The 57,671-nt window shown below is 66.4% G+C and carries 51 protein-coding genes (2 of these 51 running past the window's edge); 11 read left to right on the top strand and 40 right to left on the bottom strand.

Annotated elements, in window-relative coordinates:
• Window positions 1-1,812: the 3' portion of an ATP-binding cassette domain-containing protein gene (locus E9229_RS16580; protein WP_183513124.1), read on the top strand. It extends 579 nt beyond the left edge of the window; 1,812 of the gene's 2,391 nt are visible here — the last part of the coding sequence; the start codon falls outside the window, past its left edge; the stop codon is at window positions 1,810-1,812.
• 174 nt (window positions 1,813-1,986) lie between these two features.
• Here the strand turns inward: E9229_RS16580 and E9229_RS16575 are convergent, their stop codons facing one another.
• From E9229_RS16575 to E9229_RS16545, 7 genes are all read right to left on the bottom strand, one after another.
• Complete coding sequence (locus tag E9229_RS16575; protein ID WP_183512751.1) at window positions 1,987-2,385, bottom strand: hypothetical protein; 399 nt, start codon at window positions 2,383-2,385, stop codon at window positions 1,987-1,989.
• 532 nt (window positions 2,386-2,917) lie between these two features.
• Window positions 2,918-3,709: a GntR family transcriptional regulator gene (locus E9229_RS16570; RefSeq protein ID WP_183512750.1), complete on the bottom strand. Its 792-nt coding sequence runs from the start codon at window positions 3,707-3,709 to the stop codon at window positions 2,918-2,920.
• A 128-nt stretch (window positions 3,710-3,837) separates the two neighbouring features.
• Entirely contained in the window at window positions 3,838-4,239 is a 402-nt protein-coding gene (locus E9229_RS16565) for a cytochrome c oxidase subunit 4 (RefSeq protein ID WP_183512749.1), read from the bottom strand.
• Between the two features lie 2 nt (window positions 4,240-4,241).
• Window positions 4,242-5,960, bottom strand: a complete 1,719-nt coding sequence (gene ctaD / locus E9229_RS16560) for an aa3-type cytochrome oxidase subunit I (RefSeq protein WP_183512747.1) — start codon at window positions 5,958-5,960, stop codon at window positions 4,242-4,244.
• A gap of 6 nt (window positions 5,961-5,966) precedes the next feature.
• A complete protein-coding gene (gene ctaC / locus E9229_RS16555; RefSeq protein ID WP_183512746.1) occupies window positions 5,967-6,842 on the bottom strand; it encodes an aa3-type cytochrome oxidase subunit II in 876 nt (291 codons plus the stop codon).
• A 204-nt stretch (window positions 6,843-7,046) separates the two neighbouring features.
• A complete protein-coding gene (locus E9229_RS16550; RefSeq protein WP_183512745.1) occupies window positions 7,047-7,421 on the bottom strand; it encodes a HesB/IscA family protein in 375 nt (124 codons plus the stop codon).
• A gap of 106 nt (window positions 7,422-7,527) precedes the next feature.
• Window positions 7,528-8,937, bottom strand: a complete 1,410-nt coding sequence (locus E9229_RS16545) for a dipeptidase (protein WP_183512744.1) — start codon at window positions 8,935-8,937, stop codon at window positions 7,528-7,530.
• A 62-nt stretch (window positions 8,938-8,999) separates the two neighbouring features.
• Here E9229_RS16545 and E9229_RS16540 point away from each other — a divergent pair, with 62 nt between their 5' ends.
• The gene (locus E9229_RS16540) at window positions 9,000-9,584 is read left to right on the top strand and encodes a DUF3043 domain-containing protein (protein WP_312855738.1); all 585 of its coding nucleotides are present in this window, start codon (window positions 9,000-9,002) and stop codon (window positions 9,582-9,584) included.
• Window positions 9,585-9,686: 102 nt separating this feature from the next.
• Here the strand turns inward: E9229_RS16540 and E9229_RS16535 are convergent, their stop codons facing one another.
• On the bottom strand, window positions 9,687-10,781 hold the full coding sequence (locus E9229_RS16535; protein ID WP_183513121.1) for a quinone-dependent dihydroorotate dehydrogenase: 1,095 nt from the start codon (window positions 10,779-10,781) through the stop codon (window positions 9,687-9,689).
• A gap of 60 nt (window positions 10,782-10,841) precedes the next feature.
• Between E9229_RS16535 and E9229_RS16530 the strand changes: the two genes are divergently transcribed.
• The gene (locus E9229_RS16530; protein WP_183512742.1) at window positions 10,842-12,017 is read left to right on the top strand and encodes an alpha/beta hydrolase; all 1,176 of its coding nucleotides are present in this window, start codon (window positions 10,842-10,844) and stop codon (window positions 12,015-12,017) included.
• A gap of 56 nt (window positions 12,018-12,073) precedes the next feature.
• On the opposite strand, the gene E9229_RS16525 is transcribed toward E9229_RS16530, so the two are convergent.
• The 7 genes from E9229_RS16525 to E9229_RS16495 all read right to left on the bottom strand — a co-directional run bounded on the left by E9229_RS16525 (window position 12,074) and on the right by E9229_RS16495 (window position 19,725).
• Window positions 12,074-12,880: an isoprenyl transferase gene (locus tag E9229_RS16525; protein ID WP_312855737.1), complete on the bottom strand. Its 807-nt coding sequence runs from the start codon at window positions 12,878-12,880 to the stop codon at window positions 12,074-12,076.
• Window positions 12,877-13,629, bottom strand: a complete 753-nt coding sequence (gene recO / locus E9229_RS16520) for a DNA repair protein RecO (RefSeq protein ID WP_183512740.1) — start codon at window positions 13,627-13,629, stop codon at window positions 12,877-12,879. Before recO ends, E9229_RS16525 begins: the two co-directional genes overlap by 4 nt.
• 128 nt (window positions 13,630-13,757) lie before the next feature.
• Window positions 13,758-15,500: a 2-isopropylmalate synthase gene (gene leuA, locus E9229_RS16515; RefSeq protein ID WP_183512739.1), complete on the bottom strand. Its 1,743-nt coding sequence runs from the start codon at window positions 15,498-15,500 to the stop codon at window positions 13,758-13,760.
• A gap of 314 nt (window positions 15,501-15,814) precedes the next feature.
• A complete protein-coding gene (gene era / locus E9229_RS16510; protein ID WP_183512738.1) occupies window positions 15,815-16,786 on the bottom strand; it encodes a GTPase Era in 972 nt (323 codons plus the stop codon).
• An 8-nt stretch (window positions 16,787-16,794) separates the two neighbouring features.
• Window positions 16,795-18,102, bottom strand: a complete 1,308-nt coding sequence (locus tag E9229_RS16505) for a hemolysin family protein (protein WP_183512737.1) — start codon at window positions 18,100-18,102, stop codon at window positions 16,795-16,797.
• Window positions 18,099-18,572 carry an rRNA maturation RNase YbeY gene (gene ybeY / locus E9229_RS16500; protein WP_183512736.1) on the bottom strand — a complete coding sequence of 158 codons (474 nt, stop codon included), beginning with the start codon at window positions 18,570-18,572 and terminating at the stop codon, window positions 18,099-18,101. Before ybeY ends, E9229_RS16505 begins: the two co-directional genes overlap by 4 nt.
• A gap of 7 nt (window positions 18,573-18,579) precedes the next feature.
• Window positions 18,580-19,725 (bottom strand): PhoH family protein, encoded by a 1,146-nt coding sequence (locus tag E9229_RS16495; RefSeq protein WP_183512735.1) that lies wholly within the window; start codon window positions 19,723-19,725, stop codon window positions 18,580-18,582.
• Between the two features lie 310 nt (window positions 19,726-20,035).
• Here E9229_RS16495 and E9229_RS16490 point away from each other — a divergent pair, with 310 nt between their 5' ends.
• Window positions 20,036-20,959, top strand: a complete 924-nt coding sequence (locus E9229_RS16490) for a GerMN domain-containing protein (RefSeq protein ID WP_183512734.1) — start codon at window positions 20,036-20,038, stop codon at window positions 20,957-20,959.
• An 80-nt stretch (window positions 20,960-21,039) separates the two neighbouring features.
• On the opposite strand, the gene E9229_RS16485 is transcribed toward E9229_RS16490, so the two are convergent.
• From E9229_RS16485 to hrcA, 3 genes are all read right to left on the bottom strand, one after another.
• Window positions 21,040-21,867, bottom strand: coding sequence for a 16S rRNA (uracil(1498)-N(3))-methyltransferase (locus E9229_RS16485; RefSeq protein ID WP_183512733.1), 828 nt, complete (start codon window positions 21,865-21,867; stop codon window positions 21,040-21,042).
• On the bottom strand, window positions 21,864-22,994 hold the full coding sequence (gene dnaJ, locus E9229_RS16480) for a molecular chaperone DnaJ (RefSeq protein ID WP_183512731.1): 1,131 nt from the start codon (window positions 22,992-22,994) through the stop codon (window positions 21,864-21,866). The genes E9229_RS16485 and dnaJ overlap by 4 nt, the downstream gene beginning before the upstream one ends.
• A 75-nt stretch (window positions 22,995-23,069) precedes the next feature.
• Window positions 23,070-24,083, bottom strand: coding sequence for a heat-inducible transcriptional repressor HrcA (gene hrcA, locus E9229_RS16475; protein WP_183512730.1), 1,014 nt, complete (start codon window positions 24,081-24,083; stop codon window positions 23,070-23,072).
• A gap of 196 nt (window positions 24,084-24,279) precedes the next feature.
• On the opposite strand from hrcA, the gene E9229_RS16470 reads away from it, so the two are divergent.
• The 4 genes from E9229_RS16470 (at window position 24,280) to E9229_RS16455 (ending at window position 27,119) form a co-directional block, all read left to right on the top strand.
• Window positions 24,280-25,140, top strand: coding sequence for a DUF3097 family protein (locus E9229_RS16470; RefSeq protein WP_183512729.1), 861 nt, complete (start codon window positions 24,280-24,282; stop codon window positions 25,138-25,140).
• A 152-nt stretch (window positions 25,141-25,292) separates the two neighbouring features.
• Window positions 25,293-25,709 (top strand): DUF4870 domain-containing protein, encoded by a 417-nt coding sequence (locus E9229_RS16465; RefSeq protein ID WP_312855736.1) that lies wholly within the window; start codon window positions 25,293-25,295, stop codon window positions 25,707-25,709.
• A 267-nt stretch (window positions 25,710-25,976) separates the two neighbouring features.
• A complete protein-coding gene (locus tag E9229_RS16460) occupies window positions 25,977-26,327 on the top strand; it encodes a hypothetical protein (protein ID WP_183512726.1) in 351 nt (116 codons plus the stop codon).
• 93 nt (window positions 26,328-26,420) lie between these two features.
• Entirely contained in the window at window positions 26,421-27,119 is a 699-nt protein-coding gene (locus E9229_RS16455) for an RsiV family protein (RefSeq protein ID WP_183512725.1), read from the top strand.
• A gap of 126 nt (window positions 27,120-27,245) precedes the next feature.
• Here the strand turns inward: E9229_RS16455 and hemW are convergent, their stop codons facing one another.
• Both hemW and lepA read right to left on the bottom strand, forming a co-directional pair.
• A complete protein-coding gene (hemW, locus tag E9229_RS16450) occupies window positions 27,246-28,475 on the bottom strand; it encodes a radical SAM family heme chaperone HemW (RefSeq protein WP_183512724.1) in 1,230 nt (409 codons plus the stop codon).
• A gap of 2 nt (window positions 28,476-28,477) precedes the next feature.
• A complete protein-coding gene (lepA, locus tag E9229_RS16445) occupies window positions 28,478-30,322 on the bottom strand; it encodes a translation elongation factor 4 (RefSeq protein WP_183513120.1) in 1,845 nt (614 codons plus the stop codon).
• Window positions 30,323-30,447: 125 nt separating this feature from the next.
• On the opposite strand from lepA, the gene E9229_RS16440 reads away from it, so the two are divergent.
• Together E9229_RS16440 and rpsT are read left to right on the top strand one after the other, a co-directional pair.
• Window positions 30,448-31,017 (top strand): type II toxin-antitoxin system PemK/MazF family toxin, encoded by a 570-nt coding sequence (locus tag E9229_RS16440; RefSeq protein WP_183512722.1) that lies wholly within the window; start codon window positions 30,448-30,450, stop codon window positions 31,015-31,017.
• A 218-nt stretch (window positions 31,018-31,235) separates the two neighbouring features.
• Entirely contained in the window at window positions 31,236-31,496 is a 261-nt protein-coding gene (gene rpsT / locus E9229_RS16435; protein WP_183512721.1) for a 30S ribosomal protein S20, read from the top strand.
• 86 nt (window positions 31,497-31,582) lie between these two features.
• Here rpsT and E9229_RS19080 read toward each other — a convergent pair whose 3' ends face one another.
• The 7 genes from E9229_RS19080 to glpK all read right to left on the bottom strand — a co-directional run bounded on the left by E9229_RS19080 (window position 31,583) and on the right by glpK (window position 41,870).
• A complete protein-coding gene (locus E9229_RS19080; protein ID WP_221184688.1) occupies window positions 31,583-31,747 on the bottom strand; it encodes a hypothetical protein in 165 nt (54 codons plus the stop codon).
• Between the two features lie 365 nt (window positions 31,748-32,112).
• Window positions 32,113-33,117, bottom strand: a complete 1,005-nt coding sequence (gene holA / locus E9229_RS16430; protein ID WP_183512720.1) for a DNA polymerase III subunit delta — start codon at window positions 33,115-33,117, stop codon at window positions 32,113-32,115.
• 35 nt (window positions 33,118-33,152) lie between these two features.
• Complete coding sequence (locus E9229_RS16425; protein WP_221184687.1) at window positions 33,153-35,636, bottom strand: ComEC/Rec2 family competence protein; 2,484 nt, start codon at window positions 35,634-35,636, stop codon at window positions 33,153-33,155.
• Window positions 35,633-36,415: a ComEA family DNA-binding protein gene (locus E9229_RS16420; RefSeq protein WP_183512717.1), complete on the bottom strand. Its 783-nt coding sequence runs from the start codon at window positions 36,413-36,415 to the stop codon at window positions 35,633-35,635. Before E9229_RS16420 ends, E9229_RS16425 begins: the two co-directional genes overlap by 4 nt.
• 165 nt (window positions 36,416-36,580) lie before the next feature.
• Window positions 36,581-37,564 (bottom strand): DegV family protein, encoded by a 984-nt coding sequence (locus E9229_RS16415; protein ID WP_183512716.1) that lies wholly within the window; start codon window positions 37,562-37,564, stop codon window positions 36,581-36,583.
• Between the two features lie 32 nt (window positions 37,565-37,596).
• A complete protein-coding gene (gene leuS, locus E9229_RS16410; RefSeq protein WP_183513119.1) occupies window positions 37,597-40,038 on the bottom strand; it encodes a leucine--tRNA ligase in 2,442 nt (813 codons plus the stop codon).
• 317 nt (window positions 40,039-40,355) lie between these two features.
• Window positions 40,356-41,870 (bottom strand): glycerol kinase GlpK, encoded by a 1,515-nt coding sequence (glpK, locus tag E9229_RS16405; protein ID WP_183512715.1) that lies wholly within the window; start codon window positions 41,868-41,870, stop codon window positions 40,356-40,358.
• A gap of 191 nt (window positions 41,871-42,061) precedes the next feature.
• Between glpK and E9229_RS16400 the strand changes: the two genes are divergently transcribed.
• Window positions 42,062-42,949: an alpha/beta fold hydrolase gene (locus tag E9229_RS16400; protein WP_183512714.1), complete on the top strand. Its 888-nt coding sequence runs from the start codon at window positions 42,062-42,064 to the stop codon at window positions 42,947-42,949.
• A 91-nt stretch (window positions 42,950-43,040) separates the two neighbouring features.
• Here E9229_RS16400 and E9229_RS16395 read toward each other — a convergent pair whose 3' ends face one another.
• From E9229_RS16395 to pyrR, 13 genes are all read right to left on the bottom strand, one after another.
• Complete coding sequence (locus tag E9229_RS16395; protein WP_183512713.1) at window positions 43,041-45,083, bottom strand: primosomal protein N'; 2,043 nt, start codon at window positions 45,081-45,083, stop codon at window positions 43,041-43,043.
• Window positions 45,084-45,101: 18 nt separating this feature from the next.
• Window positions 45,102-46,307: a methionine adenosyltransferase gene (gene metK / locus E9229_RS16390; protein WP_183512712.1), complete on the bottom strand. Its 1,206-nt coding sequence runs from the start codon at window positions 46,305-46,307 to the stop codon at window positions 45,102-45,104.
• A 21-nt stretch (window positions 46,308-46,328) separates the two neighbouring features.
• Window positions 46,329-47,579, bottom strand: coding sequence for a bifunctional phosphopantothenoylcysteine decarboxylase/phosphopantothenate--cysteine ligase CoaBC (coaBC, locus tag E9229_RS16385; protein WP_312855735.1), 1,251 nt, complete (start codon window positions 47,577-47,579; stop codon window positions 46,329-46,331).
• Window positions 47,580-47,597: 18 nt separating this feature from the next.
• Window positions 47,598-47,861 carry a DNA-directed RNA polymerase subunit omega gene (gene rpoZ, locus E9229_RS16380; protein ID WP_183512710.1) on the bottom strand — a complete coding sequence of 88 codons (264 nt, stop codon included), beginning with the start codon at window positions 47,859-47,861 and terminating at the stop codon, window positions 47,598-47,600.
• A 69-nt stretch (window positions 47,862-47,930) separates the two neighbouring features.
• Window positions 47,931-48,509, bottom strand: a complete 579-nt coding sequence (gene gmk / locus E9229_RS16375) for a guanylate kinase (protein ID WP_183512709.1) — start codon at window positions 48,507-48,509, stop codon at window positions 47,931-47,933.
• An 11-nt stretch (window positions 48,510-48,520) separates the two neighbouring features.
• Complete coding sequence (mihF, locus tag E9229_RS16370) at window positions 48,521-48,856, bottom strand: integration host factor, actinobacterial type (RefSeq protein WP_183512708.1); 336 nt, start codon at window positions 48,854-48,856, stop codon at window positions 48,521-48,523.
• Window positions 48,857-49,016: 160 nt separating this feature from the next.
• Complete coding sequence (pyrF, locus tag E9229_RS16365) at window positions 49,017-49,874, bottom strand: orotidine-5'-phosphate decarboxylase (protein WP_183512707.1); 858 nt, start codon at window positions 49,872-49,874, stop codon at window positions 49,017-49,019.
• A complete protein-coding gene (gene carB / locus E9229_RS16360) occupies window positions 49,867-53,166 on the bottom strand; it encodes a carbamoyl-phosphate synthase large subunit (RefSeq protein ID WP_183512705.1) in 3,300 nt (1,099 codons plus the stop codon). The genes pyrF and carB overlap by 8 nt, the downstream gene beginning before the upstream one ends.
• Window positions 53,166-54,362, bottom strand: a complete 1,197-nt coding sequence (carA, locus tag E9229_RS16355) for a glutamine-hydrolyzing carbamoyl-phosphate synthase small subunit (RefSeq protein ID WP_183512704.1) — start codon at window positions 54,360-54,362, stop codon at window positions 53,166-53,168. The genes carB and carA overlap by 1 nt, the downstream gene beginning before the upstream one ends.
• Window positions 54,359-55,021, bottom strand: a complete 663-nt coding sequence (locus tag E9229_RS16350) for a PH-like domain-containing protein (RefSeq protein ID WP_183512703.1) — start codon at window positions 55,019-55,021, stop codon at window positions 54,359-54,361. The genes carA and E9229_RS16350 overlap by 4 nt, the downstream gene beginning before the upstream one ends.
• Window positions 55,022-56,353 carry a dihydroorotase gene (locus tag E9229_RS16345; RefSeq protein WP_183512702.1) on the bottom strand — a complete coding sequence of 444 codons (1,332 nt, stop codon included), beginning with the start codon at window positions 56,351-56,353 and terminating at the stop codon, window positions 55,022-55,024.
• Window positions 56,354-56,371: 18 nt separating this feature from the next.
• Window positions 56,372-57,352: an aspartate carbamoyltransferase catalytic subunit gene (locus E9229_RS16340; RefSeq protein WP_183512700.1), complete on the bottom strand. Its 981-nt coding sequence runs from the start codon at window positions 57,350-57,352 to the stop codon at window positions 56,372-56,374.
• Window positions 57,349-57,671 carry the 3' portion of a bifunctional pyr operon transcriptional regulator/uracil phosphoribosyltransferase PyrR gene (gene pyrR, locus E9229_RS16335; RefSeq protein WP_183512699.1) on the bottom strand. It continues 268 nt past the right edge of the window, so only the last 323 of its 591 coding nucleotides appear in the window; its start codon lies off the right edge, out of view; the stop codon is at window positions 57,349-57,351. Before pyrR ends, E9229_RS16340 begins: the two co-directional genes overlap by 4 nt.

The following is a 57,671-nucleotide window of genomic DNA, read 5'->3' as shown; positions in this document are numbered from 1 at the left end:
CTCACCGCCCTCTTCGATGCCGACAAGTCCCTCTCCGAGGGCGCCCTCACGATTCCCGGGTACAGCATGGACGGCTGGTACGGCCGGATCTTTGCCGGGTCCGGATACTTCGACATGGAAAAGAAGATCGGCAAGTACACCAAGCAGGAGCTCGAGGACCTACTCCATCGCGAGCCCACCAAAATCAAGGTGGATGGCATCAACCTCACCTACGAGGGCCTGATCCCGAAGATGAAGAAATCGTTCCTGGCCAAGGACGTCGATGCCATGCAGCCGCACATCCGCGCCTTTGTGCAGCGGGCCGTCACCTTCACGGCCTGCCCCGAATGCGGCGGCACCCGGCTGGCCGAGCACGCCCGGAACTCCAAGATCAATGGCAAAAGCATCGCCGACGCATGTTCAATGCAGATCAGCGACCTAGCCGCCTGGGTACGTGAGCTGGAAGAACCGGCTGTCGCTCCCCTGTTGGAAGCCCTGGGTGGCACCTTGGACTCGTTTGTCGACATCGGCTTGGGCTACCTGAGCCTGGACCGCTCCTCCGGAACGCTTTCGGGCGGCGAGGCGCAGCGCACCAAGATGATTAGGCACCTGGGATCGTCTCTCACCGACGTCACTTACGTCTTCGACGAACCGTCGATCGGGTTGCACCCGCACGATATCGCGAGGATGAACGAACTGCTGCTCCAACTGCGCGACAAGGGAAACACCGTCCTGGTAGTGGAACACAAACCCGAGATGATAGCGATTGCCGACCATGTAGTGGATCTGGGACCGCGTGCGGGCACAGAGGGCGGACAGGTGATGTTCGAGGGTACGGTGGAGGGCCTGCGCGTCAGCGACACGCTCACCGGACGTCACCTGGATGACCGGGCCTCACTGAAGACCACGGTGCGCAGCGCCACGGGCAAGCTCGAGATCCGCGGTGCCCATGCCAACAACCTCAAGGACATTGATGTCGACATCCCGCTTGGTCTGCTAACGGTGATGACCGGCGTCGCGGGCTCAGGTAAGAGCTCGCTGATTCGCGGATCGGTGGCCGGCCTTGACGACGTGGTCATGGTTGACCAGGGTTCGATCAAGGGCTCCAGGCGGAGCAATCCGGCGACCTACACCGGCATGCTCGAACCGATCCGCAAGGCGTTCGCGAAGGCCAACGGCGTTAAGCCGGCGCTGTTCAGTGCCAATTCGGAGGGCGCCTGCCCGACCTGCAATGGCGCCGGCGTCATCTACACGGATCTGGGCATGATGGCCGGCGTGGCGAACCCTTGCGAGGACTGCGGGGGCAAGCGTTTCGACTCTTCCGTGCTCGAATACCACCTCGGTGGCCGGGACATCAGTCAGGTGCTGGCCATGTCGGTGAGCGAGGCCGAGGAATTCTTCGTGGCAGGGGACGCACGCATCCCCGCCGCCCACAAGATCCTTGCCAGGCTCTCGGACGTCGGACTCGGATATCTCTGCATTGGACAGCCGCTGACCACGCTCTCGGGCGGCGAACGCCAGCGACTCAAGCTTGCCGTCCACATGGGCGAGAAGGGTAACATCTACGTGCTGGACGAGCCGACGACCGGCCTCCACCTGGCCGATGTGCAGCAGCTGCTGGGCCTGCTTGACCGACTCGTGGATGATGGAAAGACGGTTATCGTGATCGAACACCATCAGGCTGTCATGGCCCACGGCGATTGGATCATCGATCTCGGTCCCGGAGCCGGCCACGATGGCGGATGTATCGTCTTCCAGGGCACACCGGCGGAACTGGTTGCGGGCAGGTCCACGCTTACCGGTGAGCACCTGGCGAAGTACATCGGAGCCTAGCCCTGCCGTCCCGCTTCCCGTCCGGCGCCCCCTATGCGGTGGTGCCGGACGGGGTCTTGTCGCTTTGGGACAAGGGAGAATCTTTACGAAAGCCCGCTCTGGAGAACACGGTCTCGCTAAGGAGTCGGGGTGGTCTTGGTCCGGCGCTCCAATGATTCAGGGCCGTTCCCTTGCTTAGCCGTCGAGTCCCGCGCCGGGATGTGGATAGCCCACCCACGGTAGCGAAACTTCGAGACGTCCGCCCGCACCGCCGAGGAATCGAGGTCCGCCCCGCGAACGGTTGTCCGGCCCACCGTTCGCGGGGCAGGCCAACGACATGCCGACGTGTACTTTCGTTCTTGTTCCGGCGAAGACTCTCGCCGACTTCCGGCGAAGACTCTCGCCGACGCCGTCCAGCAGCTTCTCCGCTGCCTCGTTGGAGGCCAGGATGGCCTTGGCCGACACGCTTCGGGCAATATCTTCCGCGGCTCGATCGGGGAGCCGGTAGGAAACCCGGTATGAATCGGTGGCCGCGATGCTGCCTTTGACTCGGTGATTGCCTTTCTTGCCGTTGTGGATGTCGGTGTTGGCCATGGTTACCACCGACATTCGTGGCTTGCCACCGTGAACTAGGCCCCGAACTGATTGCGCACTTTCGCGGCTCTTGCCTCTGTGAGATCGCCGTTAAACAGCCAACGGTCATACGACTTATTCTGTTCGTACTTTCCAGAACCTTTCTTTATCTCTACGTTGTTTCCATCGACCATGACATTGCCGGGTGCCGGGACCTTGCTCTCATTGCCAGCGGCCACGTCGATGCCTGGATCAATAGCAGGCGCAGCCTGTGGGAAGCAGCCGTGCTGCTCTTGCTCTGGCGGTGCCGATTCGGCGCGTATGGTGCTCGCCGTACATGGTCCCGATTTCTATGGACCAAATCAAGTTTCGATTCATATGCTTAATCCCGACTCAATAGGACCTTGCGCCTTCTGGCCCATTCTCCAGTGGTGGGCACGTGGCACTCTCGCGGTGGAATCAGCCATGCCTCCAATTCCCATCCCACGCTCGATCACGCACCCGGGGATGACGCCCAGTGTTGCCTCGGGCGCCGTGCCCAGCGCCGCTGGGCTTAGGTCTGGGTGATCTTGGTGTAGCGGGGCGGTCGCATGCCGTGGCGTTGGATTGGGACGAACAGCTTGTACCGGTCGGACCGGTAGACGGAGACCGAGAAATCGATCAGGTTGTCATCCACGTAGGCATGCCTTGTCACTCGCAGCAAGGGGAACCCAATCTCGACCTTCAGCAGGTCAGCGTTCTCCACCGTCGCGGCAGCAGCCTCGATCTCATCCTCGGCCCACTGCAAGATCAAGCCGTAGCGTTCATCGAGCCGCTGGTAGAGGGACATTGGCGCTTCGTCGTCGAGGAAGCCCGGCACTAGGTGCTCGGGGATGAAGTTGTCGTCGAGACTCATGGGCGTGCCATCGGCCAGCAAAAGTCGTCGGAATCTCACCACAGGGGTGCCCTCAGCCAGGCCCATCTCCCGCGCAAGATTGCCGACGGCGGGCACCGAGTCGAAGCGCAGCACGCGAGCGGCCGGAACCATGCCACGACGATGCATTTCCTCGGTGTAGGAGGTCAGCTTCGCTTGAAGGTCTACCTTGGGGTGAGCCACGAATGTTCCCACCCCAACAACGCGCTTGAGCACCTGATCCTCGACCAGCGAATCAATGGCCTGCCGCAGGGTCTTGCGTGCCACATCGAAGTATTCAGCAAGTTCACGTTCCGGGGGCAGCCGATCCCCCGGCTTACAGGTCTCCTGGGCATGCGTACGCAGGATGGCACGCAGCTGTCGGTGCTTGGACACCGGGGACTCGGGGTTCAGCGCGCCGATGACCAGCGGCTGTAGTGCGTACCGTTTCATGGAATCCTTCGGGCGGCGAGGAGGGAGTTCGGAAGTACTTCCATTCTCGCTTAAACAACTGGAGCGGTGCATCCCCGTTAAGGGGATGCACCGCTCCAGTCCAGGATTACAAGACCCCGATGGCGTACCTAGTGTGCGTGGTCGCCGCGGCTGTACTCGTACACCCAGCCGGTGAGGGCTACGGTGAGGAGGCCAATGCCGATGTACGTGACCCAGAAGCCCAGTGCCAGACCGGCAAACCCGATAGCGGCTGCCAGGCCCAAGACCAACGGCCACCAGCTCCAGGGAGAGAACATGCCAATGGCGCCGGCGTTCTCGTGGATTTCGCCGTCAACGCGGTCCTCGGGGCGGTAGCCCACGCGGCGTGCGGTGAAGTGAAGGTAGAAGCCGACCATGATCGACAGTCCGGAAAGCATGAACAAGGCAAGGAAGCCCACCCATTCTTGCCAGTTGACCATCATGCCGTAAACGATTGCCACGGGGGTGAAGAAGAACACGCCACCGAGGAAGAGCCAGGACTCGACTTTCATGCTTACTTATCCTTCTGGTCGGCGGGTCCGAAGATCTTGGCAACGGCGTTATCCGGAGTGGAGCGAATGCCCAGTTCCGGATGGTGCAGGTCCAAGGCGGGACGCTCGGAGCGGATCCGCGGGATCGAGTGGAAGTTGTGGCGCGGAGGCGGGCACGAGGTGGCCCACTCAAGCGAGGCACCGAAGCCCCACGGATCATCCACGGTGACCTTCTTGCCGTCGCGTGCCGTCTTCCACACGTTCCAGAAGAACGGAATCATGGACAGGCCCAGGATGAAGGCGAACACGGTCGAGAACTGGTTCATGAGCGTGAAACCGTCTTCGGGCATGTAGTCCGCGTAACGACGCGGCATGCCGATGACGCCCAGCCAGTGCTGGATCAGGAAGGTGCCGTGGAAGCCGACGAACAGCATCCAGAAGTGGATCTTGCCCAGGCGTTCGTTGAGCATCTTGCCGGTCCACTTCGGCCACCAGAAGTAGAATCCGGCGAACATGGCGAACACAACTGTACCGAAGACCACGTAGTGGAAGTGGGCTACCACGAAGTAGGTATCCGAGACGTGGAAGTCCAGCGGCGGAGCCGAGAGGATGATTCCGGTCAGGCCGCCGAAGAGGAAGGTGACCATGAAGCCCAGGCTCCAGAGCATCGGGGTCTCGAACGTGATCGAGCCGCGCCAGAGCGTGCCGATCCAGTTGAAGAACTTCACGCCGGTCGGAACCGCGATCAGCATCGTCATGAATCCGAAGAACGGAAGCATGACCGAGCCCGTGACGTACATGTGGTGTGCCCAGACGGACACGGAGAGCGCTGCGATGGAGATCGTCGCGAAGATCAGGCCCTTGTAGCCGAAGATCGGCTTGCGGCTGAAGACCGGGAAGATTTCCGACACGATGCCGAAGAACGGCAGCGCGATGATGTAGACCTCGGGGTGACCGAAGAACCAGAACAGGTGTTGCCAGAGGACTGGTCCACCCGATTCGGGATCAAAGACGTGGGCTCCGAACCGCCGGTCGGCACCCAGTGCGAACAGCGCGGCTGCCAGCGGCGGGAAGGCCATCAGGACCAGGATGGCGGTGATGAGCGTGTTCCAGGAGAACACGGACATGCGCCACATGGTCATGCCCGGTGCGCGCAGGCAGATGATCGTGGTGATGAAGTTGACTGCGCCCAGGATGGTGCCGAAGCCCGAGAGGGCCAGGCCGAAGACCCAGAGGTCTCCGCCGACGCCGGGGCTGAAGGTGGTGTTCGACAGGGGCGCGTAAGCGAACCAGCCGAACGATGCTGCACCCTGGGGGGTCAGGTAGCCGGAAACCGCGATCGTCGAGCCGAACAGGAAGAACCAGAAGGCCAGTGCGTTCAGCCGCGGGAAGGCGACATCGGGTGCACCAATCTGCAGCGGCATGATGACGTTGGCGAAACCCGCAAACAGCGGGGTTGCAAACATCAGCAGCATGATGGTGCCGTGCATGGTGAACAGCTGGTTGTACTGCTCCTTCGTCTGCAGGATCTGCATGCCCGGCTCGAAGAGCTCGGCACGGATGACGAGCGCCATGACGCCGCCGATGCAGAAGAAGACGAAGGAGGCGATCAGGTACATGTACCCGATGGTCTTGTGGTCCGTGGAGGTGATCCAGTTGACGATGATGCGTCCCTTGGAAACCGGAACGGCGCTCGGCGCGAGGCTCTTGACCTCGTCGGTTGCGTATTCGTAAGTCGTCATGTTGGACTAGTTCCCTTCACCGTTTTTAGCGGCGACCTGGTTGACAAGTCCCGGCGCGCGGTCGTATTCCGGACCGAGCGAACCGTCCTTGAGGGTAGCCAGGTGAGCTTCGAATTCCGCCTCGGAAACGACCTTCACATTGAAGAGCATTTCGGAGTGGAACTCGCCGCACAGTTCGGCACACTTGCCGTCGAATTCACCTTCGACCTGAGGCGTCAAGTAGATGTAGTTGGTCTTTCCCGGGATCATGTCCAGCTTCTGCAGGAATGCCGGTACCCAGAACGAGTGGATGACGTCGCGGCTGTTGAGCTCGAAGGTCACCGACTTGTTGACGGGCAGGTACAGCGTCGGGAGCGTCTTGCGCACGCCCGGCTTGCCGGTCAGGTTTGCCTGGACCGTGGAGTCGTACTTCTTGACGCCCTTGTAGTCGTAGTTGTAGTCCCACGCCCACTGCTTGGCGCGGATGTCCACAACCAGATCAGATGCAACCGGGGTGTTGATGATGCGTTCGGTCTTATCCGAGAAGGTGAAGAACGAAAGCACGAGAATCAACGGCACGGCCGTGTAGAAAATTTCAATGGGCAGGTTGTAGCTAAGCTGCCGCGGGTAACCAGTGTCGGTCTTGCGACGACGGTACGCAACCATGCACCACAGCATCAGACCCCAAGTCAACAGGCCGATGATCAGAATGGTGATCCATGAATTGACCCAGAGGTCCTGGATCATTCCGGTGTGGTTAGTGGTGTCACGTTCGACGTTCGGGAGCCAACCTCGCTGGACTTCCGCTGAACATCCCGTCAGCAGCAATGCGCCGGCGCCGGCGATTGCCAAGACTTTGGCTGTGCCTTTGCGGCTGCTGCTGGTTCGGTCTTGCGAACTCACAGACGGCCCTTCCTCTTTGTTGGTGCTGAATGAATCTTCGGCAGCGCCAATGTTGTTCACGAGGAATCAACGCTGACTAGGCCGAAGAAAACCATAGTTTTACTACTTATCGTAGAGCTTACCCTCTTGGGTGCTCAAATGCCGACAGAAACACCGCCTTCACGCCGATATGTAACGGCGTGAAGGCGGGTTCCATAGGCCCGATTAGTGGAACGAATCGCCGCAGGCGCACGAACCGCCAGCGGACGGGTTGTCAATGGTGAAGCCCTGCTTGGAAATGGTGTCCTCGAAGTCGATCGAAGCCCCATCCAAGTAAGGGACGCTCATCTTATCGACGACGACCTCAACGCCGTCGTAATCCGAAACGCAGTCACCCTCGAGCAGCCGCTCGTCGAAGTACAGCTGGTAGATCAGGCCCGAGCAGCCGCCGGGCTGCACGGCAATGCGCAGTCGCAGATCGGTGCGGCCTTCCTGCTCCAGCAGGGAGCGGACCTTTCCGGCCGCTACATCGGTCAGTTTCACCTCGTGCGTGGGCAACTCGGTGGCATCTGCCGTTGTTTCATTGGTTGCTGCTGTCATTGTGGTCCTCCGTTACTGCTTGACGCGGGCTGCCGTGTGGGAGCTGCCCCTCAATCTTCAATGGTACTTGGGATGTCTGAATAAACTCACCCCGCGCGCGTCCGGGCTAGAGGCCCTTTGCATGCAGCCGGGCCAGCAGCAGGGCCTCGGCCAGGATGGCCTTCTGGAAGTCGCCGAGGTGCAGCGATTCATTGGCCGAATGTGCCCGGGAATCAGGATCTTCGACACCGGTGACCAGGATCTGGGCGGTCGGGAAGACCTCGAGCAAATCGGCGATGAACGGGATCGATCCGCCCAATCCGGTTTCCACGGCTGGGACGCCCCAGGCCTCCCCGAGCGCCCACAGGCAGGCCTGTGCCGCAGGGGCCGCGGTGTCCGTCGAGAACGCATTACCCGCCTCATCGGCCTCGAACGTTACCTCGGCACCGAAGAGGTCCTGGGCTTCGATGTGTGCCTTGAGCGCCGTGGCGGCCAGTTCCGGGTCCTGTCCCGGTGCGAGGCGGACGCTGACCTTGAACCTCGTTGCCGGGATCAGCGTATTGGAGGAGATGTCCACGGAGGGTATATCCATGCCGATGACCGAGAGGGCAGGCTTGTTCCAGAGTCTGTCGGCAATCCGCCCCTCCCCCGCGAGCCTGACCGAGCTCAACACGGAGGAATCCGCACGGAAGTCCGCTTCGGAGTAGTCGACGATGGCCGAATCGTGGGAGAGGAGCCCCGCGATGGCCACGTTTCCCCGGGCATCATGGAAGGTGGAGATCAGGCGGGCCGCAAGCGTCGGGGCATCGAGCACCGGCCCGCCGAACATTCCCGAGTGCACAGCGTGGGCAAGCACGCGCACCTGGACCACGCCCCCGACTAGTCCGCGCAAGCTGGTGGTCAGGGCCGGGACGCCGACTTTCCAGTTGCTGGAGTCCGCCACCACGATGACGTCGGCTTTTAGGGATTCACGGTGTTCTTCGAGGAAGTTGCGGAAACTCGGCGAACCGGCTTCCTCCTCGCCTTCGAGGAAGAAGGTCACCCCGACGCCAAAGTCGTCGACCGCATCGAGCACAACGCGCAGGGCCGCGATATGCACCATGATGCCCGCCTTGTCATCGGCCGCTCCACGGCCGTAGAGGCGGCCATCGAGCTCGGTGGCCTCAAACGGCTTCGTGTTCCACAGCGCCTCGTCGCCCGGGGGCTGCACGTCATGGTGCGCATAGAGCAGGACGGTGGGTTTGCCCGGTGCCGCCGCCCGGTGGGCTACGATGGCGGGCCCGCCGGGAACGCCCGCCGGGGTGTCGACACGCAGGATGCGCACATCGTCCATACCGGAATCGCGCACCAATTCGGCCACAGCCTCGGCGCTGCGGTCCAATTGCGCCGCGTCGAATGAGTCCCAGGCGATGCCGGGAATCGCCACGAGTTCCTTGAGCTCGGCCAGGGTCTGGGCGAAGCCGGCCTCGACGCGAGCGGTCAATGCCTGGAGGTCAACGCCCTGTACGGCGTCGAATTGCTGCTCATTAGTAGTCATGCGATCAGCCTACAACCGCGTCTCGTTAGTGTGGAGGCGCGCTGCACCGATAGACTGGGAGGGTGTTTGGACGCAAGAAGGACGAGGCCGCCGCTTCCACGGCAATGCCCGAAGAAGAGACCACCGCCAACCAAGGCAAAAATGCCCCGACCCCTAAGCGCAGTGCGCAGCAGGCATCGCGGCAACGCCCCTTGGTGCCCACCGACAGGAAGCTGGCCCGCGAGGCCCAGCGCAAGGATCGCGCCGCAGCGCAGGACAAGCTGCGCCTCGCCAATGAAACGGGCGACGAGCGCTACATGATGCCGCGTGACCGCGGGGACCAGAAGCGCCTGGCCCGCGACCACGTCGACTCCCGATGGATGGTCGGCGAGTTCCTGATGATCGCGATCTTCGCGTTCCTGATCATCGCCCTGGCCTTCCCGAAGCTGACGGTGGTGCAGGCCAATCTGACTCTGGGCCTGTGGGTCGTCCTGGGTATCACCATGATCGATGCGTACATCATGACCCGGCGCCTGAAGAAGCAGATCACCGAGCGCCATGGCGAGCTCGAGCGCGGCGTGCTCTGGTACGCCGTAATGCGCTCGCTGCAGTTCCGCAAAATCCGCCTGCCCAAGCCGCAGGTCAAGCGCGGACAGGCTCCGCGCTAACCCCTCCGTACATTAAAAAGGCGGTGCGCCTCCCGGTAAGGGAAACGCACCGCCTTTTCCACTTCCACGCTCAGGTGCCCGGGACCCGGGCAGGGGCCGGATCTAGCCGGCCGGGGTCAGCGAGACGCCGTTGACCAGCGCCTTGCGCAGCCCCTTGTTGATGGCCCGCGCCCAAAGCGGACCCTCATAGAGGAAGGCGGTGTAGCCCTGGACCAGGTCGGCTCCGGCCTGCAGCCGTTCGATAACATCCTCGGCCGTGCTGACGCCACCGACGGAGATAATCGTTGCTCCGGCAGGTAGTACCCGGCGCAGGTGCTTGAGCACCTCGAGCGAACGTGCCCGCAGCGGGGCACCGCTCAGCCCGCCGGCACCGATCTCCCGGACCTTGGACGGATCGGCGAGCAGTCCCTCGCGGCCGATCGTGGTGTTCGTGGCGATGATCCCAGCCAGGCCCAGTTCGGTGACCAGCGCGGCCACCTCGTCGATGTCCGCATCGGCCAGGTCCGGGGCGATCTTCACCAGCAGCGGCATCCGGCGGGCCGCAACGCGGTCAGCCTCTTCCTGCACCGCGCTCAGCAACGGGCGCAGTGATTCCACGCTCTGCAGCAGGCGCAATCCCGGGGTGTTGGGCGAGCTGACGTTCACCACCATGTAGTCGGCATGGGTGGCGAGCTCGCGGGTGGAGACAAGGTAGTCTTCCACCGCGTCCTCGAGCTCGACGGCTTTCGACTTGCCGATGTTGATGCCGATGACCGGGCGCACGGCGCCGAAGCGCTTGGAAAGCACGGGCGCCGCATCGCGCAGGCGCGGTGCCACCGCCCGGGCGCCGGAGTTGTTGAAGCCCATCCGGTTGATGACCGCCTTGTCCTCGATCAGGCGGAAGAGCCGCGGAGCCGGGTTGCCCGGCTGTGCCTGACCGGTGATGGTGCCGACCTCCACATGCCCGAAACCCAGATCCGCCAGGGCCGCAACCCCGTGGCCTTCCTTGTCGAACCCGGCCGCCAGTCCGAACGGCGAGGGGAAGTCCATGCCCATGACCGTGCGGCGCAGTCCCAACGACGGCGCACTGATCCGGCGCAGCATGGCGGATGCACCGGTCTTTTCCGCCAGTCGAATGGCGCGGAAGCCGATGTGATGTGCCTTTTCGGGATCCATACGGGAGAAAACGACACGGAAAATCGTGGGATAGAAGCGCATGTTTAACAGTCTTCCCTGCCAGCTGGTTCCAAACAACTTGCTCATGGTTATGCTCATCACATGACATTCGAGTTTCGTCAGCGCTTGGCAAAGACCACCCCAAAGCCGGACTCGCCGCTCGATTCCGGCAGCTCTCCTCCCGAGGAATACCGGGATCCGAGCGGCGATTGGCCATCCTTCCTGCCCGATAGCGAAGAGGGCCAGTGGCTTCCGGACATCCTGGGTCCGGACTACTCCTATACGACGCTGCCGCTGCCACCGGACGAGGACGGGGACGTGCGGGCCACGCTTGTGCGATACCGTCCGGCGAGCACCGGGGCCGCCGGCCCCACCCCGGCCCGCGCGGGGTTCTGGCGCCGCCTGGCCGGCAGGCCGGGGCCCGGGGCGGAGCCGCCCCGGGCCCGCGGATTCGTGCTTTACCTGCACGGCTGGAGCGACTACTACTACAACACGGCCCTCGCCGAATACTGGAACGCCCGCGGATATCACTTCTACGCCGTGGATCTGCGCCGCTACGGACGCAGCCTGCGGGCCGGGGAGGCACCCGGATACGTCAGTGACCTGACGGACTACGATGCCGATCTGAAGGCCGCCTTGGATGCCCTCGCCGCCGATGCCGGCGAGTTTGATGAGCGGATCTGCGTGGCGCATTCCACCGGCGGGTTGATCGCCACGCTGTGGGCCGAGCGCCATCCGGGCATTTTCACCGCCCTGGTGCTCAATTCACCATGGCTGGAACTGCAGGGCAGCCACCTGGTGCGCTATGCCGCGACGGGAGTGCTTGATCCTGTTGCCCGGCTGCGGCCCAAGGCCAAGTTGCGGTTGCCGGAAGCCGACCAGTATTGGCAGACGCTCAGCCGGCTGGGCCATGGCACCTGGGACCTGCACCCGGTCTGGCGGCCACAGATTTCCTTCCCGGTAACCGCCGGATGGCTGCGCGCCGTCATGGCCGGGCATGCGAAGGTGGCCCACGGGCTGAACCTGCGTATCCCGGTACTGGTGCTCACCAGTGCCCGCACGCATCTGAGCCCCGTCTTCGACCAGCAGATGCTGTTCAACGATGCAGTGATCGAGGTCGAGGTGGTGCGCGAACGTTCGTTGGGCATCGGCACCGAGGTGACCAACGCGAAGCTGATCGGGGCGATGCACGACGTGTTCACCTCGGGTCCGGAGCCGCGGGCCGCGGCGTTCGCTGCGATAGACCGGTGGTCCACCGGCTACCTGAATGGGAAATAGCCCGGTTTCTCGCTCGAGGACGTGATGGACCGGAAACGGGAGACGGGTGCGCAGGCTCACGCGGTGGGCGTGTCCACCGCTCCCCCGTAGCGCCTGTCGCGGCTGGCATAGGTTTCGATGGCCTGCCACAGGGTGCGCCGGTCGACATCGGGCCAGAGCACGTCCATGAACACCATCTCGGCGTAGGCGGACTGCCAGAGCATGAAGTTGCTGGTTCGCTGCTCGCCGCTGGTGCGCAGAAACAAGTCGACGTCGGGTAGATCCGGTTCGTCCAGGTAGCGACCGATGGTCTTCTCGCTGATGCCCTTGGGCTTGAGCTTGCCGGCGGCGACATCGGCGGCGATGGCCGCGACGGCATCGGCGATCTCTGCCCGTCCGCCGTAGTTCACGCACATCGTCAACTGGCAGGTGGAATTGCCCACGGTGGCCCGTTCGGCCTCCTGCAGCTCGTTGACCACCGAGGACCACAGCCGAGGGCGGCGCCCGGCCCAGCGGATGCGCACTCCCCACTGGTCCAGAGTGTCGCGTTGGCGGCGCAGCACGTCGCGGGAGAAGCCCATCAGGAAGCGCACCTCATCGGGGCTGCGTTTCCAGTTCTCGGTGGAGAAGGCGTAGACCGAGACGTATTCCACGCCGATGTCGATGGCTCCGGCCATCACATCCAGCAGCGCGGCCTCCCCGGCACGGTGGCCTTCGATGCGTGGCAGCCCACGCTGGTTGGCCCAGCGACCGTTGCCGTCCATCACGATGGCCACATGGCGCGGCACGAGTTCACGCGGGATCTTCGGGGGCAGCTCGCCTGAGGGGTGCGGTGGCGGCGACGCCGGGGCGGCACGCCCGGTGGTGGACTTCGGGGGGTTCACGTTCTCTCCACGAGCTTGAGCGATTTGACGACCTTTTCCAGGTGCCATTGGACATAGCCGGCCACGATAGTTGCCGCGGCCCGGCGGGTTCTGGGCTCAGACGCCGCCGCGACCGGCCAGTCGCCGGTGAGCAGGGCGGCAAGCAGGGCAATGGTCTCGGGAGCCGGGGACTGTGAGCCGGGCGGCCTGCAGGCCCGGCACACCACGCCGCCCAGGGCGATGTTCAGCGAGTCGTGCGGACCAGGTTCCCCGCAGTTGACGCAGGTGGTGAAGCTCGGCGCCCAACCGGCGGTGGACAGGGCGCGCAGCAGGTAGGAATCCAGCAGCGATCCCGGGTCCCCCGCCCCGCGGGCTAGCGCGGCGATGGCGCCATGCAGCAACCGGTACTGCGGGGCCACCGCATCCTCCTCGCCCTCGCAGAGCCGTTCGGCCGTTTCAACCATCGCGTTGGCCGCCATATAGGCGTCGTAGTCGGCAGCAAGGGCAAGCCCGTAAGAGTGGCGCAGCTGCGCCTGGGTGAACACGTCGAGGTTGCGTCCGTGGACCAGCTGCGCATCGATCTCCATGAACGGTTCGAGCGTGGCGCCCATCTTTGAACTGGTGCGCCGCACCCCCTTGGCCACGGCGCGGACCAGGCCGTGCTCCGGGGTCAGCAACGAAATGATCCGGTCGGCCTCGCCCAGTTTGTGGGTACGCAGAACAAGGCCTCGGGTCTTGTAGGACTTGGCTGCGAATTCGGAGGCTGACACGTTTCCATTCTCTCAGCTTCCACGCCCCCCGGCTCCCGTGAACCGCCGGGAAGCTGCCGAAGGGGGCCCGCCGCGCTGTGGCGGGCCCCCTTCGGATCGCTCGTGGTCCGGGCCCGGGGTACCGCGGATCAGGCCTTGTCGCGGATGGCGCGGTTCACGGCGGAGATGACGGCCTTCAGCGAGGACATCGTGGTGTTCGTGTCGATGCCCACGCCCCAGAGCACGCGTTCACCGACGGCGCATTCAACGTAGGCAGCGGCCGAGGCGTTGCCGCCCTCGGACAGGGCGTGTTCGGTGAAGTCGAGCACGCGCACGTCGACGCCGTCTTGGGCCAGCATGTTCACCAGCGCGTTGATCGGTCCATTGCCGGCCGCCTCGCGGCGGTGCGGGACACCGCCGATGACCAGGGTTGCCGTGAGTGCGAAGCTGCCGTCCTCGGCCGAGTCGGCGTTGGCCGAGGCGAGCCGGTAGTGGCCCCAGGCCTCCTCGGATGATCCTTCGGAGACCGGCAGGTACTCGTCCTGGAACGCGTTCCAGATCGCTGCGGCGGAAATTTCGCCGCCCTCGCCGTCGGTCTTGCGCTGGATCACCCCGGAGAACTCGATCTGCGCGCGGCGCGGCAAATCCAGCGAGTGCTCGTTCTTCAGCAGGTAGGCGACGCCCCCCTTGCCGGACTGCGAGTTCACGCGGATGACCGCCTCGTAGGAGCGGCCGATGTCCTTCGGGTCCACTGGCAGGTAGGGTACCGCCCAGTCGATCTCGTCGACCGTCTTACCTGCCGCGGTCGCATCGGCTTCCATCATCTCGAAGCCCTTCTTGATCGCGTCCTGGTGCGAACCGGAGAATGCGGTGAAGACCAGGTCCCCGCCGTAGGGGGACCGTTCCGGCACGGCAAGCTGGTTGCAGTATTCGGCGGTGCGGCGGATGTTGTCCATGTCGGAGAAGTCGAGCATCGGGTCGATGCCCTGCACGAACAAGTTCATGCCCAGGGTGACCAGGTCGACGTTGCCGGTTCGCTCGCCGTTGCCGAACAGGCAGCCCTCAATGCGGTCCGCGCCGGCCAGGTAGCCCAGCTCGGCCGCCGCGACACCGGTGCCGCGGTCGTTGTGCGGGTGCAGCGAGAGGATGATCGACTCGCGGTTTTCCAGGTTCCGGTGCATCCACTCGATGGAATCGGCGTACACGTTCGGCGTGGCCATTTCGACGGTGGCCGGCAGGTTCAAGATCATTTTGTTCTCCGGCGAGGCCTCCAGCACCTCGGCCACCGCATCGGAGATCCGCTTGGCGAACGCCAGCTCGGTGCCGGTGAAGGACTCCGGGGAGTATTCGTAAGTGATCTTCGTTCCGCTGAGCTGTTCCTCGTACTTCTTGCACAGCCGCGCGCCGGTCAGCGCGATGTCGACGATGCCGTCCTGGTCCTTGTTGAAGACCACGCGGCGCTGCAGCACCGAGGTGGAGTTGTACAGGTGCACGATGGCCTGCTTGGCACCCTCGAGCGACTCGTAGGTCCGCTCGATCAGGTGTTCGCGCGACTGGGTCAGCACCTGGATGGTCACGTCGTCCGGGATCCGGTCCTGGATGATCAGCTGGCGGACGAAGTCGAAGTCGGTCTGCGACGCCGAGGGGAATCCGACCTCGATCTCCTTGAAGCCCATGGAGACGAGCAGGTCGAACATCTTGTGCTTGCGCTCGGGGCTCATCGGATCGATCAGCGCCTGGTTTCCATCACGCAGGTCCACGGCGCACCAGCGCGGGGCGGTGGTGATGACCTTGTCGGGCCAGGTGCGGTCCGGCAGCGAAACCTCGATCTGCTCTTGGAACGGCACGTACTTGTGGATCGGCATTCCGGAGGGCTTTTGCATGTTGTGCATTTCAGGGGGCCTTTTCAGTGGTGGTTGAAAATTGGTGGCCGGCATGAGCAACTCCGCAGCGAGGAGTCGGCCCTAGGACCTGTGGTCCCGCATGGCCTCGCCGCGGCGCTTTAGTAGAAGAAGTCCCTGACGCATTTTTTCACACTAGCATCCCGCCGCCGTGATTCCCGACTCCATGACAGCATGCTGAGAAGAATGACGCAGTGCTCCCGTCTCATGCGAACGGCCCGCCGCGGATCCCGGGATCCCGGGATCCTGGGAATCCGGTGGTCCACGGCGGGCCGTTCACGGGCGCGGGGTCGAAGCCGGCTCGCTTAGAAGCCGAGCTTGCCCAACTGCTTGGGGTCCCGCTGCCACTCCTTGGCGATCTTCACGTGCAGGTCCAGGTAGACCCGGGTGCCCAGCAACGCCTCGATGCCCTTGCGAGAGGCGGTTCCCACGTCGCGCAGGCGGGCCCCGCCCTTGCCGATGATGATGGCCTTCTGGCTGGGGCGCTCCACGTACAGGTTGACCCGAACGTCAAGCAGCGGCTTGTCTTCCGGGCGCCCCTCGCGCGGGATCATTTCCTCCACGACGACAGCCAGCGAGTGCGGGAGCTCGTCGCGCACGCCCTCCAGGGCGGCCTCGCGGATCAGTTCAGCGACCATCTTGGCCTCCGGCTCGTCGGTGAGCTCGCCATCCGGGTACAGCGGCGGCGAAAGCGGCATCTGCTTCGCCAGCACGTCGGCGACCTCCTTGACTTGGAAGTCCTTGGTTGCGGAGACCGGCACGACGGCCGCCCAGCCCTCCTCGCCGAGCACGTCGACGCCCAGCTGCGCGACGGCGATCAGCTGCTGCATCAGCGCGGCCTTGTCCACGGTGTCGGCCTTGGTGACGATGGCGATGATCGGCTTCTTCTGCAGCTGGGCGAGCTGCGTGGCAATGAACCTGTCACCCGGGCCGATCTTCTCGTTGGCCGGCAGGCAGAAGCCGATCGCGTCGACCTCGGAGAGGGTGTCCGCGACCAGGTCGTTCAGGCGCTGGCCCAGCAGGGTGCGCGGGCGGTGCAGGCCCGGGGTGTCGACCAGGATCAGCTGCGCGTCCTCGCGGTGCACTATGCCGCGGATGGTGTGCCGGGTGGTCTGCGGCTTAGCCGAGGTGATGGCCACCTTCTGCCCGACCAGCGCGTTGGTCAACGTGGACTTGCCGGCGTTGGGCCGACCCACGAAGGAGGTGAAACCGGCGCGGTAGTCGGCCGGCCATTCGCCTGTGACCAGGCCCGGAATGTTCTGCTCGTTGTGTGTCATGCTCTGGCCTACTCCTCGTTGTCCGGCACCGCGGGTAGTGCCCCGGTGGCGGTGGATTGCTTTGAATTCTGCTTGGTCTTCCAGGCCAGGACGGTGCCCAGCCGGTTGCGGCGCCCCTCGAGGGTGTCTGCCCGCAGCACGATATCCCCGATGCGCACCTCGGAGCCCACGATCGGGACCCGTTCCAGGGTCTTGGCCAGCAGCCCACCGACGGTGTCGACCTCGTCCTCCTCGATCTCCACGTCGAAGATCTCGGCCAGCTCGTCGATGGACAGCCGCGCCGAGACCCGCCAGGTACCGTTGCCCAGGTCCTCGACGTCGGTGCGTTCGACATCGTATTCGTCATCGATCTCCCCGACGATCTCCTCGATCAGGTCTTCGAGGGTGACCAGTCCGGCCGTGCCGCCGTATTCGTCGATCACGATGGCCACGTGGGTGGATTCGCGCTGCAGCTCCCCGAGCAGTTCGGCGACCGGCTTGGATTCGGGCACGTAGCGCACGTCGCGGGCCACCTCCTCCACCCCGCGCATATCCCCCGGGTTGGCATGCAGCTTCGCCGCGACGTCCTTGAGGTAGATGATCCCGACGATCGAATCGGCGTCGTCACGGATCACCGGGATGCGCGAACAGCCCGAACGCAGGAACAGCGACATGGCGGTCTTCAGGTCGGTGCCGCGTTCGATGGTGACCATGTCGGTGCGCGGCACCATCACCGAGCGGACCTTGGTATCGCCGAGCTCGAACACCGAGTGGATCAGATCCGCCTCGGCGTTATCGAGCACATCGGCCTCGTTGGCCCGGTCGACCAGGTCCCTGAAGTGCTCCTCGGTGAGGAATGCCTGGTCGTCGGAGGGGGCGCTCGGGGTCAGATAGGCGCCGATGGCCACCAGCCAGCCGGGGACCGGCCCCAGCACGATGCGCAGGAAGCGCACCAGCGGGGCGGTGGCCGCAACGACGCGAGCGGCGTGGGCCCGGCCGTAGCGCCGGGGCGAGAATCCGACCAGTACGAAGCCGATCGCCGCCATCGTCATGGTGGCCAGCAGCCCGGCCCACCAGACGTTGTCCAGCCGGTCCAGGTAGAGGATGGCCAGGGCGACCGCCGAGGCCATCTCGAACCAGACCCGCCAGAAGCGCACCGCATGGGTGTGTGCCGTCGGCTCGTCCAGGATCCGGCCCAGGTGCCCGCGGGCAGCGTCCCCGCGCAGCTGTTCGGCCTCCTGCCGCGACAGGAAGAGGTAGGCCGATTCGGCCGCGGTGAGAATGGCGGCGCAGGCGATGAACAGCAGCGCCAGCGCCAACAGTATCGCAGCCGTCACTGCATGGTCTCCCGGGGGGCCGGGCGGCCCAGGAAGTCCTCGAGCAGGGACCGCTGAAGCCCGAACATCTCGGCCTTCTCCTCCGGCTCGGCGTGGTCGAAGCCCAGCAGGTGCAGCATGCCGTGCGTGGTGAGCAGCAGGATCTCATCCGCCGTGGAGTGGCCGCCGGCGGCTGCCTGTTCGGCGGCGACCTGTGGGCAGATCACGATGTCTCCGAGCATGCCAGCCGGGGTGAGCGTGCCGGGGGTTCCGGGACGCAGTTCGTCCATCGGGAAGGACATCACGTCGGTGGGGCCCTCCAGGTCCATGTGCTCCACGTGCAGGGTGCTCATCGGCTCCTCGTCGAGCAGGATGATGGACACCTCGGCCTCCGGGTGCACGTTCAGGGCGGTCAGGATGGAACGGGCCAGGGCCCCGATGGACTCCAGGTCCGCTTCGATTTCAGATTCGTTGTTGATCTCGATCGACATGGTTCGCTCAGGTCTCCTGGTGGTGCGCCGGGGACGGCGCCGATGTGGATGCGGGTGTGGATTCGTGGATGTGCCTTGCTTGGGCGGCGCGGGCGGCAGCTTCGGCCGCCGTGCGACGCTCGATGCGCGCCCTGGCCTGCCGGGCGTTGGTGGGAGCCGCAGCCGGTGGGGCAGCCGCGTGTTTTTCGTAGGCGGCAACGATGGCGCCGACCAGCCGGTGGCGAACCACGTCGGTGGCGTCGAGCAGGCAGAAGGATATGTCATCGACCCCGGTAAGGATCTCGGAGACCACGCGCAGCCCGGAGGCGGTGCCGCCGGGCAGGTCGACCTGGGTCACGTCGCCGGTGACTACGATCTTGGAGCCGAAGCCCAGGCGGGTCAGGAACATCTTCATCTGTTCGGGCGTGGTGTTCTGCGCCTCGTCGAGGATGATGAACGCGTCGTTGAGCGTGCGCCCGCGCATGTAGGCCAGCGGGGCGACCTCGATGGTGCCGGCGGCGAGCAGCCGGGGGATGGTTTCGGGGTCGATCATCTCATGCAGCGCATCGTAGAGCGGGCGCAGGTACGGGTCGATCTTGTCGGTCAGGGTCCCGGGCAGGAAGCCGAGCTTCTCCCCTGCCTCCACCGCCGGGCGGGTCAGGATGATCCGCGAGACCTCCTTGGCCTGCAGCGCGGCAACCGCCTTGGCCATGGCCAGGAACGTCTTGCCGGTACCCGCGGGGCCGATGCCGAACACGATGGTGTTGTTGTCGATGGCATCGACGTATTCCTTCTGGTTCAGCGTCTTGGGCCGAATGGTGTTGCCGCGGGCCGAGAGGATATTCACGCCCAGCACCGCCTGCGCGCCGGCCGGGGATCCGTTGAGCATGCGCACCAGCTGCTCGACGGTGCCTGCGGTGATCCGGGTGCCGAGCGCGGCGAGCGAGCGGGCCTCGCCGATCAGCCGCAGTGCACGCGCAGCGGCAAGCGGTTCGCCGGAGATCCGGACCTCGTTGCCGCGGGCCAGCAGGTCCGCCTCCGGGTACAACCCGGCGATGACGCGCAGCACCTCGTCGTGGGCGCCCAAGGTGGCGACCATCTGCTCCGGTGAATCGAAGACCACGACGGTCGCTGCGTCTGCGTGCTGCGTCGTTGGGGTGAAGTCCTTGCCCATATGGCGCCGTCCGCCTCCCGTGCGGAAACGCGCCGAAGGGCGTTCGCCGCCGAACCATTCGGCGGTGCCCCTGGGTGCGCCCTTCCATCCTACCCGGGGCCGGGGCACCGCCGCTGCCCCTCGTGGCCTCGGATACGGTCGTGCAACGGGTTGGTATCGATCACGCAACACTCTGGGCCACCGCACCGTTTCCGGTCCCCAGTGCCCGGAGCGTGTGCAAGGCTATGGAAGTTCGCCCGCCTCCCACGGGTCCATGCCACCGACATCCAAGCACCGTCCACCGTTCCCCTTTTTGCCAGGAGTTTCCCGCGTGCGAAAAACCACTGCCCGCCATCGTCCACGGTTTGCCGTGATGACACTGGTCATGGTGCTTGACGCGACGGTAGCCTGCGGTTCCGGCGGATCAAGCCCGCTCAGTACGATGCCCGAGACGGTTTCCGCCCACGGCGCCACTGCCTCACCCTCCGCACCCCAAGCGCTGGAGCGGCTCAGCGCGCGCCGGCTCAGCCCGGTCTACTGGCTGGGCGAAAACGATGCGACCGTCTACCTGTACCGTGAATTCGTGAATCTGCCCGACCTCGGCGATCCCATAGCCGCCGCACTGGGCCGGATGCTCGCGGGCAAGCCGAAGGACCCGGACTACTTCTCGCTGTGGCGCCCAGCCTCGGCACTGGGCGCCTCGATCGACGCGGAAAACGTGATCACCATCGACATCTCCCGCGATGCGTTCGCCACGACGATGGACGCCGGCCTGGCCAAGCGTTCGATCGCCCAGCTGGTCTTCACCGCCACCGCCGCCGCGGCAAACTCCGGCATCCTCACCGGGTCGGCCGCACCGCGCGTGCGTGTCCTGGTCGATGGCCAGGCCCGGTTCAAGGCCTTCGGGAAGCTGGAACTGCCGGACAGGCTGGCCCGCGACTACTCGCTGCGCGCCCCGCTCTGGGTCATCGATCCGCAGGAGGGCGCGGTACAGGGCAAGGGAAAGGTTCTGGTCAACGGCGATGGCGCGGCCTTCAGCAGCGGCACGCACTGGCAGATCCAAGACCTCGGCGCCCCGGCCTGGCCGGTCGTTGCCGGCGGGGAGGTTCCGGGCGTCGACCCGAAGCCCGGCGACGACTCCTTCGCCTTTGAACAACCGCTCCGGCCCGGCACCTACCGGCTCAGCGTGTGGGGCCTAGAATCAGGGCGCCCGGACAAGCTCGCGCTGGACACCAAGGACTTCGGCATCGACTGATCCGCCCCCGCGAGGACAAACGCGACAAGCACCCCCTACACCGCGAAGGAAGGGTGTCGAAGGTGCTTGCGTCTTTGTGGCTAGGCGGAGGCGGGGGCCTCGAGCTGGTTCAGCAGGTGGCGCACGAGAACCAGCGCCGCCGGGCCCGCCGTGGATGACCGCAGCACGTGGGTGCCCACTTGGGCCACGCGCGCACCGGCAGCGGTCAGCTTCCCGATTTCCGCGTCGCTGATCCCGCCCTCGGGCCCCACCAACAACTCGACCCGACCCAGCGGTACGGCAGCGGCGGCGCCACCGGCCAACGCCGGGTGGTCGGCCAGCCAGGACCCCAGGACGGCTGCCAGCGGCGCGTCCGACGCCTCGTGCAGGATCAGTGTCAACGACGGTACTTCCCGGGCGGCACCGGCGGCGATCTCCTGGGCCAGTGCCGCCGTGCCCGCCAGCTCGAACAGTTCCGGTTCCACCGTGCGGCGCGACTGCTTGACGGCAGCACGGATGGTGGAGGACCACTTGGCCCGCGCCTTGGCCGCCCGTTCGGGCGCCCACTTCACCACGCAGCGTTCGGCCGCCCAGGGCCGGATCGCATCGACCCCCAGTTCTACTGCGGACTCCACCGCCTGCAAGTCCCGATCCCCCTTGGCCAGGGCCTGGACGAGGGTGACCCGCACGCCGTGGCGTGGTTCGTCGAGCAGCCCATCGACGCGGGCGACAAGTGCCGCCTTGGTCGTGGAGTCCACGGTGCACACGGCCCGGCGGCCGGATCCGTCGAGCAGGTCGATGTGTTCCCCGGCCCGCACCCGCTTCACCGAGACGGCATGATGCCCCTCGGGGCCCTCGAGGCTCAGCAGGTCCCCTGGCGCCGCGGCGGCCAGGGTTCCTGGTTCGGTGAAGAAGGCCTGGTTGCTCATGCGCCGCGGTTGCCCAGCTTGTCGCGCAGCCGCGAGAACATGCCCCCGGTGTGCTCCATCCGGCCCTCGGCGAATTCCTCGCCGCGCAGCTTGGCCAGCTGCTCGAGCAGATCGCGCTGTGCCGCGTCGATTTTCGACGGCGTTTCGACCTGGATGTGCACGATGATGTCCCCCCGGCGTCCGCTGCGCAGGCTCGGTACGCCGAGCCCGGCCAGGCGGACCGTGGCGCCGGACTGCGTGCCCGGCTCCACGGCCAGGGTCTCTGTCCCGTCGAAGGTTTCAAGCTTCAGGTCCGCGCCCAGGGCCGCCGCCGTCATCGGCACGTTCATGGTCGCGTGCAGGTCATCGCCCTCGCGTTCGAAGGTCTTGTGCCGGCGCACCTCGATCTCCACGTAGAGATCCCCGTTCGGGCCTCCGCCGGTGCCGGCCTCGCCCTGGTTGGCCAGGTGGATGCGGGTGCCGGTGGCGACGCCCACGGGAATCTTCAGCTGCTTGCTCATGCGTTCGCGCACGCGGCCCTGGCCCAGGCACTCGTTGCAGGGCTCGGGGATGGTGGTGCCGAAGCCGCGGCAGGCGGGACACGTTTCCACGGTCATCATCTGGCCCAGGAACGAGCGCACGGGGCGCTGGACCTGGCCGGCGCCGCGGCAGATGGTGCAGGTTTCCGGATGCGTGCCCGGGCGGCAGCAGGAGCCCTGGCAGGTCGGGCAGGTGACTGCCGTTTCCATTTCCAGCGGATAGACCACGCCCAGGACTGCGTCCTTCAGGTCGATGGTCGCCGTGATCAGCGCGTCGCGTCCGCGCTGGGTGCGCGAGGCCGGGCCCTGGGCCTGGTTGCCGCCAAAGAACTGCTCGAAGATGTCGCCGAAACCGCCGAAACCGGCGCCTCCCCCGCCGAAGCCCTGGGATCCGTTGCCGTTCTCGTTGCCGGTGGCATCGTAATTGCTGCGCTTGTCGTGATCGGAGAGGACCTCGTAGGCATGGGTGACCGCCTTGAACTGCTCGGAGGCGTCCTCGCCGGGGTTCACATCGGGGTGGAGCTTGCGGGCCAGCTTGCGGTAGGCCTTCTTGATCTCCTCCGGGGTGGCGTCCTTCGCGACCCCGAGTACGTCGTAGTGAGTGCTCACAGTGTGTGTGCGTCCTTTCGTGCTGCCTGGAAATTCATTGTCGTTGCCCGGTGTGATGGCGCCGTTCGGCGCCGCTCAACCGGCCAGAATGCGGGAGAGGTAACGAGCGACGGCGCGCACCGCGGCCATCGAGGCCGGATAGTCCATCCGGGTGGGCCCCAGCACGCCGATCTTCGCGTGCTCCCCGGGGCCGTACCCGGTGGCCACGACCGACGCCCCGCTCAGTGACCCGTGGGCGTTTTCGCTGCCGATGCTCACCGACATGCCACGGCCGTCCTCCTCCAGCTCGGAGAACAAGCGCAAGAGCACCACCTGCTCTTCCAGCGCCTCGAGCACCGGGGTGATGCTCAGCGGGAAGTCGCTGGTGGAGCGGGCCAAGTTCGCCGTTCCAGCCATGACCATGCGTTCGATGGCGCTGTTGCGGGACAGCGCGCACAGGGCCGAGGCCAGTGCCTGCGCCGCGCCGCGCAGCCGCGGCTCGAGCAGGTCCACGGCGTTCTGGGCGGCCCGGGCCAGTTCGGTGAGCCGGGCCCCGGACACGGCACCGAGCATCGCGTCACGCAGTGAATACAGGTCCTCGGTGGAGACCTCGCCGGAGAGTGCGATGACGCGCTGGTCGACGGTGCCGCGGGTGGAAATGAGCACCACCAGCGCCTGGCCGCCGCCGAGCCCGACGAGTTCGATGTGGCGGACCGCCGCGTCGCTGTAGAGCGGGACCTGGATGACCGCCACCTGGTGGGTGATCTGCGCGAGCAGCCGCACCGTGTTCTCCAGCACCTCGTTCAGATCGCTGGATCCCTCCAAGAGCGAGGAAATGGCGCGGCGTTCAGCGCCCGAGAGCGGCTTGACGTCCTCTATCCGGTCCACGAAGCGGCGGTAACCCCGCTCCGTGGGGATCCGGCCGGACGAGGTGTGCGGGGCGACGATGAGCCCCTCGTCCTCCAGCGCCGCCATGTCGTTGCGGATCGTGGCGGCGGAGACGCCCAGGCCGTGCCGTTCAACCAGCGCCTTGGAGCCCACGGGCTCGCGCGAGTGCACGTAGTCCTCGACTATCGCACGAAGCACCTCGAGCCGGCGCGGTTCGGACATGGGGACGTTTCTCCTGCTCCGCGCCCCGGTGCGCACCGGGAGGCGATGGTCGTTTCGCATCGAGCTTCTGGCACTCGACACGTTCAAGTGCTAAGTCTAATACGAGCCGGGCGTTGTTAGCATGGTTGGCCTATGGATGAAGCGGGACTCACACGGCGCTTCCCCACCCTGCCCCGAACGAGAGTAGTGATTGAGGATGAGCCAATTCGGTTGGGGTGCCCGGGATATCTCGGCGCCCAAGCGCCAGGCCCTGCGCAGGGTTCCGGCGGCCCGCGGGCTGCTGCTGGAGGACGTGGAAAGCGGCTGGGTCGGCGAGGTCGTCCGGGTTGAGAAGTCCGGCGGCCTGCGCATGGTCGTGCTGGAGGACCGCCGCGGCAAGACCCGTTCCTTCCGCACCGGCTACGGCTTCCTGCTCGAGGGCGAACCAGTGGAACTGACCGAGCCCGTTGCCACGGCGGCCGCCCCGGCCACCCCCGTACGCAGCGCATCGGGCTCTCGCCTGGTCACCGGGCTCAAGGCCCGGACCGCCCGGGCCAGCCGCATCTGGGTCGAGGGCAAGCACGATGCCGAGCTCGTTGAAAAGGTCTGGGGCCACGACCTGCGCGTCGAAGGCATAGTGGTCGAGCCGCTGCATGGCGTCGATGACCTGGCCGCCGCCGTCCGCGGCTTTGCTCCCGGCCCCCAGCGCAAGCTCGGCATCCTGGTCGACCACCTCGTCACCGGCTCCAAGGAGGCGAGGATCGCCGCGGAGGCGATGCGCGTCCCCGGCGCCGCCGGTCACGTACTCATCGTCGGGCACCCCTATATCGATGTCTGGCAGGCCATCAGGCCCAAGGTGCTGGGCATTTCCGCCTGGCCGGTAGTGCCGCGGGGTACCGATTGGAAGACGGGGATCCTGAAGGGCCTGGGGTGGGAACACGCCACCGTCACCGATGTCGCGCTGGGCTGGAAGCGCCTGCTGGGCCAGGTGAACTCCTACGCCGACCTCGAACCGTCGCTGCTGGCCAGGGTCGAGGAAGTCATCGACTTCCTCACTGCCGGAGACCATCGGGACTAGGTTATCGGGCGTCGCACAATGGTTGTGAGAAAGTTCACGGCCGGGTGGAGGCGGTTCACTTGGGACTGGCCCGCAAGCCCTGCCACCGAGGCCGGGTCGGACGATAGACTAGGGGCCAGACAGTACCGACGAAGCAGAAATGGGGTCAGTCAGTGGCTGATGGGGCTAAGCAGGCCGCGAACGCCGAACGTGGCGATTCGGACCGATTAGAGGGATCCTCGCCGGCACCGCTTCCGCTAACCCCGGCTGAGGATCGCCAATGGGCGATGATCGCGCACTTCGGTTCGATTCTGGGCTTCCTGCCCTCGCTTGTCATCTACGCCGTCTATCGCGACCGCGGCCCGTTCACCGCCCAGGAGTCCAAGGAAGCGCTGAACTTCACCTTCCCGCTGACGGTCATCGCCATTGTGGCGAACCTGTTCTCGTTGATTCCGGTCATCGGCTGGGTGTTCTCGATCATCGTCGTGCTGATCTGGCTGGCCCTGACCATCAGCGGGGTCTACGCGGGCATTCAGGTCAACAAGGGGCGACCCTACCGCTACCCACTGAACCTGCGCCTGTTCAAGTAGCCGCGCAGGCCGAAGGATCCACCGCACTACCCTGCTTATCCATTGCCCGCTTGGCGCATCACGCGCCAAGCGGGCAATGTTGCCTCGGTGGCATCGCACGGGCCGCAAGTCGCCGGTGCCCATCGATGAGCAGGTCGGACCGCCATTGGACAACTCAGTCTCTTCCGAGTGCCGCTCCGGGAGTGAATCCGGTTCCGTCTGCCCATCGCCAATCTACTTGAACCCTGCTATTGTGACCCAGGTCACATAATCGTCGGGAGAGCCATCATGAAGCGATTCTGGACAATAACTACGGCTGGAGCCTTACTGGCCAGCCTGCTCACAGTCACGGCACCGGCCCTGGGCGCGCCGATCACCGCCCAAGCTCCAGCATCACCTTCCGTCCTGGCCGCTGCCACCAAGGCGAAGCCGCCGAAGATCACGCTGGGCAAGAAGAAGACAACCACGACGAAGGCACCGAACAAGTCCTCCCAGAAGGTGGTGCTTCCGATCCTGGGCGGCTCGACGGCAAAGAACCGCAAGCTGTTCGCCACGTATGCGGCAGCAGTGGTAAAGGCCGAACAGAAGTCGTTCAACGTGAACCGCAAGGGCGGCTGCGGTTCAAGCAAGACGGCGTAGCTCAGCATCTACCCTGGCCAACGCTCCATCCATAAGGGCCGGTACGCATCCGTCGCCTTCTCCATCAATTCACATCTGTGCGGTATCACCTCCATGTCAACGATTCGCTCCTTCACGCAGGACCTGAAAACGGGAAAGAAGGTGTCGCTGGGTACATTCATCGCCCAGGGCGACCGGACTACCAAGGTCGCCGTGGCGACAAACTTCGCACTGGATAAGAAGGCCTGCACCTGGGAACTTGACCCCTTCACGAAAATCAAGAGCACCCATGGATACATCCCCAATGCCATTGCATGGAACGTCTCGTCCAAGGGAATTCGGCTGCACTACGCGAAGTACTCAATTGCCGCTGGCTTCTGCGGCCCACCGAGCGTTTTGCTGCCCTGGGGCGAGGTCGCCACCACCAAGGCCATGAGCGGCAAGGTGAAGAAACGCATCTACGCCTACGGCATTAAGTGGAACAAGCGGGGCGAGTTCTATGAGGGTGGCGCCATGTACGTCGCGACCCAAGGCCGGAAGATGACCATGTTCTTCGGACCGGTGGGCTTCGGTGACGGCAGCTGCGTCTATGGTGTCCGCAGCGGCAAGACGGCAACGCTCTCAGCGGGCATGTCCTACTACAACCAGAAAATCAGCAAGATCAGGTTCAAGCTGCTCGATACCTCGTCGAATCCAAAAATCAGCCCCGCGTCACTGACCAAGGGCTGGAAACCCGCCTCCGCCAAGGACCTTGCCACCATCAAGAAGGCCCAGGGAAAGATCCCCTCTGCACGTAGCTTCTGCAGGGGCTGAGCGGCAACCGGCATCGCCCGGTGAGCCGCCGAAGGAATGGCGGGACACCGGAAAGCACGAAATAGGGCTCCGACCCGCCCCCAAACAAGGGTGGATCGGAGCCTGACATCATCTCCGTGCTAACGCTCAGAAACCCAGCAGCCTGCGCACAATGGCATCGGCCAGCAGCCGGCCCCGCAGGGTGGGCACGATGCGCCCGGCAAATGCCTGCACCGGATCGATCAGCTCGTCCGCGATCAACCCGGCAACCGCCATTCGACCTCCGGCATCCAATTCGGCTGTGGCCATGCCCTCGCGGATCCTGGTGAGCAGCATGGTGCGCTCGAGCTGACGTGCCTGCGCGTCGGGGGTTTCGCGTCCGGCCGCCGGCGAAGTACCGGCGTCGATGCGCTGCTGGTAGGCGGCCGGGTGCTTGACGTTCCACCAGCGCAGCCCGCCGACATGCGAATGCGAACCGGGGCCCGCGCCCCACCAGTCGCCGCCCTGCCAGTAGGCCATGTTGTGCCGGCAGCGGGTATCCTCGCCACGGCTCCAGTTGCTGACCTCATACCAGCCGAAGCCGGCGGTTGCGAGCATCTCGTCGGCCATCAGATACTTATCCGCATGGTCGTCGTCATCGATGTCCGGAACTTCGCCGCGGCGGATCTGCGCCGCCAGCCGGGTGCCGGTCTCGATGATCAGCGCGTATGCCGAAATGTGGTCCGGGTTATAGGAGATCGCCGTTTCAAGGCTCGTGCGCCAATCCTCGATCGATTCACCCGGCGTCCCGTAGATCAGATCGACGCTGACCTGCAGGCCGGCCTCGCGCGCCCAGGCAACTGCCTGGCCGACGCGCGAAGGCTCATGGGTGCGGTCAAGGGTCTTGAGCACGTGCGGGACGGCGGACTGCATGCCGATGGAGACACGGGTGAAGCCGCCGGCGGCCAGCGCGCGCATGGATTCGGCAGTCACCGTATCCGGGTTCGCCTCGGTGGTGACTTCCGCGCCCGGCTCCAGCGCCCATTGCTCCTTGACAGTGCCCAGGATGGACACCAGGTCCGAAGCCGGAAGCAGCGTCGGTGTGCCGCCACCGAAGAAGACGGTGGATACGGGCCGTTCGGGCTGGCCCGAATCACGCATGACCTGCGCCCCGAACTCGAGTTCACGGGCGGCGGCCAGGGCATAGGTTTCCTGGCTGGAGCCCGAGCCGAGTTCGGAGGCCGTGTAGGTATTGAAGTCGCAGTACCCGCAGCGTACGGCACAGAATGGAATGTGGACGTAGACCGAGAAGGTCCGGTCCACGGCGCCATCGACGCAGGTTGCCGGAAGCAACCCGTCCGATGGCGCCGGATCCCCGAGGGGCAAAGCAGAGGGCATTGCTACTTCTTCTTGGGCTCGTCGGAGGACAAGGCGACGATGAAGGCTTCCTGGGGAACCTCCACACGACCGACCATCTTCATGCGCTTCTTACCGGCCTTCTGCTTTTCCAGCAGCTTGCGCTTACGGCTGATGTCGCCGCCGTAGCACTTTGCCAAGACGTCCTTGCGGATGGCGCGGATGGACTCACGGGCAATGATGCGCGAACCGATGGCAGCCTGGATCGGCACCTCGAACTGCTGGCGTGGAATCAGTTCGCGCAGCTTCTGCGTCATCATGTTCCCGTAGGCGTAGGCCTTGTCACGGTGGGTGACGGCGCTGAAAGCGTCGACTTGTTCGCCCTGGAGCAGGATGTCGACCTTGACCAGATCCGAGATCTGTTCGCCGTCTGCCTTCCAGTCCAGCGAGGCGTAGCCGCGGGTCTTGGACTTCAGCACGTCGAAGAAGTCGAAGACGATCTCGGCCAGCGGAAGCCAGTAGCGGATCTCCACGCGTTCCTCGGAGAGGTAGTCCATGCCGCGCATGACGCCGCGCCGCGACTGGCAGAGCTCCATGATGGCGCCGACGAATTCGTGCGGTGCCAGGATGGTGCCGGCAACCATGGGCTCGTGGACCTCGAGGATCTTCCCGTCGGGGAACTCGCTCGGGTTGGTCACGGTGCGCAGTTTGCGGTCATCGGTCATGACTTCGTAGACGACGTTTGGTGCGGTGGAGATCAAATCGAGGTTGAATTCTGCTTCAAGGCGCTCGCGGGTGATTTCCAGGTGCAGCAGGCCCAGGAAGCCGACGCGGAAGCCGAAGCCCAGTGCCACTGAGGTTTCCGGCACATAGGTCAATGCAGCGTCGTTGAGCTGCAGTTTGTCCAGCGCATCACGCAGCGCCGGATAATCCGAACCGTCGATGGGGTACAGGCCCGAGAAAACCATCGGCTTCGGGTCCTGGTATCCGCCCAACGACTTCTCCGCCGGCTTGGCGAAGTTGGTGACAGTATCTCCGACCTTGGACTGGCGAACGTCCTTCACCCCGGTGATCAGGTAGCCTACCTCGCCGACGCCCAGGCCCTTGGTGGGAGTCGGTTCGGGCGAGGAGACGCCGATTTCCAGCAGGTCGTAGGTGGTGCCAGTGGACATCATCTGGACCTTTTCACGCGGTGAGATCTTGCCGTCGACCACGCGGACGTAGGTGACCACGCCACGGTAGGTGTCGTAGACCGAGTCGAAGATCATGGCGCGGGCCGGTGCATCGGGGTCTCCGACCGGAGCCGGAAGATCGCGGACGACCTTGTCCAGCAGCGCCTCGACGCCCATGCCGGTCTTGCCGGAGACCTGGAGGATGTCCTCCGGTTCGCAACCCAGGAGCTTGGAGATCTCCGCAGCGTACTTCTCTGGCTGTGCCGAGGGAAGATCGATCTTATTGAGCACCGGGATGATGGTCATGTCGTTTTCCATGGCCAGGTACAGGTTGGCTAGGGTCTGGGCCTCGATGCCCTGCGCCGCGTCAACGAGCAGGATCGCGCCCTCACAGGCTGCCAGAGAGCGGGAGACCTCGTAGGTGAAGTCGACGTGCCCGGGGGTGTCGATCATGTTCAGTGCGTAGGAGACGCCATCGAGCTCCCAGGGCATGCGAACCGCCTGGGACTTGATGGTGATGCCGCGCTCGCGCTCGATGTCCATCCGGTCCAGGTACTGGGCCTTCATGTCGCGTGAGGAGACGACGCCGGTGAGCTGGAGCATCCGGTCGGCCAGGGTCGACTTGCCGTGGTCGATGTGGGCGATAATGCAGAAGTTCCTGATGATCGCCGGATCAGTCGCGGAAGGCACCGGGGCGGTGCGGGCCATGGGTGACACGTGGGTGACCTCGCTAAGAGTGATGGATACGTGGCTGCGGTATTCCGCAAAGCCCCATTCTCCCATGAGTGGGGTTTTGCGGCGCACATCGGTACCCGGGTGTTTCGGCTGGTAGTTTGGCGGTCATGAAGTTCGATGCCAACTCGCTCATGAAATTTGCCTCCCGGTTCCTGGAACTGCTGACCGGATCCAGCAAGGCTCCACCCTCCGGCACGCCTTCCACCAGGCCTCCGGCAGGCAAGCGCCGGGCCGCCGACGGGCAACGCGCGCCGCATGCTCCCGGGTCCAGCGGCTGGGAAGACGGCGGCTACCCCGGCGACTACCGGGGCCGACTGCGACCCGCCTATTGCCCCAGCAACGACGGCAAGCCGGATCCCGGTGAAATCGTCTGGGCCTGGGTCCCCTATGAGGAGGACTATTCCCAGGGTAAAGACCGCCCAGTACTGCTGGTCGGTCGGGACGGGAACTACCTGCTGGGCCTGATGCTCACCTCCAAGGACCACACCAATGGGGCGCGACGTGACAACGACTACGTCGATATCGGCACCGGCCCCTGGGACAAGCAGGGCCGCCCCAGCGAAGTGAAACTTGATCGGGTGCTGCGGCTGCGCGCCTCGGGGATCCGACGCGAAGGGGCAATCCTGCCGCGTGATCGGTTCAACATGGTGGCCACAGGACTGGCAACCCACCCCTGAACCACCACCGTTGTTCCGGAAACCCGCCGCTCGACATGGCGGATGAACTTGGGAATCGCGGTGTGCGCCGCGAGGTGCTAATATTACTTCTTGTGTGTCCGCGCAGGTCGACGGGCACTTCTCCCGGGTCGCCATAGGTATCCCCACGCCGCTCAGTCGATGGCCCGGAAGATACCCTCACCGACCATTAAAAGCGATGAGCAAGAGAGTTTATACACGTGGCTAATATCAAGTCCCAGAAGAAGCGCATTCTCACCAACGAGAAGGCGCGCCAGCGCAACGCTGCAGTTCGCTCCGAACTGCGCACCGCCATCCGCACCGTCGGCACCGCCGTCGATGCAGCTGACAAGGATGCGGCAAACGCAGCCATGGTCGCCGCCGGTCGCAAGCTGGACAAGGCTGTAACCAAGGGTGTCATGCACAAGAACGCTGCAGCCAACCGCAAGTCGGCCATCTCCAAGAAGGTTGCAGCTCTCTAAAGAGCCGCAATTCTCTGACGAGAATCTGTAGTACAGGCTTCAGGCCCGCTTCCCCACACCAGGGAAGCGGGCCTTTCGCTTTAATATCAGTGACGCTTCTCGCGGGAAAGCGGCGAGTGGGCGAACCATTCGATGGTTTCCGCAGACTGGACTGCCACATGAGTACGGGCGATCTTACCGCTTTCCGCCTCCAGCGCCGGTGTCCGGGTGTCGAGCGCAGTAGCCGCCCGGGCGTTGAGAGCTCGACTCATTTTGCTGAACTGTGGTGCCGTCGAATGTTTAGACGCAGCTGGGATGCGTGGTGACGAAATGAGTTGTGCAGTAGTAGCGCGAAACTCCCATATATTGCTTACCCGCGGCTGCAAAGAACCCTTTTGGAAATCGTCGAAGCTGACCGCTGGCTTCGATGGGGGAACCGCGTGCGGGCTAAAAGGCGGGCTCCGCAACTACCTTGCGACCCAAGCAAACGTCGGTGTCCACGACTTCGGCAATAGTAGCTTGATGAGCGTGGGAGCAGTCATATTTGTAGGCCGCTTCAGGTTGGGGCCAAAGCCAAGACGTCCTCGGCGTCCGTTTTCGGACCGCTCATCCTCGGAGCCTGGTCAGGGTGCTGAGGCTAACGGCGGGCTGAGAGCGCTATCCCGGTGACGGCGCGCTCCACCGCGTACTCGGGATCCCGGGAACCGCCCTTGACCATCGCGTCGGCTTCGGCCACCAGCCTGATGCAACGAATCAGGTCCTCCTGCTTCCAGTGCCGCGCCTGCTCCTGGGCCTGCTGCACCTGCCATGGCGCCATGCCCAGGTCGCGCGCGAGCTCGCCGGAGGACTTGCGGGCGCCGGCGACCTTGGCCACCTGGCGCAGCTTCATGGCGAGTGTCGCGACGATCGGAACAGGATCAGTTCCGGTGGACAGCGCGTGGCGCAGCGTGCTCAGCGCCTCGGCGGCGCGCCCAGTCAGTGCGGCATCGGCCACCTTGAATCCGGTGGCTTCCACCCGGCCGCCGTAATACTGGTCTACCGTTTCCTGGGAGATCTCACCTGAGGTGTCCTGGACCAGCTGGGATGCTGCGGCAGCCAGCTCGGCCAGGTCCGATCCCAGCGCGGAGACCAGGGCACGAGCAGCTTCCGCGGTAATGCGGCGCTTTGCAGCTTTAAACTCCTTTGACACAAAGTCCAGCTTCTCGGCGTCCTTCTTCAGCGGCTGGCAGTCGATGGACACAGCTCCGGCGGCCTTGAGCGCATCGAGCAGCTTCTTTCCGCGGTTGCCACCGGAGTGGTACATCACCACGGTTGCTTCGGGGGCCGGTGAGGCGCAGTAGTCCATCGCGTCGGTCAGGAACTCCTCGTTCATGGAAGAGAGTCCCCGGATTTCGATGACCTTCGCCTCACCAAAGAGTGAGGGGCTGGAGGCCAACAGCAGTTCGCCGGAGACATAGCTTGCTGCTTCGAAGCGGGTGAGTTCGATCTCGCCATGCACCGCACGGAACTGGGCCCGGAGTGAATCCATGGCGCGTCCGGCCAGGAAATCCTCAGGACCTTGCAGCAGGATCAGCGGGGCCGGTTCCACGGTTCGCCAGGAGCCGCCGGAACTAGTTTTTGCAGCGGCACGGGGCGCAGCCATGTATTCCTCCAGGTGTGAAAAGCTCTGTGTCCATCCTATCGGCCCGGGCCCTGTTGCCACCCCTTCCAGCCGGTCACGCGCAGGTCCGAACCGTCACGGGAAACCAGGATGGTTCCGGCGGTGTCCGTCCGGTAGGAAGGCACTCCGCGTTGGGCCAGCGCCTCGGTGATTCGCTGGTGAGGATGCCCGTAGGTATTACCGGACCCGACGGAAATCAGCGCCACCGACGGGGAGCCGGCATCGATCACGCCCACTCCCCCGTTTGCCGCACCGTGGTGGGAGACCTTCAGGATGTCCACCGGTCCGATGGCACCGGTCTCGAGTACCCGCGCCATGGCCGCCTCCTCCAGGTCCCCGGTTTCGAGAAGCGTCAGCTGCCGCTCTCCGGCACCCGTGCCAGCGATAGTGAACCTGATCACCAACGATGCCTCATTCTCGGCATCGGGTGCGGCTTTACCCACGGGGCCAAGCACCTCCCAGGAGACCGGTCCAGCACGCCCCGTGGCCCCGGGGGCCAATAGGTCGGCGTCGGGGTGTCCGCGCGGCGTGGCGCCAGCCTTGGCGGTGGAATAGTACAGGGCGCCCGTTGTGCGTCCGGAAAGCGCCCCGGGCAGGCCATCGGTGTGATCGGCATGCAGGTGCGTGATGAACACGGCATCGAGTACGCCGACACCCAGCCCTAAGAGGCAGTAGTCGATGGCGTCGGGATCAGGGCCGGCATCGATCAGTACCCCATGCCCGGATCCCGAATTGACCACTATCGCATCTCCCTGACCGACGTCGCAGGCGGCGACCACCCAGGCTCCGGTACGCACCGGGAACAGCAATCCGAGCGGGAACAGCGTCCCGGCCAGCAGGCCGGCGGCGAGGACGGGAGCTAGGCGGACCAGATGAGCCCCGCGGGCACCCTCTGCCCGCGGACCCAGCATGGAAATCAGCATCAGCGCACACAGCACCCAGGCTGTGATGGGGCCGGCCGGTCCGGGCGGCCACGGCCGCGATGCTCCGGGCAGCCCGGCGATCCAGGAGCCAAGCAGTCCGACCAGTCCGGCCGGCAGCCCGGAGGCCCAGGTCAGCGGCATGGCCAGTGCCGGTAAGACGCCGCCAAAGAGAAGTGCCGTGGTGCCGGCGACGGTGATCCACGGGATCAGCAGGGCCACGAGGATGTTGGCCGGCACGGCGTAGAGCGGGAATCCGCCGCCGAGCATCAGTACCACGGGCAGGCACGCCAGCTGCGCGGCGGTGGCGATGGCCACGCCGTCGGCCAACCACGCTGGCAGGTGGGCGCGCAGCCGGACGGACAGCGGCCGGCCCATCAGCACGATGCCGGCAGTGGCCAACCCGGAGAGTTGGAACGCGTAGTCCCCGGCCAGCCACGGATCGTACGCCAGCAACAACGTCATCGCCCATGCGAGGGCGGGCAGTGCGTGGGCCCCGCGCCCGGCATACAACGACGCCGAGGCGATGGCGCCCATGACCGCTGCCCGTAGCACGCTGGGTTCCGGACCCACCAACACCACGAATCCGGCCAATGCGCCCAGTCCCGCCAGCCAGGACAGCGTGCGGTTGGCCCGGGCGAGCCGCACCAACCAGACCACCGCGCCGCAGATCATCACGCAGTTCGCCCCACTGACGGCTGTCAGGTGTGCCAGCCCCGCGGTCTTCATCGCCATTGTCAGCTCCTCGTCTTGCCCACTGCGGTCCCCCATCACCATCCCGGGCAGCAGTGCCCGCGCCGGCTGTGGCAGCACGGCGCCGCGCTCCACGAAGCCGCGGCGCAATGATCCGGCTGCCTGGGTGATGCCGTTCCCCGCAACACGGCCGATGTCCTCCGGCGGCGTTTTGGCACGCAGCCACCAGCCGGCCCTGTCGCCGCGGTCAGCTGGCGAAACGCGGACCAGTACCCGCTTGATTTCACCCGCTTCCCCCGGTGAAGCCGTACCAGCGCCGGCGGTCGGTTGCCAGGTGAGGTTCACCCGGGCGTCGGAAGGCTCCCAGAGGCCACCGACCATCACCGCCTGGACGCGTGCGGCTGCCAGCAGGCCGGGCGCACGCGTCCGGTCCTCGCCGAATCCCTGCCCCAAGGCCATTGGACGCGGCGGCTCAAGCAGGAGCAGCTGCACGCGAATCGTTGACTTCTGCCCGGCAGCGGAGGCGAGCAGCTGCTCCTGCGCCGGCGGGTGGTTAATCACCAGCGAACAACCGACAAGGGCTGCACCTGCCAATGCCAGTCCGATGCTCGAGACCAGCGCGGCGCCCCACCCCGGCCGTCCGGCCAGGGGGGCTGGGTGCCAGCTGATCCGGAACGCGATCAGGGAACTTGCGGTCAGGGCTGCCAGTGACGCAACGATCTGTTCGGAGCGCCCGAGGCCGATCAGCCCCAGGGCAGCCCACCAAGCCCCGGCCAGTGCCCAGGCCGCCCGCAAATCGATCCGGACATGGTCCACCTCGTCACCCGGGACCGGTTCGGGCATGATCCACGGGCGGAACCGCTTCGCAGCCCGGGTATGCAGGTTCATCGGAAGCCGACCAGTGGTTCGAGCCGTTTGAGCATGACCGGGCCGATCCCGCTGACGGCATCGAGGTCTGCAACTGAGGAGAAGGGCCCGTTGGCGCTGCGGAAGTCGATGATGTTTGCAGCCAGCGCTGGGCCGATGCCCGGAAGCTCCTGCAGCGCCGCCGCATCGGCCGTGTTCACGTTGATCTTCGCATCGGGTTCCCCGGATCCGGGCGGGGCCTGCGAAATGCCGGGACCGGTTCCCGGTGGCTGGAGGCCGGGCTGTTCGCCTTTTCGCGGCACATAGAGCCGGGTGGCGTCCTGCACCAGTGCCGCCAAGTTCAGCGAGGAGGCATCGGCATCCTTGTCCAGGCCTCCGGCGGCCTCGATTGCCTCATACGCCCGCGCACCGGAGGGAAGCTTGTAGATGCCCGGATCCCTGACTGCTCCGGCCACGTGGATGACCAGCAAGTCCGTCGATGGCGTCGGGGCCGGAACGTCCTCCCTCAAGCTGGGGTCCAGGGCGCCTGAGGCTCCGGCTTGGCCGGTGGAAGCCCGGGTGGACGGGACGGCTCCCGGGGGTGCCTGCGGCAAGAGCGGCAGCGTGCCGGCAAGGGGGACCTCGGCGAGGGGTTCGAGCCCACCTCCCCGCGGGGACAGCAGCAATGATGTACTCAGCCAGGCCAAGACGGCGAGCACCACGCAGATCAGCGCGCCGCGTCCCAGCAGCAGCCTGAAGCGGCCGACGGGCTCCTCCCCGTCGAACTGACCCTGGTTTTGCTCCCAATGGTGTCGACCCATGGAAGACATTGCACGCCGGTGTGAACCCGGGCGGAGCACCGCGTCGCCGGCATGTGGATAACCGGCAAGGTCCTGGACCTCCGGCCACAGCGCTGCTCCCGCTCATCTGCGCCAGCGCAGGAGGCTACGGCGTGGCCGATGGCAGCGGTGGAACGGGCGCTGCCGTCAGTCGACCGGACTGGTGGGGACGGTTACCGGTTCGGCGCCGGAGGTGATGGCCACCGCCAGCACGCCGGCACCGGTGTGTGCAGCGAGCACGGCGGGTACGGGCTGTGCAAAAACCGCCTCGGCCGATGCCCCGCCGAGTTCGGCGACGATCTCCAGCGCCTGGTCAAGGTTCCCGAAATAATGCACGGCCAAGGATGCCCCGGGGCCGCGCGCCGCAGCCTCTGCGCGGGCCAACGCCACCAGCCGGGCCAGCGCGCGCGGATGCGTCCTGACCTTCTCCTGGACGATGACTTGGCCTCCGGACATGGTCAGGATGGGCTTGACGGCGAGCAGCGTGCCGATCATCCCGGCGGCAGCGCCGATCCGTCCGCCGCGGCGCAGCTGGTCCAACGACGGCACGGTAAAGAAGATGGAGTTGCTTTCCGCGGTCTGCGCCAACGCCGTGATGGTGGCCAGGCCGGCCCCGGACTCCGCTGCATCGACCATCTTCATCACGGCAAAGCCCTGTGCCAGTGCCACGGTGCGCGAATCGACCACGGTCACCGGAACCGGTGACTGCTCCGCCGCCAGACGTGCGGCATCCACCGTACCCGAGAGCTTGGCCGAGAGGTGGACGGAGACGATGTGGGCCACGCCGGCCTCGGCTAGTTCGGTGTAGGCGCGCAGCAGCTGGCCCGGGGCGGGGCGAGAGGTCTGCACCGTCTTGCCCATGGCCAGGCCCAGCGCCAACGCGGTTTGCACGTCGTCGGTTCCCTCGACGTAGATGTTGCCGTCGATCATCACCGGCATCGGCACGCTGCGCAGCACCGATGCATGGGCCCGGACCCAGGCTGCGGGAAGTGCTGCCGCCGAATCCGTGACGATGCCGATCGCGGGGACGGGTACGGCGCCGGCTGCCTTGCGGCGGGAAGCCAACAGCCCCTTCCAGGCCGGGCGGCGATCACGCCGATCGGTGTGGACGGGGCTGCGGGGTTCACTCATCGGTAGATCATCGCACCTTTAGCGGCCGGGAGCTAAGCCGGAACGATGTTCACGAGCTTCGGAGCGCGTACGATCACCGTGCGGATCTCACCGCCATCGAGCAGGCGCACGATGGTTTCATGGTTCAGCGCTGCCTCGCGCAGCTCCTCTTCGGAGATGTCGGCTGCAACCTCAAGGCGCGCACGCAGCTTGCCCTTGATCTGGACCACTGCGGTGACCATGTCATCGACCAGCAGCGACTCCTCGACAATCGGCCAGCCGGCGTTGGCGACGGAGGGCTCGTGGCCCAGCAGCGCCCACATGTCCTCCGCGGTGTACGGGGCGAACAGCGAGAGGATCACCGCGGTGGCCTCGGCCGCCTCGCGGACCGCCGGATCGGCTGCGCCGGCCCCCGAATCAATCACCTTGCGGGTCGCGTTGACCAGCTCCATGGTCTTGGCAACCACGACGTTGAACTTGCCGGACTCCAGCAGCGCGCGGGACTCGTGCACGGCGCGGTGGGTGACCTGGCGCAGGGCCTTGTCACCGGTGGCCGGATCCACGCCGGGCTCCGATGCCACGTCGGAGGCGACGCGCCAGGCACGGGCCAGGAACTTGGATGAACCGCCCGGGGAGACATCGGCCCAGTCCACGTCGTCCTCCGGCGGGGAGGCGAAGATCATGGTCAAGCGGATGGCATCCACGCCGTACTTGTCCAGCTGCTGGCCCAGGTCCACGCCGTTGCCCAGCGACTTGCTCATGGCCTTGCCGCCGTTGAGCACCTGGCCCTGGTTCAGCAGTGCGGAGAACGGCTCGTCGAAGTCGATCAGGCCCAGGTCGTGGATGACCTTGGTGAAGAAGCGCGAGTAGAGCAGGTGCAGGATGGCGTGCTCGACGCCGCCGACGTACTGCCCAACGGGCATCCAGTTCTTGGCCGCCTGCGGGTCGAACGGGCCCTGCGTGTAATCCGGGGACACGAAGCGCAGGAAGTACCAGGAGGAGTCGACGAACGTGTCCATGGTGTCGGTGTCGCGCTTGGCCGGCGAACCACACGTCGGGCAGGGGACATTGACCCAGTCGCTGGCAGCGGCCAGCGGAGAGGTGCCCTTCGGGGACAGGTCCTCGCCGCGCAGGTTATCGGGCAGGCGCACCGGCAGCTGGTCATCGGGGACCGGGACCTCGCCGCATTCACCGCAGTGGATGATCGGGATCGGCGTGCCCCAGAAGCGCTGGCGGGACAGCAGCCAGTCGCGCAGGCGGAAATTCACGAAGTGCTCGCCGGTGCCGGCCGCCTGAACGATTTCGATGGCGCGGGCAATGCCCTCGGCCTTGGGCAGGCCGTCCAGCTCGCCGGAGTTCACCAGGGTGCCCTCCCCGACGGCCGCGACGCCGGTTTCCGCCGGGTCCTCCAGGCCGGTGTCCAGCACCACGCGGATCGGCAGGCCGAAGGTCCGCGCGAAGTCCAGGTCGCGCTGGTCGTGCGCGGGCACGGCCATGATCGCACCGGTGCCGTAGTCTGCCAGCACGTAGTCCGCGGCCCACACCGCCAGCTTCTCGCCGTTGAGCGGGTTGATCGCATAACGACCGGTGAAGACGCCGGTCTTTTCACGTTCGGTGGACTGGCGCTCGATCTCGCTCAGCGCCTTGACCCGCTCCTGGTATTCCTCCAGCGCCACGCGGTGCTCGTCGGTGACCAGCTCGTTAGCCAGTGCCGCATCGGCTGCGACCACGAAGAAGGTGGCCCCGTACAGGGTGTCCGGACGGGTGGTGAAGACGGTGGTCTTGTGGGCCGGCTGCGCGCCGGCGGCCTCGATCACGAAGTCGACGTGGGCACCCTCGGAACGGCCGATCCAGTTCTTCTGCATGGCCAGCACGCGCTCGGGCCAGTGACCGTGCAGCGCGTCCATGTCATCAAGCAGGCGGTCGGCGTAGTCGGTGATCTTGAAGTACCACTGGTTCAGCGACTTCTTGGTGACCATGGTGCCGCAGCGTTCGCAGGCGCCGTTGACTACCTGTTCATTTGCCAGCACCGTCTGGTCGTTCGGACACCAGTTGACCGGGTGGTCCTTGCGGTAGGCCAGGCCCTTTTCGTAGAAGCGGGTGAACAGCCACTGGGTCCAGCGGTAGTACTCCGGGTCCGAGGTATGGATCCGGCGGGACCAGTCGGCGGAGATCGCGTAGCGCTTGAAACTGGCGGCCTGCGTCTCGATGTTCGCGTAGGTCCACTCCGAGGGGTGTGCGTTGCGCTTGATGGCAGCGTTTTCGGCGGGCAGGCCGAAGGAATCCCAACCGATCGGGTGCATCACGTCGTAGCCGCACTGGCGCCAGTAGCGCGAGATGACATCTCCCATGGCAAACGCCTCCGCATGGCCCATGTGCAGGTCGCCGGAGGGGTACGGGAACATGTCCAGCACGTAGCGGCGCTCGGCTGACCCGTCGTCCTTCGGGGTAAATACGCCTAGGTCATCCCACACCGGGGCCCATTTGGCTTCCATCTCGCGGAAGCCGTAGGTCGATTCGGTGGTTTCTTCGCCGGTGGGCTGGGTGCTCACGTGTAGTTTCGCCTTCTTCGTGGTCAGCTGGGATGCGGTGCCGTGGCCCCGCTATTGCTCCTGCATGCATCCGGCTCCATCGAAGAGGTTCCGGACACACAAAAGCCCCTTGCATGCAAGGGGCTGCCGTACGGGTTTACCCGCACGGCTACGGTAGCAACATCATCTTACTCATGGCGTCAGTCTACAGCACGGCACCGCCCGGCCGGGGTGCTGGCGCGCGGAACCGGGCCCGCACCGGAGGCGCCATGGACCGAGGATCAGCGCACGTCCTCGTCCACCCAGTCGAAGGTCCGTGTGACCGCTTTTTTCCACAGCCGCAGCAACTTCCGCGCCTCGGCCGCCTCCATCGCCGGCTCCCACCGCTTCTCCTCCTCCCACTGCTCCCCCAGCTGCTCCAACGACTCCCAGAAGCCCACGGCAAGACCCGCCGCATAGGCGGCACCCAAGGCCGTGGTTTCGGTGACCTTCGGGCGGATCACCGGCACACCCAGGATGTCCGCCTGGAACTGCATCAACGCCTCGTTGGCGACCATCCCGCCGTCCACGCGCAACTCTTCCATCGACACGCCCGCATCGGCGTTGACGGCATCGAGCACCTCCCGGACCTGGAAGGCCGTCGCCTCCAACGCGGCCCGGGCAATGTGGCAGCGGTTGGCGTAGCGGGTGAGCCCGACGATGACCCCGCGGGCGTCGGGCCGCCAGTACGGGGCGAACAGCCCGGAGAACGCCGGCACGATGTAGACGCCCCCGTTGTCCTGAACCTGTGCGGCAAGCTCCTCCACCTGCGCGGCGGAGGAGATCATGCCCAGCGAATCACGCAGCCACTGCACCAGCGATCCGGCGACCGCCACCGACCCCTCCAGCGCGTACACCGGAGCCGCGTCACCCAGTCGGTACGCGAGCGTGGTCAGCAGCCCGTTGTTCGAACGCACAATCTGCGTCCCGGTGTTCACCACCAGGAAGCAGCCGGTGCCATAGGTGTTCTTCGCCCCGCCGGCGGAGAATGCGGCCTGCCCAAACGTCGCCGCCTGCTGGTCCCCCAGGATGCCGGCCACCGGCACACCGGCCAGCAACTGGCTTGCATGCACGCTCCCGTAGACCTCCGAGGAGGAACGGATCACCGGCATCATCGAGGCGGGGATGCCGAACAGCTCCAGCAGCCCGGCATCCCAGTCCAGGGTCTCCAGGTCCATCAGCAGCGTGCGCGATGCGTTGGTGACATCGGTGGCGTGCACGCCTGAGCCCGGCCCGCCGGTCAGGTTCCAGAGCACCCAGGAATCGGGAGTGCCGAAGAGCAGGTCACCGGCCTCGGCCCGGGCCCGGGCGCCGGGCACCTGATCCAGGATCCAGGCGACCTTGCTCGCGGAGAAGTAGGTAGCCAGCGGCAGCCCCGTCTGCTGCCTGAAGCGCCCCACTCCCCCGTCGGCAGCCAGCGCATCCACGGCGTCCTGGGTCCGGGTGTCCTGCCAGACGATGGCGCGGTGCACCGGCACGCCGGTATGCCTGTCCCACACGATCGCCGTCTCGCGCTGGTTGGTGATCCCGACCGCGGCGATGTCGGTACGGGTCAGCTGGGCCTTGGCCAGCGCCGCGCCCACCACCCTGCGCACGTTCTCCCAGATCTGCACCGGGTCGTGCTCGACCCAGCCCGGATGTGGAAAGTACTGCTCGTGTTCCAGCTGTCCGACGGAAACGATGCGTGCCGCAGCGTCGAAGATGATGGCCCGGCTGCTCGTGGTGCCCTGGTCGATGGCAATGATGTACCGCTCCATGGTTCTCCGCCCCTCGCGATCGGCCGGCTCGGCAGATCCCCCGCATTGTTTTGCCCGAGTCTAGGGCACTTCCGGTCCCCGGTCGTCCCATCCGGGCAGCACCCCGGGCCGGGTCCACCGGTGCCGCGCCCTCCTTATCCGAGTCCGTGGCGCACCCTGGCGCGGCTGCTGCTCCGAGCTAGGCTTGTTCCATGCCAGCAACAGCCTTCACCGCCCGCACCCCCCTGCGCTCCCTCCACCGGATCCACGGGGCAGAGGTGAAGTGCTTTACCTACCCGGCGACCGACAGCCCCCGCGGGGCGATCTTCGCGGTCCATGGTTTCCGCGGCGACCACCACGGGCTCGCGCTGCTGATCGAGGCGCTTCCCGAGTACACGGTGATCGTGCCCGACCTTCCCGGCTTCGGGGAATCGACTTCGTTCAGCTGTGGACGCCACGATGTGCCCGGTTACGCCCGCGTCATCGAGGCGCTGCGCCGGGAGCTGGAGCTGCCGGGCGACACGGTGCTGCTGGGCCACTCGTTCGGCAGCATCGTCGCGGCCTGCCACCTGGCCACGCACCCCGGCAGCTTCGCCTCGCTGGTGCTGGTGAACCCGATCTGCGAACCCGCGCTGGAGGGATCGCAGGCTGTCTTTTCGCGGATTGCCGGACTGTACTACGGCGCCGGCGCCGCCCTGCCGGCACGCCTCGGCGACGGACTGCTGCGTTCGCGGCTGATCACCGATGCCATGAGCGCGGCGCTGACCAAGTCCAGGGACAAGGAGGTCCGCGCCTATGTGGTGGACCAGCACCGCCGCTACTTCAGCCGTTTTGCCGACCGTTCGACGCTGCGCGAAGCCTACGAGGCATCGATCAGCGCGACGGTGCGCGAGTACGCGCCGGCCATCACCGTCCCGGTGCGGCTCATCGTCGGCGAGCTCGACGAACTCGGTTCGATCCCGGCACAGCAGGACCTCGGCGCATTGTTTCCCGACGCGTCGATGGCCGTCATCGACGGGGTCGGGCACCTGATCCACTATGAGAAGCCGGGCGTTGCCGCCGAGATCGTGCGCGATTTCCTGGATTCGCAGAACGGCTGAACTGCTGGACGCCTGAACTGCTCGACGACCGGGCTCCCGGCTCCCGCCGGGCGGCAACAAACCTCCGAGCCTCCATGACCACCCGTCCCGGCTAAAGGATGCCGTCGGGATCCACGCGGATCCGCACCACTGGTTCGCGCGCCGCGCTGGCGACCATGCGCGCCCGACGCAGTTCGGCCGTGACGGCGTTTCCCTGCGCATAGGGGTAGAACAATAGCCATCGGTGGTCGGTTTCCGCTTCCGGGACGGGACCGTGCAACTTGGCCTCTTCGGGCAGGGCCAGTGAATTCGCCAGCTTATCCGCAGCGACAGCCGGTCCCTGGATCAGGGCGGTGCGCACCGCAGGCGGCAGATGAAGCCCGTGTCGCAACACCAGTTCGCGTTCGGCGAAGGATGCCGGATCCCAGCGCAGCAGCGCCCGCAGTGGATCCGATTCCCCCGCGGCGACAACGACCACGCCGCCGTTTTCATGCCCACGGGCCAGCGCTGCCGCGGCCATCCAGCGGTGCAGCAGTTCCTCGCCGGTCCGCAACCCGTCACGGGCCAGCATCCTGTCGCCGTCCAGGAGCAGCACCGCAGCATAACCACCCTCGGCGTACGGTTCGGCACCCGGTGTGGCAACGACAAGCGCCGGCTCGGGGCCGACGGAAACCCGGGGGTTTGCGCCGGTCGCCGAAACCACCGGCACCTGGGGGAACGCCCGACCCAGCTCCTCGGCCGTGCGATCGGCACCGATGGTTGCCGCGCGCAGCCGGGTTCCCCCGCAAGTCGGGCAGCCCCAACCCGGCGCATGGCGGCCGCACCACTGGCAAGACGGGGTGGAGTGCGCGTCACGGTAGCCCAGGGGGCCGTTACATTCCGTGCAGCGCGCCGATTCGCGGCAGCGTTCGCAGCGCAGCGCGGGCAGGAATCCGGTCCGGGCCACCTGAACCAGCACCGGCCCGTGCCGCAGCGCCTCGGACGCGGCCTTCCAGGCCACCGCGGGCAGCCGCGCGGCATGCAGCACCGGATCGCGTTCACGTTCAAAGGAATCGGAGCTGGAAACCACGCGGGCCGCCTTCTGGCGCAGCACCGGTCGCGGCGCGCCCAATTCCCGCGCCCAGCCGGTGCGGACAAGTCGCTGGGCCTCGGCGGAGCGCCCGTGCGAGGCCAGCAGCAGGGCACAGCCCTCGGCTCCGGCGCGCAGCAGCAGCACCTCGCGCGCATGCTGGTAGGGGGCCCGAGGTTCGGCGTGCGATGAATCGTGGTCCTCCCACATGATCGCCGCGCCCAGGTTCCGTACCGGAGCGAACGCCGCGTTTCGGGTACCCACGGCGATGTCCACCTCTCCGCGGGCAAGCCGCAGGAAGTTCCGGTAGCGGGGCGTGGCACCGTCATCGGCGCTCAGCCGCGCGTAGTTCTCCTGCCCGATGGCGGTGTCCAGTGCAGCGCAGAGCCGGTTCAGGTCCCGGGCGTCGGGCACCACTACCAGCGCTCCCCGGCCGGAGGCCCTGGTCTCCGCGACCACCTCTGCCAAGAGTGCCGGCCAGCCTCCTGGCTGGTTGGGGATGACGCCGAGCACCGCGCGCGGGCTCTGCCCGGCAGCCAACGCCAGGGCGAATTCGGCTCCCCCGTCGTACTTCTGCAGCAGCTCGGTGGGAACCGACAGGTGCTCCCCGGGTTCCGCTGCCCCGGCACCGGCCTCAGCGGGCGCTTCAAGGGCACGCGCTTCGAACTCGACGCGGGCCATGCGCGGCGGTATGGCGGCACGCAGCACATCGCAGAGCGTCCCTGCATACCGCGCCGCCACGGCGCGCGCGAGGGACAGCACGTGCGGTGTCAGCACAGGTTCTGACGACACCACCTTGGCCAGCGGCTGCAGCTTGACCCCGGCCTCGGAAGTCTCGCGGCGCTCGAGCAGGAACCCGGTCAGCTCCTGTCCACCGAAGCGGACCTTGACCCGGACACCGGGCTGGGCATCGGCATCCAGCGCGGCGGGGACCAGGTAGTCGAAGTCACGGTCCAGGTGCGGCACCGCCGATTCGATGGCGACCCGGGCTACCGGCAGGTGCGCGGCCGCATGCGGTATCCCCGGGGCTGGTCCGGAAATGTCAAACCCCGCCAACAGCGAGGGCTGGCGGGGTTCGGTATCCATGGCTGGCGCTACCGGCCCCTACGCGTTGAAGTAGGCGCGCAGGTCAGCGGCGCGGTCGGTGTATTCCCATGTGAAGTCGGGGTCTTCGCGGCCGAAGTGGCCGTGTGCCGCCGTCTTCTGGTAGATCGGGCGCTTGAGGCGCAGGTCCTCGATGATGCCCAGCGGGCGCAGGTCGAAGATCTCGTTGATCGCCTCGGTGATCTTTGCCGGGTCCACCGTCTCGGTGCCGAAGGTCTCCACGTAGAGGCCCACCGGCCGCGCGACGCCGATGGCGTAGGCGACCTGGATCTCCACGCGCCGGGCCAGCCCGGCAGCCACGACGTTCTTCGCTACCCAGCGCATCGCGTAGGCGGCGGAGCGGTCGACCTTGGAGGGGTCCTTGCCGGAGAACGCGCCGCCGCCGTGGCGGGCGAAGCCGCCGTAGGTGTCGACGATGATCTTGCGGCCGGTCAGCCCGGCGTCCCCCACCGGGCCGCCGATGATGAACGGGCCCGAGGGGTTCAGGATGATGCGGGTCTTGGACGTATCAAGCTCGGTGCCCTGGAGCACGGGGTGGACGACCTCGGCCAGCAGCGCGGCCTTCAGGTCCTCCAAAGCGTATTCGGCGGCGTGCTGCGAGGAGACCACGACGGTCTCCACCGAGACCGGCGTGTCGCCGTCGTAGCCGATGGTGACCTGGGTCTTGCCATCCGGGCGCAGCAGCGGCAGGCTGCCGCCCTTGCGGGCCAGGGTGAGCCTCTCGGAGAGGCGGTGCGCCAGGTGGATCGGGGTCGGCATCAGCGTCGCCGTCTCATCCGAGGCAAAGCCGAACATCAGGCCCTGGTCGCCGGCGCCCTGGGCGTCGCGCGGATCAACGGCCGAGCCCTCGCGGACCTCCAGCGAGTTGGAGACGCCGTCGGAAATTTCCTGGGACTGCTGCCCGATGGAGACCGAGACGCCGCAGCGGGCTCCGTCGAAGCCGTTGCCCGACGAGTCGTAGCCGATGTCCAGCAGCGTGCGGCGCACGATCTCGGGGATTTCGACGTAGCCGTTGGTGGTCACCTCGCCGGCGACGTGGACCAGCCCGGTGGTGGTCAGCGTCTCGACGGCGACCCGTGAGTCGGGGTCCTTGGCGAGCATCGCATCGAGGATGGCGTCCGAGATCTGGTCGCAGATCTTATCGGGGTGGCCCTCGGTCACGGATTCGGAAGTAAACAGGCGCAGGGCGGGGGAAACTGAAGTCACCGAAGCTACTCTACCGGTTCGTTACCGGTTCCGGTGGACGTCAGCGTCCAGGCGTGAAGCAATCATCGAGATCAGCACCTGCGCCACCTCGTCCTTGGTTCCCGCGGCGGTGACGGGTGCCGCGCCGTCGGCCGCGAGCACGGTCACCGAGTTGACTTCGACGCCGAAGCCCAGCCCGCCGCCGACCTGGTTCACGACCAGCAGCTCGCAGCCCTTGCGGGCCAGTTTCGCCGCCCCGTGCTCCAGCACTCCGGCCTCGGCATCGCCCGTCTCGGCGGCGAATCCCACGATGAGCCCGGGCAGGCCGCCCCTGTCACCCAGTTCGGCACGGCGGGATACCAGCGTGGCCAGGATGTCGGGGTTGCGCACCAGCGTGATCACCGGGTCGGCCCGGTCATCGGACTTCTTGATCTTGGATTCGACGTATTCGGCCGGGCGGAAATCAGCCACCGCGGCCGTCATCACCAGCGCGTCGGCACCGATGGCGGCACGCTGTACGGCGGCATCGAGTTCGATGGCGGTCGAGGCCGTCGACAGTTCGACGCCCCCGGGCACGGGCACCTCGAGGTGCGCGGCCACCAGTCGCACGGTGGCGCCGGCGGCCAGTGCCGCGCGGGCCACGGCAACACCCTGGCGGCCCGATGACCTGTTGCCCAGGTAACGCACGGGGTCCAGCGGTTCGCGGGTCCCCCCGGCACTGACAACGACCGTACGCCCGGCCAGCGGGCCAGGCCCGGCCGGTTCGAGCAGGTGCGCCACGGCGGCGAAGAGTTCAGCGGGTTCGGGCAGGCGGCCGGGGCCGGAATCCTTGCCAGTGAGCCGGCCGCTGGCTGGTTCGATGACGGTGATGCCGCGCGCACGGAGCGTCGCCACATTCGCCACGGTGGCGGGGTTCTCCCACATTTCGGTATGCATGGCCGGGGCCAGCACTACGGGGGCGGCCGTGGCCAACAGGGTGCCGGTGAGCAGGTCATCGGCCAGGCCAGCGGCGGCACGGGCCATCAGGTCGGCGGTGGCCGGGGCGACGATGACCAGATCGGCCTGCTGGCCCAGACGCACGTGGTTGACCGTGTCCACCGCCTCGAAGACCTCGGTGGACACCGGGTTGCCCGACAGGGCCTCCCAGGTCGGCGCCCCCACGAACTTCAATGCGTTCCGAGTGGGAATCACATCGACGTGGTGGCCGGCCTCCTTAAACAGGCGTAGCAGCGAAGCTGCCTTGTAGGCGGCAATGCCGCCACTCACACCAAGAACCACACGCTTCGCTGCCACGCCCGTCACGACCTGTTGTTACTCGGCCGGCTCAACGATCGGGGTGACCTTGAGCAGGCCCTCGTTGATTTCACGCAGTGCGATCGACAGCGGCTTCTCGTTCAGGCGGGTTTCCACCAGCGGGCCGACGTACTCGAACAGGCCCTCGTGCAGCTGGGCGTAGTACGCGTTGATCTGGCGCGCGCGCTTGGCCGAGTTGATCACCAGGGCGTACTTGGAATCGGTGGTGGTCAACAGCGAGTCGATCGGCGGGTTGATGATGCCCTCAAGGTTCGTGGACACGAAGCCTCCAAATTCTTGGTCGGTTTTGATGCGGTGCCGGCGGGCCCCACACGGAAATGTGCCGGGCCGTTACCTCGGGTGCGGGGTCAATCCCATGCGGGTGACCAGCTCGTCCGCGGCACGCCCGATGTCGTCGTTCACGATGGTGATGTCGAATTCGGGCTCGGCAGCAAGTTCTAGTTTAGCGGTTTCCAGGCGGCGCTGCTGCTCATCGGCGGATTCCGTGCCGCGGCCGACGAGCCGGCGCACCAATTCGTCCCAGCTGGGTGGCGCCAGGAAGACGAATCTGGCCTCGGGAAGAGTCTGCCTGACCTGCCGCGCGCCTTGGAGATCGATCTCCAGCAGGACGCGCTTGCCGGCGGCGACCGCCTCTTCGACCTTCGAGCGTATGGTTCCGTAGCTGTTCTGCCCGTGCACGACCGCCCACTCCAGCATTTCGCCCGACTTGACCAACTCACCGAAGGCTTCGGGGCCGACGAAGAAGTAGTGCACGCCCTCCACTTCTCCCGGTCGCGGGTCGCGGGTGGTGGCCGATACCGAGAGCCACACCTCGGGATAGTTGTCCCGGATGTAGGTGGATATCGTCCCCTTCCCCACTGCTGTGGGTCCGGCGAGAACTGTGACGGGGGCGTGGCTGGAGGCCGGCATGGTGTTGTTCGTTACTCTTTCGTTGGTGGGGGCGTTCCACCGAAATGTTCGATGAGCGCTTCCCGCTGCTTGCGCCCCAGCCCACGCAGTCTGCGGGAGGGGGAAATACCCAGTTTATCCATCAATGCGGCGGCGCGGATCTCACCGACTCCCGGGAGGGATTCCAGCAGGTCCAAGACACGCAGCCTGCCTAGCGCCTCGTCGTCCGGCACCAGGTCAAGGATCTCGGTGATGCTCAGGGCCCCGGAACCGAATGACTTCTTGATTTCGGCACGCCGCGTGCGTGCTGCCAGCGCCTTGGCACGGGCCTTGGCGCGGTCTTCGTCCGACAGTGTTCTCAATACCATGTTTCTGTCCCCGTTTCATTAGGCCGCCTCATGGTTGGCCGGGTGGCCTGAACCGAACATAGCCAACTGGAGCGCCGGACGCAATGGTTGTCATTTGCGCGTTGGCCACGGCAAATGCCAAGGGAGTCCACAGTTATGGACTCCCTTGGCACGGTGGCGCCTAGCGCAGTGAATCGCGCGTGGTTCGTGCGGCATCGAGCAAGGCGCTGCCCGATGGCCCCGCGGCCAGGATTCCACGGCTGCTGGTGCCCAGGATCTGGTCCCAGCAGGCACCGAAGGCTTCCTTCATGTCGGCCCCCGTGGCACCCTGGGCACCGAGGCCCGGAGCCAGGATCGGCGCCGCCGAGGCAGCCAGGTCGATGCCCAGCCGCTGGAGCGCGTCGCCGACGGTGGCGCCGATGACGAGGCCGGTGGAACCAAACGGCACCGCCCCGGCGTTTTCCATCCCGACGGCCCTGATCACGCGCGCGGCGACCGAATCAGCGCCACCGACGTGCTGCACAGCTGCACCTTCCGGGTTGGAGGTGAGACCGAGCACGAACACGCCGCGACCGGTGGCCGCAGCCAGGTCGAGCGCCGGACGCAGCGACTCGTAGCCCAGGTACGGGCTCAGCGTGACGGCATCGGCGGCCAGCGCGCTGCCCTCGCCCAGCCAGGCCTGCGCGTAGGCGGCCATGGTGGAGCCGATGTCCCCGCGCTTGGCGTCGGCGATGGTCAGGATGCCGGCCGTGCGGGACAGCGCCAGGGTTTCCTCCAGCACGGCGATGCCTGCCGAGCCATGGCGCTCGTACAGGGCCACCTGCGGCTTCAGCGCCGCCATGTGCCCGGCCATGGCCTCGACCACCGTCAGCGAGAAGCTGCGCAGGCCCTGCACATCGTCGTTCAGTCCCCAGGCGGCGAGCAGCCCCGGGTGCGGATCGATGCCCACGCATAGCGGGCCGTGTTCGGCCATGGCCGCCGCCAGGCGCTCCCCGAAGGGAGCCCTGGCGGCAACCGCGTCATCGCGCTGTTCAGGCATTGCTGCCGTCGCCCTTGAGGATGGCGGCGTGCTCCTGCAGCGAGGTGACCGACCATTCGAAGTGGCGCATGGCGTCGATCGCCTGGATCGCCGCCCCGAACTCGGCAATGGTGGTGATCAGCGGTGTGCCGACCGAGGTGGCTGCGGCGCGGATCTCATAGCCGTCCCCACGTGCGTCGCCGCCCGAGGGGGTGTTCAGGATCATGTCGATCTTGCCCTCGGTGATCATGTCGACGATGTTCTCCTCGCCCTCCGCCGAGCCTTCGCGGACCTTGCGGACCACGGTGGCGGTAATGCCGTTGCGGCGCAGCACCTCTGCCGTGCCGCCGGTGGAGACGATCTCGAAGCCCAGGTCCAGCAGGTGCTTGACCGGCAGCACGATCGAGCGCTTGTCGCGGTTGGCCACCGAGACGAACACGCGGCCCGCTGTCGGCAGCGGCGAGTTCGCGGCCGCCTGGGCCTTCGCGAAGGCTGTATCGAAGTACTTGTCGATGCCCATGACTTCGCCGGTGGAGCGCATTTCCGGGCCCAGCAGCGAATCGACGGCGCGGCCTTCGGGGGTGCGGAAGCGGGCAAAGGGCAGCACTGCCTCCTTCACCGAAACCGGTGCATGGTCCGGCAGCGAGGCGCCGTCGCCGGTCTCCGGAAGCAGGTGGTAGACCGAGCGCAGGTGGGCGATGGGCACGCCGACGCCGATCATCGCCGCGGCCTTGGCCAGCTGCACGCCGGTGGCCTTGGAGGTGAACGGCACGGTGCGCGAGGCACGCGGGTTGGCTTCGATGACGTAGAGCACGTCGGAGGCCAGCGCGAACTGGATGTTGATCAGGCCACGCACGCCCACACCCGCGGCGATGGCGCGGGTGGCTTCGACCACGCGGTCGCAGACGTCCTTGCCCAGCGTGATCGGGGGCAGCACGCAGGCCGAGTCGCCGGAGTGGATGCCGGCCTCCTCGATGTGCTCCATGATGCCGCCGACGTAGAGGTCCTTGCCGTCGTACAGGGCGTCGACATCGATTTCGATGGCGTCTTCCAGGAAGCGGTCGACCAGCACCGGGTGGTCCTCGGTGATTTCCGTGGCGTTGGCAATGTAGCGCGCGAGGTTCGCCTCGTCGTAGACGATCTCCATGCCGCGGCCGCCGAGCACATAGGACGGGCGCACCAGGACCGGGTAGCCGATCTCGTCGGCGATCCGCTTGGCGTCGTCGAAGGAGACGGCCGTGCCGTTCTTCGGGGCGATCAGCCCGGCGTTGTCCAGCACGCGCTGGAAGGCGCCACGGTGCTCGGCCAGGTCGATGGCCTCCGGGGAGGTGCCCAGGATCGGCACCCCGGCGTCGGCGAGTTCCTGTGCCAGCTTCAGTGGGGTCTGCCCGCCCAGCTGCACGAACACGCCCAGCACGCCGCCGGTGGCCTCCTCGGCGTGGATGACTTCCAGCACGTCTTCGAGCGTCAGCGGCTCGAAGTACAGGCGGGTGGACACGTCGTAGTCGGTGGAGACCGTCTCCGGGTTGCAGTTGACCATGACCGTCTCGTAGCCGGCGGCGCGCAGCGCCATCGTGGCGTGGACGCAGGAGTAGTCGAACTCGATGCCCTGGCCGATGCGGTTGGGGCCCGAGCCCAGGATGATCACCGAGGGCTTCTCATGCAGCGCGACCTCGGTCTCCTCGTCGTAGGAGGAATAGTGGTACGGGGTGTACGCGGCGAACTCGGCGGCGCAGGTATCGACCGTCTTGTAGACCGGGCGCACGCCCAGCGCGTGGCGGATCCCGCGGACCACTGCCTCGGACTTGTGCGTCAGCGCGGCGATCTGCGCGTCGGAGAAGCCGTGGCGCTTGGCCAGTCGCAGCACCTGCTCGTTGAGCTCGGGCTGCGCCTTGATGATGGCGGCCGTCTCATTGATCAACACCAGCTGGTCCAGGTACCACGGGTCGATCTTGGTGGCCTCGAAGACCTCCTCGATCGATGCGCCGCCGAGCAGCGCGCGCTGCACGTTGTACAGGCGGTCGGTGCTGCCCTTGACGGAGGCAGCGAGCAGTTCGGGGATCTCGAAGTCGTTCGGGGCCTTGAACGCTAGCTCGGAGCCCTTCTGCTCCAGGGAGCGCAACGCCTTCTGCAGCGCCTCGGTGAAGTTGCGGCCCAGGGCCATGGCCTCGCCGACTGACTTCATGGTGGTGGTCAGCGTCTTGTCGGCGGCCGGGAACTTCTCGAAGGCGAAGCGCGGGACCTTGACCACGACGTAGTCGAGCGCGGGCTCGAACGAGGCCGGGGTCTTGAGCGTGATGTCGTTCGGAATCTCGTCCAGGGTGTAGCCCAGGGACAGCTTCGTGGCGATCTTGGCGATGGCGAAGCCGGTGGCCTTGGAGGCCAGCGCGGAGGAACGCGAAACGCGCGGGTTCATCTCGATGACCACGACGCGGCCGGTGTCCGGCTCGATGGCGAACTGGATGTTGCAGCCGCCGGTGTCGACGCCCACCTCGCGGATGACGGCGATCGAGATGTCGCGCAGGTTCTGGTACTCGCGGTCGGTCAGCGTCTGCGCCGGGGCGACGGTGATCGAGTCGCCGGTGTGCACGCCGACCGGGTCGAAGTTTTCGATGGAGCACACGACGACGACGTTGTCGTTCTTGTCGCGCATCATCTCCAGCTCGTATTCCTTCCAGCCCAGGATCGACTCCTCCAGGAGCACCTCGGTGGTCGGCGAGTACTGCAGGCCCTGCCCGGCAATGCGGCGCAGGTCCTCGGCGTTGTATGCCATGCCCGAGCCGAGCCCGCCCATGGTGAAGGAGGGGCGCACGACGACGGGGTAGTTCAGGATCTCGACGGCGGCGAATGCCTCGTCCATGGTGTGCACGATGTAGGACTTGGCAGACTCGGCGCCGCAGCGCTCCACGACGCCCTTGAACTTCTCGCGGTCCTCACCGAGCTCGATGGCCTCGATGTTGGCACCGATCAGCTCGACGTTGTACTTTTCCAGCACGCCGGCCTTGTCCAGCGCAATGGCGGTGTTCAATGCGGTCTGGCCGCCGAGGGTCGGCAGGATCGCATCCGGGCGCTCCTTGGCGATGATCTTCTCGACGACCTCGGGGGTGATCGGCTCGATGTACGTGGCATCGGCGAATTCCGGGTCGGTCATGATGGTGGCCGGGTTGGAGTTCACGAGGATGACCCGCAGGCCCTCCTCGCGCAGCACGCGCAGCGCCTGGGTGCCCGAGTAGTCGAACTCGGCAGCCTGACCGATGACGATCGGGCCGGAGCCGATCACCAGGACGGATTTGAGGTCTTCTCTCTTCGGCATTACTTGTTTTCCCCAGTCTTGGATGCGTCGGCGGGTGCGCTCTTGGAAGCTTCCATCAGGTCGATGAAGCGGTCGAACAGGTAGGCGGCGTCGTGCGGTCCGGCCGCCGCCTCCGGGTGGTACTGGACCGAGAAGGCGGGGATGTCCAGGCAGGACAGGCCCTCGACGACCTGGTCGTTCAGCGAGATGTGCGAGACGGCGACGCGGCCGTACTTGCCCACGGGTGCCAGCGGCGAGCCCTCGCGTGGCGCGTCCACGGCGAAGCCGTGGTTCTGGCTCGTGATCTCGACCTTGCCGGTGGAGCGGTCCATGACCGGCTGGTTCATGCCGCGGTGGCCGTAGCGCAGCTTGTAGGTCCCGAATCCCAGGGCGCGGCCCAGGATCTGGTTGCCGAAGCAGATGCCGAAGTACGGGATGCCGGCGTCCAGGAACTCGCGGACGAACTCGACCTGCTTCTGCGCGGTGGCCGGGTCGCCGGGTCCGTTGGAGATGAAGATGCCATCGGGGTTCAGTGCCTTGGCCTCATCGGCCGTGGTGCTCGCGGGCAGCACGTGCATGCGCACGCCGCGCTCGGCGAAGCGGGCCGGGGTCATCGCCTTCATGCCCAGATCCAGCGCGGCGATCTCGTAGCGGACCGGTCCGTCCCAGCCGTGGTCCTTCGGCTCGACCGTGTAAGCGGTCTTGCAGGAGACCTCCTCGGCCAGCGAGAGGCCCTCCATCGAGGGCTGGGACTTGACGATCTCCAGCAGCTGCGCGATGTCCTTCGCCGCATCGGCTCCGGAGAAGATGCCGGCCTTCATCGCACCGCGTTCACGCAGGTGGCGGGTGATGGCGCGGGTGTCGACCTCCTGGATGCCGACGATGCCCTGGCGGACGAGCTCATCGTCCAAGGTGCTCTCGGCACGCCAGGAGGAGGCACGGCGGGCGGCGTCGCGCACCACGTAGCCGGCGGCCCAGATGCGCGATGACTCGTTGTCCGCCGCGTTGACCCCGGTGTTGCCGATGTGCGGTGCGGTCTGCACGATCAGCTGGCGGGCGTAGGACGGGTCGGTAAGCGTTTCCTGGTAGCCGGTCATGCCGGTGGTGAAAACGGCTTCGCCGAGGGCGGTGCCGGTGGCACCGTAGCCGCGGCCGCTGAATACGCGTCCGTCTTCGAGCACCAGCTTGGCGGGCTCGAATGTGATCTGTGCAGTCACTGGTTTTCCTTCTCTGCTGCGGGCGAATCTGTGGGTGGCGCAGCGGGCGTGGCGCCCGGTGCGGAGTTCTCTATGGCCGTGTCCTGGGGCGTGGCGTCCGTGGTCCCTGCGGATTCCGCAGTGACCGTGAAGTCCGGTTCGCCCGCGGCATCTGGCCCGGTGGGTTCGGCGGCGGGTTCCAGCAGCGCACCGGCCAGCTCGGCCAGTTCCTTCATTTCCTGGTGGTAGCGGGGCCGGAAGCCGGTATCCACTGCCTTGTCCCCCAGCATCCAGGTGAGTACCAGCAGCCCGTCCTTTTCGACGAACTTGCCGGCCATCCCCGATGAGCGTCCAACTCCCCGGAGCGCGTCGGCGGCGATGAAGACCGGGGCCGCCCCGTCGCGTTCGATCAGCACGCCGGCGGCGAAGACCCGCACTCCGGCGTTGGTCCTCAGGCCCAGGGAGTGCACGGCGATCCGGTCCAGCCAGTCATCGGCCGTGGTGGTGCAGACGTACTGGCCCTCGAAGGACCGCGACGGCGGCAGGTCGGCCGGGGCCTGCGGCAGCGGGGCAATGCCCGACTGCCGGCGCAGCCGGTTGCGCCAGCCGAGGCCGATCAGCGCGATGAAGACGAGCACCGCGGCGACGGTGATCGCGATGGCCTGGGTGTACTGGCCCATTTAGAGGTCACCGTTCGTCGGGACGGGGGTATTCAGTTCCCCGTCGAGCACCGTCGGGTGGCCGTGGAAGAACGTGGAGACGACCTTGCCGGGCAGCTCGAGGCCCTTGAACGGCGAGTTGCGGCCCTTGGTGGCCATCGCGTACGGGTCCACGATCCAGCGCGCGTCGGCGTCGACGAAGACCAGGTTGGCTGGCTCGCCGACCGCGATCGGACGGCCTTGGTCGGCCAGCAGGCCGATGGCGGCCGGGGTGGTGGAGGTGATGCGCGCGAAATCGGCCCAGGAGATCATCCCGGTCTCGATCATGGTGTGCTGCACCACGGACAGCGCGGTCTCCAGCCCGGTCATGCCCATGGCGGCCTGCGCCCATTCGCATTCCTTGGCCTCGGAGGGGTGCGGGGCGTGGTCGGTGCCGATCACGTCGATGGTCCCGTCGGCCAAGGCGGCACGCAGCGCCATCACGTCGGCCTCGCGGCGCAATGGCGGGTTGACCTTGTACACCGGGTCGTAGCTGCGGACCAGCTCCTCGGTGAGCAGCAGGTGGTGCGGGGTGACCTCCGCGGTGACCTTGATGCCGCGCTCCTTGGCCCAGCGGATGATGTCCACCGAACCTGCGGTGGAGACGTGGCAGATATGCAGGCGCGAATCAACGTGCTGGGCCAGCAGCACATCGCGGGCGATGATCGCCTCTTCGGCGACGGCGGGCCAGCCGACCAGGCCGAGCACCGCGGAGACCTCGCCCTCGTTCATCTGGGCATCCTCGGTCAGCCGCGGTTCCTGGGCGTGCTGGGCGATGACCCCGTCGAAGGCCTTCACGTATTCCAGCGCGCGGCGCATCAGCACCGGGTCGTGGACGCAGATGCCATCGTCGGAGAAGACCCTCACGCGGGCGCGTGAATCGGCCATGGCGCCGAGCTCGGAGAGCCGTTCGCCGGCCAGGCCCACGGTGACGGCGCCGACCGGGCGCACGTCGACCCAGCCCGAACGCTTGCCCAGCGACCACACCTGCTCGACAACGCCGGCTGTATCGGCCACCGGGTTGGAATTGGCCATCGCGTGCACGGCAGTGAAGCCGCCCTTGGCAGCGGCGCGGGTACCGGTTTCAACCGTTTCGGCGTCCTCGCGGCCCGGTTCGCGCAGGTGGGTATGCAGGTCGACCATGCCCGGAAGCATGATTTGTCCCCGAGCGTCGATGACGGTGGCACCGCCCGCGGCAGCGTGGGCCGCGGCCTCGGCACCGAGGGCAGCGATCAGGCCGTCGACGATGAGCAGGTCGGCCGGCGCGGCACCCAGCGGGCGGGCGCCGCGGATCAGGTAACTGGTATTGGACATGTCAGACTCCTAAGGAATTCAGTTGCCGGCGGGACGCTGCTGGTCCCCGGAGAGAAGCAGGTAGAGGACGGCCATGCGCACGGCGACGCCGTTGGAGACCTGGGCCAGCACGGTGGAGCGGGGCGAGTCGGCTGCGCCCGAGGAAATTTCCAGGCCGCGGTTCATCGGGCCCGGGTGCATGATGATGGTCGCTGCCGAATCAGCGGCGTCCAGTGTGGCCAGGCGGGCATCGTCGAAGCCCCAGCGGCGCGAGTACTCGCGTGCGTTCGGGAAGAACGCCGCGTGCATGCGTTCGCCCTGCACGCGCAGCATCATCACGGCGTCGGTGCCCGCTGCCAGTGTCGCGTCCAGGTCGTAGCTGATCTTGCAGGGCCAGGAGCCAGAGCCGACGGGCAGCAGAGTCGGCGGGGCGACCATGGTGACCTCGGCGCCGAGGGTGCGCAGCAGCCAGAGGTTGGAACGCGCCACCCGCGAGTGCAGGATGTCGCCGACGATGCTCACGCGCATGCCGGTCAGGTCGGTGCCGGAGGACTGGATCCCGCGGACCTTGGCCCAGTGGGTGCGCAGCGTGAAGGCGTCAAGCAGAGCCTGGGTGGGGTGTTCGTGGGTTCCGTCGCCTGCGTTGATCACCGGCGCGTCGATCCAGTCGGTCGCGGCCAGGCGGGCCGGGGCGCCGGAGGCCCAGTGCCTGATGACCACGGCGTCGGCGCCGATGGCCTCGAGCGTCTGCGCGGTGTCCTTCAGCGATTCGCCCTTGGAAACCGAGGAGCCCTTCGCTGCGAAGTTGATCACGTCGGCGCTCAGTCGCTTGGCTGCGGCCTCGAAGGAGATCCGGGTGCGGGTGGAATCCTCGAAGAACAGGTTCACCACGGTGCGTCCGCGCAGGGCCGGAAGCTTTTTGACCTCGCGGTGCCCGACGGCGGCCATTTCCTCGGCAATGTCCAGGATGCGGATCGCGTCGGCGCGCGAAAGGTCAAGGGTGGAGAGAAGATGCTTCATGCCCGTGCCTCGATAACGACTTCGTTGTTGCCCGCGCCGTCGGTTTCGGACAGGTGCACGCGCACCTTTTCCGAGGTGGCCGTGGGAAGGTTCTTGCCGACATGGTCTGCCCGGATCGGCAGTTCACGATGGCCGCGGTCGACCAGCACCGCCAGGCGCACGATGCGCGGGCGGCCCAGATCGGCCAGGGCGTCGAGCGCGGCGCGGATGGTCCGTCCGGAGTAGAGCACGTCGTCGACCAGCACGACGACCTTGCCGTCGATGCCGCCCTCGGGCAGGCGCGTCGGCACGGGGGTGCGGGTGGTGGAGTGGCGCAGGT

The organism is Paeniglutamicibacter cryotolerans (assembly GCF_014190875.1).
Classification (GTDB): domain Bacteria; phylum Actinomycetota; class Actinomycetes; order Actinomycetales; family Micrococcaceae; genus Paeniglutamicibacter; species Paeniglutamicibacter cryotolerans.
The sequence above is the reverse complement of the archived record's forward strand: the minus strand, read 5'-3'. Positions and strand labels throughout refer to the sequence as shown.

Excerpts from the sequence above, each read along its gene's own strand:
- E9229_RS16575 (WP_183512751.1), bottom strand. The coding sequence starts at position 2,385 with ATGGCCAACACCGACATCCACAACGGCAAGAAAGGCAATCACCGAGTC.
- E9229_RS16570 (WP_183512750.1), bottom strand. The coding sequence starts at position 3,709 with ATGAAACGGTACGCACTACAGCCGCTGGTCATCGGCGCGCTGAACCCC.
- E9229_RS16565 (WP_183512749.1), bottom strand. The coding sequence starts at position 4,239 with ATGAAAGTCGAGTCCTGGCTCTTCCTCGGTGGCGTGTTCTTCTTCACC.
- ctaD (WP_183512747.1), bottom strand. The coding sequence starts at position 5,960 with ATGACGACTTACGAATACGCAACCGACGAGGTCAAGAGCCTCGCGCCG.
- E9229_RS16550 (WP_183512745.1), bottom strand. The coding sequence starts at position 7,421 with ATGACAGCAGCAACCAATGAAACAACGGCAGATGCCACCGAGTTGCCC.
- E9229_RS16545 (WP_183512744.1), bottom strand. The coding sequence starts at position 8,937 with ATGACTACTAATGAGCAGCAATTCGACGCCGTACAGGGCGTTGACCTC.
- E9229_RS16535 (WP_183513121.1), bottom strand. The coding sequence starts at position 10,781 with ATGCGCTTCTATCCCACGATTTTCCGTGTCGTTTTCTCCCGTATGGAT.
- E9229_RS16530 (WP_183512742.1), top strand. The coding sequence starts at position 10,842 with ATGACATTCGAGTTTCGTCAGCGCTTGGCAAAGACCACCCCAAAGCCG.
- leuA (WP_183512739.1), bottom strand. The coding sequence starts at position 15,500 with ATGCACAACATGCAAAAGCCCTCCGGAATGCCGATCCACAAGTACGTG.
- era (WP_183512738.1), bottom strand. The coding sequence starts at position 16,786 with ATGACACACAACGAGCAGAACATTCCGGGCCTGGTCACAGGCGAATGG.
- ybeY (WP_183512736.1), bottom strand. The coding sequence starts at position 18,572 with ATGTCGATCGAGATCAACAACGAATCTGAAATCGAAGCGGACCTGGAG.
- E9229_RS16495 (WP_183512735.1), bottom strand. The coding sequence starts at position 19,725 with ATGGGCAAGGACTTCACCCCAACGACGCAGCACGCAGACGCAGCGACC.
- E9229_RS16485 (WP_183512733.1), bottom strand. The coding sequence starts at position 21,867 with ATGAGCAACCAGGCCTTCTTCACCGAACCAGGAACCCTGGCCGCCGCG.
- hrcA (WP_183512730.1), bottom strand. The coding sequence starts at position 24,083 with ATGTCCGAACCGCGCCGGCTCGAGGTGCTTCGTGCGATAGTCGAGGAC.
- E9229_RS16470 (WP_183512729.1), top strand. The coding sequence starts at position 24,280 with ATGAGCCAATTCGGTTGGGGTGCCCGGGATATCTCGGCGCCCAAGCGC.
- E9229_RS16460 (WP_183512726.1), top strand. The coding sequence starts at position 25,977 with ATGAAGCGATTCTGGACAATAACTACGGCTGGAGCCTTACTGGCCAGC.
- E9229_RS16455 (WP_183512725.1), top strand. The coding sequence starts at position 26,421 with ATGTCAACGATTCGCTCCTTCACGCAGGACCTGAAAACGGGAAAGAAG.
- hemW (WP_183512724.1), bottom strand. The coding sequence starts at position 28,475 with ATGCCCTCTGCTTTGCCCCTCGGGGATCCGGCGCCATCGGACGGGTTG.
- E9229_RS16440 (WP_183512722.1), top strand. The coding sequence starts at position 30,448 with ATGAAGTTCGATGCCAACTCGCTCATGAAATTTGCCTCCCGGTTCCTG.
- E9229_RS19080 (WP_221184688.1), bottom strand. The coding sequence starts at position 31,747 with ATGAGTCGAGCTCTCAACGCCCGGGCGGCTACTGCGCTCGACACCCGG.
- holA (WP_183512720.1), bottom strand. The coding sequence starts at position 33,117 with ATGGCTGCGCCCCGTGCCGCTGCAAAAACTAGTTCCGGCGGCTCCTGG.
- E9229_RS16425 (WP_221184687.1), bottom strand. The coding sequence starts at position 35,636 with ATGAACCTGCATACCCGGGCTGCGAAGCGGTTCCGCCCGTGGATCATG.
- E9229_RS16420 (WP_183512717.1), bottom strand. The coding sequence starts at position 36,415 with ATGGGTCGACACCATTGGGAGCAAAACCAGGGTCAGTTCGACGGGGAG.
- E9229_RS16415 (WP_183512716.1), bottom strand. The coding sequence starts at position 37,564 with ATGAGTGAACCCCGCAGCCCCGTCCACACCGATCGGCGTGATCGCCGC.
- leuS (WP_183513119.1), bottom strand. The coding sequence starts at position 40,038 with ATGGAAGCCAAATGGGCCCCGGTGTGGGATGACCTAGGCGTATTTACC.
- glpK (WP_183512715.1), bottom strand. The coding sequence starts at position 41,870 with ATGGAGCGGTACATCATTGCCATCGACCAGGGCACCACGAGCAGCCGG.
- E9229_RS16400 (WP_183512714.1), top strand. The coding sequence starts at position 42,062 with ATGCCAGCAACAGCCTTCACCGCCCGCACCCCCCTGCGCTCCCTCCAC.
- E9229_RS16395 (WP_183512713.1), bottom strand. The coding sequence starts at position 45,083 with ATGGATACCGAACCCCGCCAGCCCTCGCTGTTGGCGGGGTTTGACATT.
- gmk (WP_183512709.1), bottom strand. The coding sequence starts at position 48,509 with ATGCCGGCCTCCAGCCACGCCCCCGTCACAGTTCTCGCCGGACCCACA.
- mihF (WP_183512708.1), bottom strand. The coding sequence starts at position 48,856 with ATGGTATTGAGAACACTGTCGGACGAAGACCGCGCCAAGGCCCGTGCC.
- pyrF (WP_183512707.1), bottom strand. The coding sequence starts at position 49,874 with ATGCCTGAACAGCGCGATGACGCGGTTGCCGCCAGGGCTCCCTTCGGG.
- carB (WP_183512705.1), bottom strand. The coding sequence starts at position 53,166 with ATGCCGAAGAGAGAAGACCTCAAATCCGTCCTGGTGATCGGCTCCGGC.
- E9229_RS16350 (WP_183512703.1), bottom strand. The coding sequence starts at position 55,021 with ATGGGCCAGTACACCCAGGCCATCGCGATCACCGTCGCCGCGGTGCTC.
- E9229_RS16345 (WP_183512702.1), bottom strand. The coding sequence starts at position 56,353 with ATGTCCAATACCAGTTACCTGATCCGCGGCGCCCGCCCGCTGGGTGCC.
- E9229_RS16340 (WP_183512700.1), bottom strand. The coding sequence starts at position 57,352 with ATGAAGCATCTTCTCTCCACCCTTGACCTTTCGCGCGCCGACGCGATC.